Source organism: Candidatus Kapaibacterium sp. (assembly GCA_023957315.1).
Taxonomy (GTDB): Bacteria; Bacteroidota; Ignavibacteria; order Kapaibacteriales; family UBA2268; genus PGYU01.
This window is the reverse complement of the sequence record JAMLHE010000002.1, coordinates 288,357-346,027: the sequence shown is the minus strand read 5'-3', so window position 1 is coordinate 346,027 and position 57,671 is coordinate 288,357. Positions and strand designations below refer to the sequence as shown.

At 39.3% G+C, this 57,671-nt stretch carries 36 protein-coding genes, 1 tRNA gene and 1 riboswitch (2 of these 38 cut by a window edge); of the genes, 19 read left to right on the top strand and 18 right to left on the bottom strand.

The annotated features are described in order from the left end of the window. From M9949_03305 to M9949_03280, 6 genes are all read left to right on the top strand, one after another. Positions 1–256 carry the 3' portion of an OprO/OprP family phosphate-selective porin gene (locus M9949_03305; GenBank protein MCO5250431.1) on the top strand. It extends 953 nt beyond the left edge of the window, so 256 of the gene's 1,209 nt are visible here — the last part of the coding sequence; its start codon lies off the left edge, out of view; it ends in the stop codon at positions 254–256. A gap of 80 nt (positions 257–336) precedes the next feature. Continuing rightward, entirely contained in the window at positions 337–1,287 is a 951-nt protein-coding gene (locus M9949_03300) for a Gfo/Idh/MocA family oxidoreductase (GenBank protein MCO5250430.1), read from the top strand. Between the two features lie 589 nt (positions 1,288–1,876). Beyond that, entirely contained in the window at positions 1,877–6,283 is a 4,407-nt protein-coding gene (locus M9949_03295) for a hypothetical protein (GenBank protein ID MCO5250429.1), read from the top strand. A 114-nt stretch (positions 6,284–6,397) separates the two neighbouring features. Continuing rightward, complete coding sequence (locus tag M9949_03290) at positions 6,398–12,688, top strand: T9SS type A sorting domain-containing protein (GenBank protein ID MCO5250428.1); 6,291 nt, start codon at positions 6,398–6,400, stop codon at positions 12,686–12,688. Between the two features lie 446 nt (positions 12,689–13,134). After that, positions 13,135–14,418 (top strand): T9SS type A sorting domain-containing protein, encoded by a 1,284-nt coding sequence (locus M9949_03285; protein ID MCO5250427.1) that lies wholly within the window; start codon positions 13,135–13,137, stop codon positions 14,416–14,418. 23 nt (positions 14,419–14,441) lie between these two features. Then, on the top strand, positions 14,442–16,859 hold the full coding sequence (locus M9949_03280; protein ID MCO5250426.1) for a T9SS type A sorting domain-containing protein: 2,418 nt from the start codon (positions 14,442–14,444) through the stop codon (positions 16,857–16,859). 108 nt (positions 16,860–16,967) lie between these two features. Here the strand turns inward: M9949_03280 and miaB are convergent, their stop codons facing one another. The 3 genes from miaB to M9949_03265 form a co-directional block, all read right to left on the bottom strand. After that, positions 16,968–18,359, bottom strand: a complete 1,392-nt coding sequence (miaB, locus tag M9949_03275) for a tRNA (N6-isopentenyl adenosine(37)-C2)-methylthiotransferase MiaB (GenBank protein MCO5250425.1) — start codon at positions 18,357–18,359, stop codon at positions 16,968–16,970. Further along, positions 18,328–18,771, bottom strand: coding sequence for a DoxX family protein (locus M9949_03270; protein ID MCO5250424.1), 444 nt, complete (start codon positions 18,769–18,771; stop codon positions 18,328–18,330). Before M9949_03270 ends, miaB begins: the two co-directional genes overlap by 32 nt. Positions 18,772–18,855: 84 nt before the next feature. Further along, complete coding sequence (locus tag M9949_03265; GenBank protein MCO5250423.1) at positions 18,856–19,968, bottom strand: glycosyltransferase family 4 protein; 1,113 nt, start codon at positions 19,966–19,968, stop codon at positions 18,856–18,858. A 70-nt stretch (positions 19,969–20,038) separates the two neighbouring features. Here M9949_03265 and M9949_03260 point away from each other — a divergent pair, with 70 nt between their 5' ends. Next, positions 20,039–21,172, top strand: coding sequence for an NAD(P)/FAD-dependent oxidoreductase (locus M9949_03260; protein MCO5250422.1), 1,134 nt, complete (start codon positions 20,039–20,041; stop codon positions 21,170–21,172). On the opposite strand, the gene M9949_03255 is transcribed toward M9949_03260, so the two are convergent. Both M9949_03255 and M9949_03250 read right to left on the bottom strand, forming a co-directional pair. Continuing rightward, a complete protein-coding gene (locus M9949_03255; GenBank protein ID MCO5250421.1) occupies positions 21,157–22,092 on the bottom strand; it encodes a lytic murein transglycosylase in 936 nt (311 codons plus the stop codon). The two genes, M9949_03260 and M9949_03255, sit on opposite strands and share 16 nt — an antisense overlap. 69 nt (positions 22,093–22,161) lie before the next feature. Further along, a complete protein-coding gene (locus tag M9949_03250; GenBank protein ID MCO5250420.1) occupies positions 22,162–23,232 on the bottom strand; it encodes an IPT/TIG domain-containing protein in 1,071 nt (356 codons plus the stop codon). A 213-nt stretch (positions 23,233–23,445) separates the two neighbouring features. Here M9949_03250 and rpsD point away from each other — a divergent pair, with 213 nt between their 5' ends. Further along, complete coding sequence (gene rpsD / locus M9949_03245; protein ID MCO5250419.1) at positions 23,446–24,048, top strand: 30S ribosomal protein S4; 603 nt, start codon at positions 23,446–23,448, stop codon at positions 24,046–24,048. 69 nt (positions 24,049–24,117) lie between these two features. On the opposite strand, the gene M9949_03240 is transcribed toward rpsD, so the two are convergent. From M9949_03240 to M9949_03220, 5 genes are all read right to left on the bottom strand, one after another. Then, positions 24,118–26,259 (bottom strand): T9SS type A sorting domain-containing protein, encoded by a 2,142-nt coding sequence (locus M9949_03240; GenBank protein MCO5250418.1) that lies wholly within the window; start codon positions 26,257–26,259, stop codon positions 24,118–24,120. A 16-nt stretch (positions 26,260–26,275) separates the two neighbouring features. Continuing rightward, positions 26,276–27,088: a slipin family protein gene (locus M9949_03235; protein ID MCO5250417.1), complete on the bottom strand. Its 813-nt coding sequence runs from the start codon at positions 27,086–27,088 to the stop codon at positions 26,276–26,278. A gap of 66 nt (positions 27,089–27,154) precedes the next feature. Further along, positions 27,155–28,321 carry a carotenoid 1,2-hydratase gene (locus M9949_03230; GenBank protein MCO5250416.1) on the bottom strand — a complete coding sequence of 389 codons (1,167 nt, stop codon included), beginning with the start codon at positions 28,319–28,321 and terminating at the stop codon, positions 27,155–27,157. Next, positions 28,321–30,870 (bottom strand): FtsX-like permease family protein, encoded by a 2,550-nt coding sequence (locus M9949_03225; GenBank protein ID MCO5250415.1) that lies wholly within the window; start codon positions 30,868–30,870, stop codon positions 28,321–28,323. The genes M9949_03230 and M9949_03225 overlap by 1 nt, the downstream gene beginning before the upstream one ends. Further along, on the bottom strand, positions 30,870–31,562 hold the full coding sequence (locus M9949_03220; GenBank protein MCO5250414.1) for an ABC transporter ATP-binding protein: 693 nt from the start codon (positions 31,560–31,562) through the stop codon (positions 30,870–30,872). The genes M9949_03225 and M9949_03220 overlap by 1 nt, the downstream gene beginning before the upstream one ends. 111 nt (positions 31,563–31,673) lie before the next feature. Next, a riboswitch (TPP riboswitch) is annotated at positions 31,674–31,774 on the top strand. A gap of 66 nt (positions 31,775–31,840) precedes the next feature. On the opposite strand from M9949_03220, the gene M9949_03215 reads away from it, so the two are divergent. The 4 genes from M9949_03215 to M9949_03200 all read left to right on the top strand — a co-directional run bounded on the left by M9949_03215 (position 31,841) and on the right by M9949_03200 (position 37,924). Next, complete coding sequence (locus tag M9949_03215) at positions 31,841–34,228, top strand: TonB-dependent receptor (GenBank protein MCO5250413.1); 2,388 nt, start codon at positions 31,841–31,843, stop codon at positions 34,226–34,228. Positions 34,229–34,497: 269 nt separating this feature from the next. Next, a complete protein-coding gene (locus tag M9949_03210) occupies positions 34,498–35,265 on the top strand; it encodes a succinate dehydrogenase cytochrome b subunit (protein MCO5250412.1) in 768 nt (255 codons plus the stop codon). Then, positions 35,265–37,181 (top strand): fumarate reductase/succinate dehydrogenase flavoprotein subunit, encoded by a 1,917-nt coding sequence (locus M9949_03205; protein MCO5250411.1) that lies wholly within the window; start codon positions 35,265–35,267, stop codon positions 37,179–37,181. The genes M9949_03210 and M9949_03205 overlap by 1 nt, the downstream gene beginning before the upstream one ends. Continuing rightward, entirely contained in the window at positions 37,181–37,924 is a 744-nt protein-coding gene (locus tag M9949_03200) for a succinate dehydrogenase/fumarate reductase iron-sulfur subunit (GenBank protein ID MCO5250410.1), read from the top strand. Before M9949_03205 ends, M9949_03200 begins: the two co-directional genes overlap by 1 nt. Positions 37,925–38,040: 116 nt before the next feature. Here M9949_03200 and M9949_03195 read toward each other — a convergent pair whose 3' ends face one another. Together M9949_03195 and M9949_03190 are read right to left on the bottom strand one after the other, a co-directional pair. Then, positions 38,041–39,468, bottom strand: a complete 1,428-nt coding sequence (locus M9949_03195; GenBank protein MCO5250409.1) for a T9SS type A sorting domain-containing protein — start codon at positions 39,466–39,468, stop codon at positions 38,041–38,043. A gap of 61 nt (positions 39,469–39,529) precedes the next feature. Next, the gene (locus M9949_03190) at positions 39,530–41,134 is read right to left on the bottom strand and encodes a T9SS type A sorting domain-containing protein (protein ID MCO5250408.1); all 1,605 of its coding nucleotides are present in this window, start codon (positions 41,132–41,134) and stop codon (positions 39,530–39,532) included. 455 nt (positions 41,135–41,589) lie between these two features. Here M9949_03190 and M9949_03185 point away from each other — a divergent pair, with 455 nt between their 5' ends. Further along, positions 41,590–42,000, top strand: a complete 411-nt coding sequence (locus M9949_03185; protein MCO5250407.1) for a VOC family protein — start codon at positions 41,590–41,592, stop codon at positions 41,998–42,000. A gap of 9 nt (positions 42,001–42,009) precedes the next feature. Here the strand turns inward: M9949_03185 and M9949_03180 are convergent, their stop codons facing one another. Beyond that, entirely contained in the window at positions 42,010–43,776 is a 1,767-nt protein-coding gene (locus M9949_03180) for an SLC13 family permease (GenBank protein ID MCO5250406.1), read from the bottom strand. Between the two features lie 295 nt (positions 43,777–44,071). Between M9949_03180 and M9949_03175 the strand changes: the two genes are divergently transcribed. Then, a complete protein-coding gene (locus M9949_03175; protein ID MCO5250405.1) occupies positions 44,072–45,688 on the top strand; it encodes an FG-GAP-like repeat-containing protein in 1,617 nt (538 codons plus the stop codon). A gap of 431 nt (positions 45,689–46,119) precedes the next feature. Here the strand turns inward: M9949_03175 and M9949_03170 are convergent, their stop codons facing one another. Next, positions 46,120–47,766, bottom strand: coding sequence for a redoxin family protein (locus tag M9949_03170; protein ID MCO5250404.1), 1,647 nt, complete (start codon positions 47,764–47,766; stop codon positions 46,120–46,122). Between the two features lie 194 nt (positions 47,767–47,960). Between M9949_03170 and M9949_03165 the strand changes: the two genes are divergently transcribed. Further along, positions 47,961–48,710: a hypothetical protein gene (locus tag M9949_03165; GenBank protein ID MCO5250403.1), complete on the top strand. Its 750-nt coding sequence runs from the start codon at positions 47,961–47,963 to the stop codon at positions 48,708–48,710. 7 nt (positions 48,711–48,717) lie between these two features. On the opposite strand, the gene M9949_03160 is transcribed toward M9949_03165, so the two are convergent. Beyond that, on the bottom strand, positions 48,718–50,880 hold the full coding sequence (locus M9949_03160) for an ATP-binding protein (protein ID MCO5250402.1): 2,163 nt from the start codon (positions 50,878–50,880) through the stop codon (positions 48,718–48,720). Then, positions 50,862–52,067, bottom strand: a complete 1,206-nt coding sequence (locus tag M9949_03155) for a hypothetical protein (protein MCO5250401.1) — start codon at positions 52,065–52,067, stop codon at positions 50,862–50,864. The genes M9949_03160 and M9949_03155 overlap by 19 nt, the downstream gene beginning before the upstream one ends. Positions 52,068–52,245: 178 nt before the next feature. Between M9949_03155 and uvrA the strand changes: the two genes are divergently transcribed. Beyond that, positions 52,246–55,053, top strand: coding sequence for an excinuclease ABC subunit UvrA (gene uvrA, locus M9949_03150; protein ID MCO5250400.1), 2,808 nt, complete (start codon positions 52,246–52,248; stop codon positions 55,051–55,053). Here uvrA and M9949_03145 read toward each other — a convergent pair. Further along, on the bottom strand, positions 55,037–55,477 hold the full coding sequence (locus M9949_03145) for an OmpA family protein (GenBank protein ID MCO5250399.1): 441 nt from the start codon (positions 55,475–55,477) through the stop codon (positions 55,037–55,039). The genes uvrA and M9949_03145 overlap by 17 nt on opposite strands. 161 nt (positions 55,478–55,638) lie before the next feature. On the opposite strand from M9949_03145, the gene M9949_03140 reads away from it, so the two are divergent. Together M9949_03140 and M9949_03135 are read left to right on the top strand one after the other, a co-directional pair. Beyond that, entirely contained in the window at positions 55,639–56,670 is a 1,032-nt protein-coding gene (locus tag M9949_03140) for a CNNM domain-containing protein (GenBank protein ID MCO5250398.1), read from the top strand. Between the two features lie 50 nt (positions 56,671–56,720). Then, positions 56,721–56,795 (top strand) — tRNA-Pro (locus M9949_03135). 7 nt (positions 56,796–56,802) lie between these two features. Here the strand turns inward: M9949_03135 and M9949_03130 are convergent. After that, the gene (locus tag M9949_03130; GenBank protein MCO5250397.1) at positions 56,803–57,525 is read right to left on the bottom strand and encodes an inorganic pyrophosphatase; all 723 of its coding nucleotides are present in this window, start codon (positions 57,523–57,525) and stop codon (positions 56,803–56,805) included. Positions 57,526–57,662: 137 nt separating this feature from the next. Between M9949_03130 and M9949_03125 the strand changes: the two genes are divergently transcribed. Then, positions 57,663–57,671, top strand: partial view of an RNA polymerase sigma factor gene (locus M9949_03125; protein MCO5250396.1) — the 5' portion only. The gene runs 519 nt beyond the window's last position; only the first 9 of its 528 coding nucleotides appear in the window; it begins with the start codon at positions 57,663–57,665; its stop codon lies off the right edge, out of view.

Here is a 57,671-nt window from a genome sequence, read left to right as displayed (position 1 = left end):
GTTGCAAGGTTCGTACATTTTCGAGAACAATTTGGAAATTGCGGCTCGAATGGCAGAAGTCACTCCCGACAAAGCTATCCAAGAATATAAAGGTGCCGAATTACAGCGTCATCTGACCGGTTGCTTGACTTATTACATCAGCAACCACCGTGCAAAAGCACAACTCGAAATCACTCATAATACTCGTGAAAATTTGGTAAGCGATATTTCAAAAAGTAATTGGATAGGGCGATTTAATTTCGAGCTTGGCATTTGATGATTTCGTTTTTTGCGATGTTCTCCAATTTGTCCCAAAATATGGTATTTTTGTATGATTGAACTAAAAAGACAAAGAAAATGAAGAATTTCGCAATTACAGGCGTCGCAGGTTTTGTGGCGCCACGACATTTGCAAGCTATACAAAGTACGGGCAATCGTTTAGTCGCCGCTTTAGACCCGCATGATTCTGTCGGAATATTGGACAAATACGATTTCGATGTATCATTTTTTACAGAATTCGAGAGATTCGACCGACATTTGGAAAAGCTTCGCCGATACGAAACCGACAAAAAAGTTGATTATCTGAGCGTTTGCTCGCCCAATCATTTGCACGATGCTCACATCAGACTTGCTCTGCGTGTGGATGCCGACGTAATTTGCGAAAAACCCTTGGTGCTCAAACCTTCTAATCTTGACATCTTGTCAGAATTGGAAAGCGAATCGGGGCGACGTATATATAATGTATTGCAATTAAGGCATCATCCCGCAATCATAGCACTAAAAGAAAGAATCGCTGCTGACAAATCCGGCAAAAAGCATGACGTAGTGTTGACTTATATCACTTCGCGCGGCAAATGGTATCATTATTCGTGGAAAGGCGATGAAGAGCGCTCCGGTGGAGTAGTCACCAACATCGGGATTCATTTCTTAGATATGCTAATTTGGATATTCGGTCCTGTCATGCGGAATGAAGTCCACATTTATGACGAAAACAAAGCGTGTGGCTTCACCGAATTGCAAAATGCAAACGTTCGCTGGTACTTGTCAATCGCCCAAGAAGATTTGCCCACCAGCATCTCCGAAAGTGGCAAGCCCACATATCGCTCAATTACAGTCAATGGCGAAGAGCTTGATTTCACCGAAGGCTTCACGGACCTCCATACCGAATTGTATCACTCAATACTCGCAGGAACGGGCTTCGGGATAGAAGACTCTCGCCCGGCAATAGATTTGTGTTGGGCAGTCCGACATACACGCATTACAATGTCGCCCTCGTATTTGCATCCGCAAATGATGAAGGGTGGTTAATTTTACGTTTTTTGACATTTTGGCTTATATTGAACACAATTTTCTCTGTTGAAATATATATTTTAATTTCTTGAGTTTTAGGTGTCGCTAATCATTTCGGTTTACATAATATCGTTTAGCTTCGCGAAATGATTAATTGAACATTCAGACATAAAAATGAATGAACATATAAATCGCTGAATGATTCAAGGATTATGGAAATCCATTCGACAAAATTGATATAAACTCCGCATGTCGGCTAACATTCCAAACATTGAACTCAAACTAAAATTCACCACGAGATTTCAAACGTGGCATTGTGATTGATTATTCGATTCGACAAATCATAACACGATAGTTTAATTTCAGAAAATTTGTTTGGAGCATACTTTTTTTGTAAAGTTTTCTGAAAACAGTACGATAATGAAATAAGAACTCTGTAAAAGAGAATTTTTTTTTGATTTAAAGGAGTGTTATGGTATTTTTTATATACTCATTCAAGCGAAACACATCTTGACACAAGTCAGCTGTCGAAATTTATCAATATTTAGAAACAAATTTAATTTTTTCACAAATTATAAAGGGTTATAATATGTATTTGAAAAAAACTATGATGAGAGTAAGTCTGATTCTTGCTTTCATATCATTTTTTGCCATAGGGCAAAATGCTTTTGGGCAGATAGTATCATTCCAAACAGGTGATTGGAATACCACTACAACTTGGGTTGGTGGTGTAGTCCCTGGACCGGATGATGATGTTGAGATTGCCGGGCATACTGTAACATTAGATGTTGATGCAGAAATCCAAAGCTTGACACTAAGTAATCTCGCTTCAATTTTACTCCCGGAAGACCAAGCTACAGCCGTAACATTAACTGTTGGCGGCGACATTACATTTGGTAATGCCGGTGCAGGTGTGAGGGCTGCGAACAATCTTGGACGTTTGAATTTAACAATTAATGACGCTTCTGCGATAACACTACTTGCATCAGGAAACGGAACAGTTGGACTCAATGTGAACAACTTTACAATTCAAGATGCTGCTGCAACATATGCAGGTGATTTTGCAATGCGAGTTACAGGAGCAATGGCTTTGACAGGCACGAGCTCATTCACTCCGGCATTAGCAACAGCCGGTACATTAGAATTTGCCGGTGGTGCTGCACAAACACTTTCAGTGAGCGACGATTCCTATTGTGAATTCGTTAATTTGAATACTGCAATTGCAAGCACCGCAGTTACAACTTCATCAGACTTTACAGTCCGCGAAGTGATTACAATTGCAGCTAGTACAAGTTTTACAGCTTCTGCCGGTGTTGCAACTTTTAATCCATCAGGTGTTTCGGTACTATGGGCAAATAGTAATACTTTGTCCCTTTATGATGTATTAATCAATACCGGAACAGCCGCTGCCACACCTGCTACAAATGCAACAATTACAGGTGATTTCACCAAAATTGGTGGAAACAACTTCGCTCCAACAGCCGGTACAATAACTTTTGCCAATACAAATCCCGGTGGGAAGAATTTACAAATGGTTGGCGGAACAAATGCGTTCCTAAATTTGGCAATTGCTTCTGGTGCAACATTGACTAATACTTCGGATTTTTCGATTGGTGACCCGGGTACAGTTGCTACTGCCGGTTCTATTACTGTATTGGGCACAGGCTCTTTCATAGCTCAAGCCGGAACAGTAACAATTATTTCAAATGCAGCAACAATAACTAATACTGCAACCGGAACTCTTACATTCAACAATTTGATTAATTCAGCAACAGGTATTGCAACTGGTACTGCAAGCAGTTTTACAATCACAGGTGATTTTACTAATGCCGCATTAGGGGTTTTCGTTGCAACCGCCGGAACAATAACATTTGAAAATAACATTCAAAAGACAATAACGAATACTAATGACGTCGAAACTCAATTAGTTTTCTTCGGTTTGACAATAGCATCAAATTCTGATGTAACAAGTGCTAATCAATTTACAATCGTTAGCGATTTGACTTTAGCAGCAGGTTCAGAGTTGACTATAACTGCAGGAGAAACTCATTTCGAAGGGGTCGTCGCACAAAATATTACAGTTGCATCTGATGCAAATCTAGAATTTTTTGATGTAATAATCGGTGCTACTGCTGCCACAACTGTTAATACTGCTTCAAGTTTCACAGTAAATGGTACTGCATTCACGTTAACAACCGCAGTAACTGATTTCTTTAATGCAACAGGTGGTACAGTTACATTTACAGATAATTGCGTAATATCTTGCAATACTAATGGTAATTTGATATTTAATAGTATACTAATTGATGGTGCTGCAGTTACTGACGCAGCAGCTGATTTTGTTCAAATCAGAGGCAATCTGACATTAAATAATGCCGGAGCTTCATATACAAGTGGTGCAGCTTCGACTGTTACATTTATTGGAACAACAAACTCAATAATTAGTGGTGATACTGACCAAGACCCTGTAGCTACATTTGATGTTTTGGTACTAAACAAAACAGGAGCCACAGGAAGTAATGAAGTTCAATTAAGTAATAACATCGAAATAGCAAATACTGCTACTTCAACTATTATTTTAACAGACGGTTATTTGCATATAGGTTCAACAACTTTTACAGTTGGTTCACAAGTTTTGCCAACAAGTACTCCGGGTACAAGTGGTATTAATGGTGCAACAGGAACGTATGTGGTATCCACAGGTCATATTGTAGGATTGACTGATGATTTATTCGAAGTAAGCGGTGTCCCAACATTATACAACTTAGATGTACTAATTACCCACACTATGGGTGCAGGCGATTTGACAGTAAATGGCGACCTTGATATTACAGGTGTTGCTGCTTTCACTATTCCTGCTGCTCAAACACTTACTTTGCACGGAGACTTTGATAACTCAGGTGCCGGTACTGTTGTTGGAGCTAACGGCGCAACTTCAGAATGGGTATTCACTGGTAATGGAACAGCAAATGAATTAGAAGATGCCACCTTTGGTGCTTTAATGCCGTCACTTACCTTTTTACGTGGTGAAACTTTGACTGGCAACTTGACTTTAGATGCTGCAAATATTCTCACAATTAACACATCAGTCAGTAACCTTGATATTGATGTCAATACTTTAACTTTCAATAATACATCAGTGTTAAACCTCGTATCAGGAAGTATTAAAGCAGATGCCGGTTCTGTTGTATTCGGTACACATGCTTCACAAACTACAATTCCTGCAAATGTATTTACTAATAATATTGCAAACAATTTAACAATTGCGGCTGCCACAATTTTGGGTGGCGATTTGACAATTAACGGGACATTAACCGGATTATTCCAAATCACAACTAATAATAATACTTTGACATTTGGGCCTTCTGCTGTTTTACCGGCATATGTTGATGGAACACACATTGTTGGCAATTTACGCCTTACAGTAGATAACACAGCTACTGTATTTCCTGTTGGTGCTGGTACTGTGGCAACATTCCGCCCATTATCCTTGCAATTTGAAACAGCAGGCAGTGAACAAATTGTAAAAGTTAGCTCAGTATTGATTAACCCGACACTCGGTCGCGGTGGTGACCCAACTAGAGCTATCAATGCACTTTGGACAATCACTCCCGAAGGAACTGCACCAAGCGATGATTTGGCAGTTGATTTCGGTTGGGGTACGAGCCATGACAATGCTTTAGCTGAAGCATTTAATACAACCTTCCCAGCAAAATGGAACAGTAATGAATGGACAGACTACAGAAGCGGTTACGCAACTATAGCTTCCGGAAACTTTGTTGCTGCTTCAGAATTAACTCCACTTGTAGGTCAGTTTCCTATAGCAGCTACAGATTTGGCAGGCGAATGGGCAGTATTTGTAGCTTTGACTGATGATGATGATGATAAAGATGCAGCAATTTCTACAAGCGAATATAAATTGGCTATTACAAATGTAAGTGCTAACCCCGCTGAAGGTGGATTCCCATTCTCAATGACTGTTCAATTACAAGACCAATATGGCAACCCAACGGTTGTTCCTGCGGACGGTCCTTATACAGTAACTTTTAGCAATTTAATCGGAACTGCAACAGCTTTACCGGCAGGTGTGATTTTAGTAGGTCAAAGCAGCGCAACTGTCAATGGGTTTACTTATGCAGCAAATAGCACAGGTAATCAAATATTGGCTACTGTAACTGCTCCGGCAGCACCTCCTCGTACAATTGACCCAATACTTCCGGCTACAAGTCCGGTAATTAATGTACTTGGCGGATTGCCAGGCGAGCAGGTTAGTGCTTTGGCATTTACAAATACTACCTCTACAAGTACTAGTCTATCTTTTACATTGACTGCAGGTAGTGGTATCATACTAATTAAAGCCGGCTCGGCTATTACTGAAGATGATTTCCCTGTTGATGGTACTACATATTATGCAAGCAACAATTTTGGACAAGGCTCCACTATTGGCGATGCTGTTGTAGTTTACAAAGGTGCAGCACCCGGGTCCCCAATTACTGTAAATGGCTTGGTACCGGGTACATATTATGTACGTGGCTTTGCTTATACAGGTGATCCTGGAGCAGAGAAATATATTAAATTCTCAGCGGCTAACAATCCACGTTCTTTAACTCTAAGTGGAGGTATTGACGATGATATAGTATTTGGTTCAAATGATACACGTGCGACAGCAAAGCCAATTGGTACAAATACTCCTGTTCAAGGTACGATTAAATCAGCTACTGATGAAGATTGGTTCAGCTTCTCTATTACAAATAGTTCTTCAAACCTTAGGTCACTTTTGACTTTAACAGGAATTACAGGTAACTACAACATGGAACTTTACAACTCAGACGAACGTAGAATCCGCAGAGGAACACGCGTTGGCAACTTTAACGAGGCACAAGTAATTAACAACTTGCCTCCGGGCACTTATACCGTCAGAATTTTCGGTGTTAACGGTGCTTTCAGCCCGACCAATGCTTATGAATTGAAACTCACCACAAAAGGTGAAGAAATATTCAGTGTTACTCCGTAATCTCTCTGGTTTTTTGTATTGTTCTTTGTATATAGTGTTAATGGTAATTAAGTTTTAGGCATTAACACAATAATTTAAAAAAATGATTTTATTAATAAATTAAGGATTTTAAATATGTATCAATTACTTAGATATGCTGTAAGTAAAGTGATTCCCAAGTGTTTGGGAGGACTCTTGGTGGCAATGGTAATGCTTACCGCCGCTACGGAATTGACAGCACAGGATTACGAGTTTACTCTGAATCAACGTCGTATGGGTGATACCATCGGTGTCGAAATATGGGTGAAATCTGCAAATTCAAGTGTCGCAAATTTGGGCGATATGTCAATTTCGGTTTTATATAACAACCTATTTTTACAACCCGCTGCTGCTGTAAGTGGTTCAAATCCTTCGAACACAACAGACTCCATTCATTATGATATGGATTTGGCAAACCCTTATATTACAATTTCTTCGCCTTATGCTAATGCTCTTTACGGCTTTGATAATTTAACAGCTCAGGCTGCTGACGGTAACAACGGTTCAGGACACATCTATGTTTACCAACTTGATGTAAAAACTACTCCCGGTACGCCTGCAGGTTTCCAACCGGCTACTACAGGTAAAGGAACTTATGTCGGCATGTTGAAATTTAAAATTATCAACCATTCCACTATTTTCGAAAATTCTTTGACAGGTATTGCTTTCAACCCGAACTCTTGGTTGGCAGCATTGGCTATCACTGACATTAGCGGCAATAATCAAACTAATAATTCTACATTTACAAATCAAGGTGATTTTACTGTTCGTGGTATTACATTGTTGAACCCGAACTACCCGAATCAAGCTGTAAATCGCTATCCAGATGCAGGTTATCCGGCATTGGGCGGTAATTTAGGTTATCCGATTTATTTCGAACGTTCAGGTTTGAATCATCCTGATACTACAAATTATGGTAGCAACGGATTTGCTTATCAATTATCATATTCATTAGATAATGGTTCGAATTACACTGAATTTGGTAGAGTAGCAGAACACAATGCCGCAGTCGTTGCAAATGACGAACTTTACGCATCCGGTGAAATTGATTCAATCGGTCAATATTATATTACTAAACCTAATGGCACTGTTCTTACTTTAGGTTACAGTGGTGTTTTGCGCACTGTTTGGGAAGCAAGCGAAAATTTCCAATATCGTTCAGAACAAGCAATGATGCGAATTCGCCAAATTGCAATGACAGGTACAGGTGCTAATATCGCATTACGTAGTGCATATTCACTCGATTCTCTTACTCGTTGGGATGTCAGTAATGCTGCTTTCGTATTGGGTCGTTTGTTCTTCGTCCAATTAGACGGAACCAGCGGTTACTTCAAAACTGCACGTACATTCAGCAATGCAACTCGCGTTACTGTCGAAGCTTGGGTTAATCTTAATTCAATTCAAGCCGGTGGTTCACCTGCTGTAGTGGCATCATCTGCTGGTAGCGTTTCTCCGGAAGAAGGTGCATGGATGCTTTACTTGCACGAAGGTATGTATCCTGCATTCAGAGCTCGCGAAATTGAAGGACGCGGAACTGACGGCTTTATCGGTACTATTATATCTCCTGACGCTCTTGGCGTATCAAGTGATGAATTCCCATTAACTCCTGCTCATGCTTCCAATTGGGTACATCTTGCGGGCGTTGTTGAAGATAATAAAGTTAGACTTTATGTCAATGGCGAAGAAGTTGGTCGTTATACAAATACTAATGCTGTAAATATCAGAATGTTGACAACGAATCATCCGATTTGGGTCGGCGTTAATCCTAATTTAGGTATTGAAGCAAATGATTATTTGCACGCAGGTATAAAAGAAGTCAAAGTTTGGCGTAATGCGCTAAGCCAAGAACAAATCCGTACTCATGCATCAGGCGTTTATATGCCAACTGATACAACAGTAGGCGACGAAAGAACCACTTTAGAGTTATATTATCCTCTTCAAGGTTCGAATTCAGACCGTGCTACTGCATTCTATTTCCAAAATAGCATCACTGAATTTAATTTTCACAACAGTTCATCTCCATCAGCTTCTATAGTTAATGAATTGATTAATTATCGTCCTGACCGCTCACACATCAGATTGACAACTCCTATTGGTGGCGAAGGCGTCAGCAACTTAATGGACAGAACTTTTGATGTTCGTTGGGTAGCTTATGGATTGGGTAGCATAGCTCCCGGTTCGGAAGATTTAATGATTCAAGTAAGTCGCGATGGTGGTTTGACTTGGTTTGATGCAATTGACAACGATTCTCCTGCTATGCCTTTGGATATAGTCGAAGTAGAAGCAGGTCAAGCAACTTGGGAACCATACAATAATGCTACATTTACCGGTCAAGATGATGACTTGCAAGGCGTAATAGACTTGGCAGGTAATTACTCTAAGAGCGTAAAATTGCGCATTAGTGGTACCGAAGACCGCAACCAAAATGACATTTATGACGAGTCAGGTTTGTTTACTGTAGCTCCGAATTTCGCGTTTACAAACTTGGGAACAGCGAAAGTCAGAGTGCCAGAGAACACTACTTTGAATTTGACTAACTCAAATTATATGATAGAAGCATGGATTCGTCCGTATAGATTCCCAACTGTAGAAGAAGGTTCTTTCCCGATTGTAAGCAAAAAATCTGACGATGGCAGCGATTTAGATTATGCCTTGAGATTATTGCCTACAGGACAATTGCAACTTGAATTATCATCTACAACAAATGAAGCCTCTAGAATTGCAACTTCAAGTGCTCATCCTGATTCATTGATTACAATTCCTAACGTTGTAGAATATGATACTGCTTGGACTCATGTTGGGGTTTATGTTCAATTAAGTGGAACAAGCTCGGTAATATTCTATATTGATGGCACTCCACAATGGACAGGCGACCTTACTGACCAATTAGGCACAGGAATTACTGTAGATGTACAAAGCACAAATCCTGCATTCTTAGGTTACGAACCTACAGGCGCTGATGAAGGCATTACATTTATTGGCGATATTAAAGAAATCAGATTCTGGAATGGTTATCCGGGCGGACAAAACGACGCCGGAAATGCTCCAAATTCTAATTTAACTAAATTCATCCAAGGTGCATTAACTGTAAGAGCTGACGAACTCGGTACTTTTGCAGGCGTAGATTACACTGAAAATTTGGTTGCTGCTTATATTTTGAACGGCGGAAGTTATGTAAACAACGGTATTATGCGTACTGTTGCTGCTTATCCTTCAAATGCTGATATAAACGCAAATATTAGTGGTAGCGGTTACTATTATTCAGCTACTAAACCATATTTGAAAGTTATTACTCCAACTTACAAGCAAAGAGTTCAAAATTCTTCAGAAAATTTGAAAGTACGTTGGGTAGGCTTTGACTATAACAGAAACAATCTTGTAACATTCAGAACAGGTGCCGGTGGTGCTAACGAAGCTGACCTCGAATATTCAATTGAAGGCGGCGGCGGTGTCATTATCCAACATTATCAATTCGTGGCAAGTGAAGCTTACAATCCGATTTACACAAACGCAATGTCTATTCCTGTAAATCAAAATACATACGAATTCCCGGGAACAGCGAACAAATCACAATACGCTTCAATATTAAATGTAAGCGTAGCTGACCCTGATTTGAACGATGATGAAACTTTCGATGACCAAGGTCCGATTGCAGCAGCTAATACTAATGCAAGATTGAGATTGACAGGAAGAAGCACTATTAACGGTTTCATGGTTGAGTACATCAATGGTACTGCCGGAAATGATGGTTATATGCCAACACTCAGACCCGAAAGTGCTTTATTCACTATCACTCCACAAAGTAACTTTACAATCAGAACTGTACTCGAAGGCTATCATGATGGTATAACTAATGGTATATTATCAAATTTGGGTACTACTTCTTGGGAATTTAATGATAATGGTTTGAGAATTGATTTATTCGAAAATAATTCAAATTCACCGGGTGTTTATGTTGCTTCCGCTGTCTCAGAAAATGCTTATCTAAATAATACTACAGCATTTGCTACTGCAAATAGAGATAACGGTGACAACACATTTGCAAATGTTCCATTTGTATTTGATGAATTGCTTGACGGACGTTATTTTGTAAAAGTCAGCCACATCAACCACTTATCTGCAATGTCGAGATTTGCTGCTCCTTTTGCATTCTCAGGTGATGATAACTCTACTTGGGAAGTAGAATCAGGCTGGGACTTCCAAAACTGGGATGGTGATAAAGACAATGTTCTAAGTTCGACTGATGCAGCTACAGAGCCTCCTACAATTGGAGCAGCTTATACTGCTCGCGGTAATTCTGAAACTGATATTAACATTAGTGCATATGCTACTACTGCTTTAATTTTCAACGAAGGTCAAGGCGGCGGTAGTACCCCGGGAAATAGATTAGCTGCTATGGTTGGTGGTGACGTTTATCGCGATGGTAGAATCAACGCGCTTGACCGTGCTAAAGTAGTTGCTGATAATGGTTTGGTGGTCGCAGCTTCAGACGTAACCGGTGACGGTGCCGTTAATGCTGCTGACAGACAAATCGTATATCGTAACAACGGTAAGGAAGAAGACCCATCAATGCCTGTGCCTGCTGATTTGCCGGGTTCAGTCAAAACTGACGAAATGGATATACATACTGCAGTTATTGCTGGCAACACTATGAATTTCAGCGAATTAGCACAAATGTTCGTAGATTCTGAAAAGAATCCTTCGACAAGTAAGCAAATGAATTCAAACTTTGCTAACAAAGATGCGAACATATTCTTATCAGGTGCTATCAGCTATGACATCACAGCATTGCCGAAACTCAACAATCAATATGTTGATATCGCAATTTATGCTAAAAACACTGGTGGTGACTTTGGTTTGGGTAACTCTACTTTGGGTGTTAAATTCGAGAATTCTAAATTGAAATTCCTCGAACTTATCAATACTGAAAACGTAATTTATAGTGACAGGCAAGATTTGGGTTATTTCCCAACCTTCTCCTCACCATCGTTGACAGCTAAAAACCCGATTGCCGATGTTCGTTGCTTGGATATCAACTTTGATAATTACAAACCAGCTAACAAACCGGGTCTTGGTTTACCAAAATCAGATACTTACTTGGGTACATTGAGATTCCAAAGATTAAGCATGAATGATTCATACTTCTTCGATTGGCACAACATTACAGTTGTCTTCACAGTAGACGGCAGAGAAGTTACCGCAGAAGGTAATTTCAAGCCAATTCTTCCAATTTTGATAGACAAACCTGTAACATTATTATACCCGAATGGTGGTGAAAACTTGGCTGCAGGTCGTCCATATGTTATTACTTGGACTGAACCTACGTTCGAAGTCCCTGTTCATGTCGATTTCTCAGCCAACAATGGCACAACATGGTCAAGAGTTACTTCGGCGCCGATTAGCCTTGCTAAAACTTCATATAATTGGTTGACTCCAAAAATTAACTCAAACAATTGCTTGATTTCACTTGTTAATGCCGAAACCGGCTCCATGATTGACAGAAGTGATGCAGTATTCTCATTGGCTACTGCTCCTGCTATCATTACTCGCCCAGCTTCAACTGATGCAGTTTACAAAGGTGGAAGTAATGGCACTATTCAATGGGAAATTGATGATAACATTCTCGTTCGCTTTGAATTCTCTGAAAACGGTACAAGCAATTGGACATCCGTAACACCTTCGGTTAGTTCGAGAAACTCACAAACACCTTGGATTTTACCGATGGTAAATACAAAACGTGCTGTTGTACGTATGGTTGATGTTGCAACTGGCGAAGTACTTGCTACATCGCAACAATTCAGAATACTCACAGGTTCGGTGACTATAACAAGCCCACGCGTTGGTGAAAAACTCCCAGCCGGTTTTATGAAGCCTGTTAGATGGGTTTACGACAATGTTAATCAATTTGACTTACAATTGAGTATTGACGGTGGAAACACATGGAGCTTCATTGGAAATGACGTCAAAGCTGTTGCTAAGATGATGGAATGGGTTGCTCCGAATGTTAATACTAAGAATGCTCACATTAGAGCGATTTATAATGGTGACGGCGACCTCGAATATAGCAGAACACCTGCATTCGAAATCATGGGTGCTACAGACGTTGAAAATGCCTCAAATTACGGCTTATCAATCTCTACAATCACTCCGAATCCATTTAACTCACAATCTCATGTTACATTTACAATTGCTAACGACATGAGCGTATCGGTCGAACTTTACAATGCCGCAGGCATGAAAATTATGACTGTGATGAACAACGAATACTTAATCAAAGGTACAAACGTAGCCGTCATAGATGGCGAAGGTTTGTCTTCCGGTATGTACTTCGTCCGAATCAACGCTAACGGTCTTAGCGTCGTACGCGAAATCGTTTACATCAAATAAACTACATATTTCGATTCATAGGGACTGCCTCACAAGGGCAGTCCCTTTTTTTTGCTTGAATATTTGGTTATATCAAAACAGTTTATAATATTGCATTGTAAATATATGCAATCTGAAAAATTGTTTTACAATGGTACATGACGCCGAATATATAAACTTGATAATAGTACACAGAAGTGGAGTCGTACCAACGTGTGACGACATTCCTGACGCTGATTATTTTATAATATCATTCAAATCTTATCAACAACCAACGGTGAAGAAAGCTCACCGAACAAATCACAAACACAACCCTCAACATACAAACGCAAAGTATCTCTTACCCAAAAGAGTGCGAGGTGTTCTATGAATGTGCTTTAAACTCTCGGTACCCGGGGTGTGACGAGCAGTAGAATACCCGATTTATGAAATTTATTTTTTTTTTTTAAATTTAATAGGATATTTATATGAAAAAAAGCATATCAATAATCAGTATCATCTCTATGATGAGCGTATTAGCTATATTTCCGACTAATCTCAAGTCCGAGAATCCTGAATGGATGTATTTTCCTGAGTTAGAGGACATACGTGGAATGGAGGCTATTGACCATTATATTTATCTCGGTTTAGCTTATCCAAAAACAGGTATCATTAGATTAAATCTTGAAAATCTAAAACTTGACACAATTGACCCAGCTATGGTTGCAGAATCATTCAAACAAGATTCTAAAGGAAATGTTTGGATAGGTACTCCCAGAGGTTTATGGGAAACAAGAGATAAATTTATTATTAATAAGTATGACCATACTAATTCAAATCTGAAACGATATTTTAATGGACCTGATTTAGATATTCTTTGTATTGCGATAGACAAATATGATAATAAGTGGCTTGGAACAGATTCTGGTTTAGTCAGATTTGATGGAGTCGAAGGTGAATTTTTTCACCATCCTAACAAATTGGTATCTAAAAGATTCACTCATGTATTGTTGGATAATGATGGTGAGAGTATTTGGATTTGGAGAAATGAAAATTATGGCGGAATTATGAAATTTTTACAAGGAGAATTTATTAATTTCGATACTTCAAACTCAAACATCGTAAATCCTCGTATTAGGGGTTTGGATATTGACAATAATAATAATCTTTGGATGATAGGACAGTATATATTATCCTTACCATCTTCCGGTAAGTTGATTAAGTATGATGGAGATAATTGGGAGCATTATGACATGGATAATCCATCTATAGCTCAACTTGACACTGATACCGAATTGAAAATTGATAAAGGAGGTACAAAGTGGATTGGTACAAGAAAGGGAGGACTGATCAAATATGACGGAAGTATATGGTCTCAGTACAATACTGAAAATTCCGGAATAAGTGGTAATCGAATTTCAAGAATCGTTATTGATAAATATGGGAATAAATGGATTGCAACAGGAAGTGGAATTAATGGTTTTCCTGCACTTGAAGTTTTCCGAGAAGGTGGAGTTTTCTTACCCACTAACGTTCAAGATTACATACGAGAACAAGACAGCAAAACCCCAATTGTATATCCTAACCCGGCAAATGAAATTATTAAAGTTACTGATTTAATCAAACGCGAGCGTTCATTCGAAATTTCAAATATTATGGGCAAAGTGTTGCTCAATGGTACTTTTTACCATGAAATTGATGTTTCGAGCTTGCCAACCGGTTTTTATTTTTTAAAAGTAGATGAGTTTAGATTGAAATTTGTAAAAAATTAATATAAAAAAGAAAGGTGAAAAAAATGAAAAATTCAAATTGTTATTCGTTTTTGGTTTCATTATTGTTAATCATAACGATAATGGGAATAGTACAGCCATCAAAGATTTATTCACAATTTATCTCAAATGGAAGTTTCGAAATTCATTCAGATGCAATCTATCCAAGAGGTTTGACTGGTGTAAGCCCAACTTTTTCCGGATATTTTGACAATGAACTTATGAGATGTATTGGTTTTTGCAGTAATCATCCATTCCCATGGAATCCTATTGATAACGCAGTTTGTTTTGGAAATCAAATGTATGGGAATGGATGGTATTGGGCTACTTATGCCGCCTCTCCTGACTATTTCCATAAAGGTGGGCTATTTGCGGCTCAAGTTCCTTATGTTGGTGTATTTTTTGATCAAACTGAAAGAGAATATAGATATCCATATGGTTATCCGTCTGTGAATCATGATGATAGTGCTTTCGTCGGTTTAAGGATAAGAGCATATAAGTCATTACATCCTCAATTTTTTAATTCATATAAAGAATATATACAGTCTAGATTAAACACAACTATAACCGGACCCAAAATTTACGAAGTTAAATTTTATGTTAGTAAATCTCGTCATATATACAGTTCAATCAAGAACATTGGTGTTTATTTTACAGAAGAATTCGTAGTAAATCCAAAAACATCATATATTAGTGATATGTGGAACAGAAATTTAACAGATGATGCCCAACCCCCTAATTATTTGACAAGTCCTCAAATTTCTAGCGATTTTTTATTAGACCAAACCGCAGATGAATTTGGGCATGGTGGGTGGCAGGAAATTAAAGGTTACTTTTTAGTTGACGAACATGAGGTTTACAATTATATTACAATAGGCAATTTTCAAAATGATTCAGCATTATGGGCTGACATTACTCCACCATTCCTCTCTGATGATATAAACGAATATGTTCTTTATTACTTCATTGATAATTTGTCTGTTACTGCAATTGATGAAAACTACACAGGGACTTGTATTTGCCAAAAAAATATCAACAAAGTAGAAATCACTCTAGATTCAACTAATCAGGATTCATTATTATGCTGCTATAATTATGATATATATATACCGGCTTCGAGTTATGGTTTATGTGGTATAAGCAAAATAATAATCCGTGATAGTGAAACAATCCTTGACGAAATAATTGCCGATGAATTACCTCCAGAGAACCCGACATTTAATGGGAGAGACCCAATAACAGGCACAGTTTGTTTGGATAAATTCACGCAACAGCATGATATAACGATTCAATTTTTTTCTCGAGAATCAGAAGAATCATATGTTTTGCTTGCTCATTGCACCCAAAATATACCTATTAAATGTCGATGTGACTGCGACGATTTGGCTCCATATCCATATGCAGGTAATAGTCCAAAATTCAAATTACAAAAGGTTGATGATTCTGAAAACGGAAACTGTTGTTGGGATATGGTATTAACCAATCCATCAACCAATGACGAAAATTCTTGTGAATTAGATTTATCAGATATTTACTTACATATTGGCTCTTCACCCAATCTTGCATATTACAATTTTACACCTAATCTTTTTTCACTTATAGATTCAGATTCATATCGCAAGAAATTTAAAGCTCCTTCCGATTTAATTATTAAACCGGGGCAATCTATCAATATTGGACGTATTTGTTCAAATGGTTCTCCAACTAATGAAACTGAATTATCATTTGCTTTTTCTCTTTATGAAATTCCAGGTTTAAATGTATGCGATACAGTCCTGAAACAAAAAATTAGTTGTAGTGATTCAATTGGTTGTTGTAATTCATTTGTTTTATATGCAGATTCAATTCGTCATCATATAATAGATACTATTTCATTCTGCACAACAACATTAATGTTGAATTATATCAATACAATAGAATATTGTGATTATGATGATGACATATCTGTCTCCATATATAATAATACAGATCAAGTTGGATATATAAGCCATAATTTTAAATTAAGCGAAATTTATAAATTCCCTATCGTTATAAGTCCATTAATTCCATTTACAGGTTGGAAAGAGTTCTGTATTCATATAACGAACCAAAGAACCCAAGAAGAATGTACCAAATGTATTTGGGTTCAATGCGATGAAATTAACCCTGGTGAGCCTATGAACAAAGGAAGTTTAGAAAAATCAGAAAAAAATGATGTGATTAAAATTGTACCAAATCCATCTGATAATTGGGTAGACATCTACTTCCATTCCGAAAAGGAAGCAACCGGTATCATTAAATTATATACTATTGACGGCGATGAAATTTTAAACAAAACAACAAAAGTTCACCAAGGTAAAAACTCTGCAAGAATATCAACGGGCGATTTCCCTGTGGGTATGTATTTGTTAGTCGTTAACATTGACGGGCGTATTCTGTCCGGCACAATATCAGTAGCACGATGAGATTCTTGTTTAGAATTATCATTTTTTAACTAAAATTCCCCCGCACTAAAAATGCGGGGGTTTGTTTTTTTGTTGTGTCTTACTCGCCAAACTCAGTGAACTCCCTCCCTACACCACATCCCCGAAGAGGGTGCCGGAGGTTGACCTGGTGATTTTGCAAGTGATTGTTTGCCCGACTTTGTAGTTTTGTTCGTAGTTGTCGAAAATTACTACTTTGTTGGTGTCGGTTCTGCCTTGCCATTCGTTCTTATTTTTTTTGCTCGTGCCTTCGATTAGGACTTCGTGAATCAAGCCATGTTCGGCTTCGTTCAATTCGCGAGAGATTTTGTTTTGTTGCTCGATAATTTCAGTCAAGCGGCGCCCTTTGACATCAGGCGTGACGTCGTCTTCCATCATATAGGCTTTAGTTTTCGAGCGTGGCGAATAGTTGAACATATATGCACCGTCGTAGCGCACTTCTGCCATCAAATCCATTGTAGCCTTGTGGTCGTCTTCGGTTTCGGTCGGGAATCCGGTAATAATATCTGTAGAAAGCGAACAATTTGGGATGAGTTCCTTGATTTTCCTCATTCTCTCCAGATAATGCTCAACAGTATAGTGGCGGTTCATCATCTGCAAAATCCTGTCCGAACCTGATTGCACAGGCAGATGGATGTAATTGCAAATATTATGGTGACTTGCCATTGCTTCGATTAATTCATCAGTCATATCATATGGGTGCGATGTGGTGTAGCGAATTCTCATTGAGGGAACCGCTTTGGCACATTCGACGAGCAATTTTGCAAAGTCCACCTTATTTTCCATATCAATATAGCTGTTCACGTTTTGCCCGAGCAAAGTTACCTCTTTGTAGCCAAGTTCGTACAAATCAATCAGCTCTTTTGTGACTACGGGGAATGGCTTGGAGCGCTCCCTGCCACGTGTATAAGGCACAACGCAATAAGTGCAAAATTTGTCGCATCCGCGAATAATCGAAAGCCAAGCACTTATTCCCTGCGTACGCAGCGGAATGATGTCGTCATAAGTTTCGACGCGGCTCAATTTTACCGCGATACCAACTTCACCGTTCATAGATTGCTCAATCATTTCCGGCACTTTGCGATATTCGTCGGGACCGACCACGATTGAGACCAAATCTTGGTGACCGACGAGCTTACCACGCAAACGTTCAGCCATGCAACCAAGGATTCCTACCAATAATTTCGAGTTCTGCTTGCGATAGAAGCGAAGTTGCTCGAGCCTTTTGAAGATTTTGGCTTCGGCATTGTCACGCACCGAGCAAGTATTGAGTAAAATAACGTTGCTATTATCAATTTTATCGGTTATCCCGAATCCTGATTGGGCAAGAATCCCTGCGACGATTTCCGAATCGTTTACGTTCATTTGGCAACCGTAAGTCTCGATGTAAACGTTGAAACCATTGTTACTGTCTGCGATTTCAACTGATTTTGGCTGTTGAGCAGCCGATTTATTGTTTAAGATTTGTATTTCTTGAATCATTTTTATTCCAAATTTTATCTATACTATAAATTCCCGGACCCGTTATAAGCAATCCAAGGAAAATAATTGAAACTTCGAGCGGATGAGCAAAGCCCAAAAATCCGTCCGATACATTGATTTTATAAATTAAGGCAACGAGAATGGTGGACAACAATAAGAAGACCACAGGCAAATGGAAAAGTCCGAATATAAGAAGCAAACCGCCGAGTGTTTCGATTAAACCTGCCAAGAACCCGAAAGTGCTGTGCCCCCAAGTGATTCCCAAATAATTCAAGGAACTGCCGATAGCTTCCCATTTTTCAGCGCCACCCATAAGTTTCGGATAACCGTGAAAAATCATTGCCAAACCCATACCCACTCTTACGACGAGTAAGCCGATGTGCATACTTTTTTCTGAATATAAATCTTTCATGAAATATCCGTTAAACATTTTGTAATTATATGTAAACGAATATTTTGCATAATTCATTTGAAATGAATTTCTTGCGGAGATATTTTATCTGAATAGACTCTCAATGCCTTTGCATTCGTGGTCCAAAGTGAAGCTCGATTTGGCATAATCATACGCTTTATCGGCTCGGGAAATGAAGGCTGCTCTATCTTGCACGAACTCCTGCATAGCCGCTGCCAAATCTTCGACATCGTGCGGTTTGAACAATCTGCCGTATTGCCCATTTTGAGTAAGTTCGAGAGTGCCGCCATTGGCACTTGCGATTATGGGTAATTTCGACAAAAATGCTTCAACAGTCACCATGCCGTAGGCTTCTGAACTCGATGCCAAAATAAAGCAATCAACGGCATTCATCACATTCCCGACATTTTTTTCAAAATCGGTAATTGTTACTCTATCGCCCAGATTCTGCTCATCAATAAATTGCAAAAGCTGATTATAATATTCTTCGCCTTCTCCGACAGTTTTCTCACCAACAATTAGCAATTTGATGTTCTTTTCCTGCTTAATTTTATCAAATGCCCTCAAAATAGTCAGTTGTCCCTTTTGACTGTCAATTCTGCCGATGATACAAAAAACAATATCATTATCGGCAAATCCAGACTTTTTGCGATACTCTTCTCGCGGGATTTGCGGCTTGATTTTTTCCGTATCAACTCCGAGCGGAATTATTCGGATTTGGTCTTCTCGAACTGTGCTTAGTCGCAATACGTCACCGGCAAGCAATTGCAAAGGCGAAACCCAGTAATCAACTTGCGAATAGCGAATCCGATGGAAAATATCCTTTTTTCGGCGACCAATGTGCATTTGTTGTTGGTAAATCAAATTCAGTTGCTGATTGATGAGCTTCGTGTTAGCAAGCAAGCTCAAATCGGGATGAAAACTTGTAATGATATTTTTACAAGCAATCATCTTCAGCCTAAAAGCCAATCTCCAAGCATTATAAAAATCGAAATATTTCATGTATTTGGGCAAATTCATCAACGGAATCGCCAAATCTTGGCACCGTTGGGCGATAAAAGTATCGGCTTTGGCGAAAACCACTATGGAATTGCCCCGTTTGATGAGTTCTGATGCCAATTTGACAGTATTAAACTCCAAACCGCCCCGACCGTAAGAACCGCAAACTATCGCCGTATCGTATTTATTTTTGTTCAAATTGCTTTTATATCGAAAAATTATTAATATTTGTAACAAAGGTAAGAATAATTTATGAAAAATCTTCTTTATGCTTGATTATGATGTCATAATAATTGGCGCAGGTGTCGTAGGATTGGCTTGCGCAGCAAGATTATCCGAGCGATACAGCGTTTTGGTGCTCGAGCGCCACAGCAGTTTCGGGCAGGAAACAAGCTCGCGGAACAGCGAAGTCATTCATGCAGGGATTTACTATCAGCCCGGTTCGCTCAAAGCCAAACTTTGCGTAGCCGGAAAAGTGATGCTATATGATTGGTGCCAAAATCACAATGTAAATTTCAAACGACTCGGGAAATTTATAGTAGCTCATGATGAAAATGAGATTCGTAAATTGGAAATTTTGGCTCAAAATGCTCAGAAAAATGGTGTAAATGATTTGGAGATGATGAATTCAGAGAGTTTTAAGGAAATCGAACCCAATGTATTTGCTGTAGCTGCATTATGGTCGCCATCAACGGGAATTGTTGATTCTCACGGTTTGATGAAAAGCCTGTATAATGAAGCAATCAAAAACGGCTGCGATTTTGCCTTTCATCACGAAGTAATGCAAATCCACAAGCTCGATGAAGGATATGCAGTAGTTGCGAATTGTGAGGGAGACAGTTTTGAAGTAAGCACGAAATTTGTAGTTAATTCCGCAGGGCTCGATGCGGATACAATTGCATCGCGAGCCGGAATTGATATTCAGAAGTCAGATTATTCGTTGCACTATTGCAAAGGGCATTATTTCAGGCTCAATCACTCAAAATCCGGATTGATTAAGCATTTGATATATCCCGTTCCGACGGAAAAGCACGAAGGCGTTGGTATTCATGCCACTATTGACCTTGATGGAGCGGTTAAATTCGGTCCGGATATTCACTATCTAAACGACAGGAATTGCGATTACAAGGTTAGTGATGAAATAATCGAAAAATTTTACAAAAGCGTTGTGAGATATTTGCCGTCATTAGAAATTAGCGATTTGTCGCCGGACCAATCAGGAATTCGCCCAAAACTTCAAGCAAGTGGTGAAGATTTCAGGGATTTTGTGATTTGCGATGAGAAGGACAAAAATTTGCCCGGATTTATAAATTTAATTGGAATAGAATCGCCGGGATTGACTGCCTGTTTGGCTATTGCAGAGTACGTTGAGAAGTTGCTTTCGCCTTATTCGCCGGAGTAATCTGAATCGTCGAATTTGGAAGCCGCCAAATCAGCAAGTTTCAAAACTGCATCAACATACGCACTCGAATTATTATAATGGAAAACTGCGGCACGTCGTTGTTCTTGCTCAATTCCCCATCCGTTAGCAACGAGATAGTTAGCTACAGAAAAGATTGCATCTTCGGTATTGAACAAATCAATCACACCATCGCCATTGCCATCAACTGCCCATGATACGAAACTGCTCGGCAAAAACTGCGAGATACCAAATGCCCCTGCCCATGAACCTCTGATATCCAGAATCGGATTTGGAAGCAGCGTGTTGACTTTTTCCATAGCGATTAATTGGTCAATTGCCCAATTTGCTTTCCTTTCGGAACGTTCAAAAATTTTGGTTTTTAGTTCTTCAAATTCTTTCTCGCTACCTTTGAAAGTACTTTTCATATTTTCGATATTCAATTCGATATATTCAGGTTGATTGCACATAGCAGTACTCAGATACACACTTGTGATATGGTGGTTGCCAAGATATGAGCCATGACGGGTTTCTATCCACAAAATGGACGCTATCACTTCTTTGGGTACTCCAAATTGCATCTCTGCAAGTTGGAGAGTTGCCATATTCTCGCCGAGAAATTTGACAGTATTGCCAACCGAACGATTGTTATAATGAGAGCTATAATCAGCTTTGGTCAAAAAACCGGTGACATTGATTTTGACATACTTTTCATCGAATTGAGTCCGAGTGTCATAAATCATTTCATTTAGGAAATTAGTATCAATCCCACGTTCGATTAGAATTTCGACAATCGGTTTGAAAAAATCGGCTTTGGATAATTCTTTGCCGGCAAAATTAGTCGAAAACATAATTTTAGATGATGATAGTACTAATAAAAGTGCTATCATGGCTATTGTAATATATTTTCCTTTACCGAACATTTTTTCCTTTTTATGCTATTATCTATAGTATATATACCATAAACGAATGAAAAGTTACAAAGTTTTCATTTATTTTATCAAATATGTCAATAATTCAGTTTCAAACCCTGGAATGTTCGAATCAATTACATTTGGAATAAACAATTTCATAGCTTTCATTTTCATCATTACTCTGCCAATTTCAGCCATATAATAAAATTCTACTTCCCTATCAAGTTTGAGGTCTAAATTATTCATTCCAATTGAAGGTACGCTGACTTTACCATCGAATTTGATTTTCATTTTAAATTTGAAAGAATTGCCGGATTTTGCCGGAACCGTGATATGTTCAGTCCCGTCATTACTGCCTTTGATAGTAAGGTTGCCGGAAACAGTGCCTTCGGTTGCACCAAATGTCATAGGTTCGTTGCTGAATAATTTGGCAAATATATCCCATTCGTTTTGGGTACGGTCGCTGATTTTATACCATTTTTCATCCATAGAAAATGGAAGTTGGATAGCTGTTCCGCTCAAATTCAGCAAGTCAACAAAAAAGTTAGGGTGAGTATAGAGCTTATTATCTTCCGTGTAGAAATATTGGTCGTCCTTCTTTTCGTACTGCGATGTCTCGGGGTTTGTGCTGTATTTTTGAATTATGAAGCTTTCTTTGCCAAAAAAATTAGTGGTGCCGGAAATAAAAAGAGAGTCCTTGAGATTGCTCCCTTGGACTCTATTATCAGATGAATCAAGCATGAAATAGTTGTAAACCCAATATGTACCGCCCGAAAACGGATATAGGTTACCGATCATTTCATTAAGTACAGTGAATTGTGAAGGACTTTGTGCCTCTTTCCCACCGGTTCTGACAGTAATAAAGCCGGACATTGCTCCTTGGGGAACTCGCACTTGCAATTTCATTGGATTTCCTAAAATAACTTCATCAGGATAGGCAATTACACCCGCAAAAAACACTTGATTTGAGGATTTGATATTCGAAAAGTTATTACCTGTAATAGTAATCACGTCACCAATATTGCCTTGCCCCGGACTTACTGATATGATACTAACCTGACTACTGGGATTGGTCGGGTCATTTTCCTCAGTACAAGAACTTAACCAAATCACTGCACTCATCAAAAGCAGAATCTTAATATACTTCATGAATAATCCTAAAATGATGTTGAACATACACTAATAACACATAGAAACGATAAAAATTGCAAAGTATCAAAATACTACAACTGTAATAACTACACGTTTGAAAAAATTGAAGGTTACGAAAAAATATTTTTGCTGAATGAAAAATATCTGCTATATTTGTAGTTCTAATTTTATAATGTTATAAGAAAGTAATAAAATTTTTAGCGAGCAATAATGAATTATAATGGTCCGAAAGTAAAGATTTCCCGTAAATTGGGTATTAATCTGACACCCAAAGCAGGCAAAATTGCCGGCAAAAAGCCTTATCCACCAGGACAGCACGGCAATACAAAACGTCGCGCTAAACAATCCGACTACGGTAAGCAATTACTCGAAAAGCAACGTATTCGTCTGCAATATAACATTTCCGAAAGCCAAATGTCAGCTTATTATACTAAGGCGACAAAATTGACCGGAAACACAGCAGACTTGTTGGTTCAGTTACTCGAAACAAGACTCGATGCAGTAGTTTACAGAGCCGGTTTCTCACGTTCAACTTATGCTGCAAGGCAATACGTAGTCCATGGACACGTTTTGGTCAATGGTCGCAAAGTAAATGTGCCATCCTACCAAGTAAGAGTGGGCGATGTGGTTTCGATTAAAGAAAAAAGCAGAAGCCTTGATTGTTTCCAAGAAGCAATCAGAAACTCAGGCTCGCCTGCATATCTCGAAGTTTCGAAAGCCGAATTTTCTGCAAAATTGGCTTACATTCCTGCAAGAGAAGAAATTCCAATTCAATGCGAAATTTCGCTTGTTGTCGAATACTACTCAAGATAATACTAATGAAAATAAAAAAAATAGCTACTCCAATCGGGTAGCTATTTTTTTTGTTGTATAGTTTCTTATCTATAAAACTACGACCCTATTAACCACAATCCTACTATCAAAATCAAATACCACAGTATAAGCTCCTGAGGGCAGATTTATTGTCGGGATATTGAATTGGTAATTTCCGCTATCGAGCATACCCGATTGGATTTCCGAAACTTCTCGCCCGAGAGCATCTACGAGATAAATACGTGATTGGGCAGCGTTCGGCAAATCGAATGTCAAGTTGAATATACCACCGCTTACAACCGGATTGGGAGATACAGAAATTTGTTCCTTGCTTAATCCGGCAGTGCGAATTGAGCTTGCTCCCCCTTTGTCTATAGTAAAAAGCAATTCCGACCAATCAATCGAAATCGAATCAGGAATAAAATCTGTCTTTACCCCAACGAACATTTGCCGCTGTTGATGTAGGTAATCGTGACGTTTTAGTAGTTGCCCATCTTTGTAAAATAGAAGCGGAACTTTAGAGATGTAATAATCTCGGAAATGAGCCGGATTTTGCACCTGCGATATTGATAGGTCTATTGCATAATCGCTTTCGCCAATTTCGTTGACATTGTAATCAATCTTGAAAACCGGATGTCCGGGAGAATATAGCCAATGTTCGAAAAATTTGATAATAAATGATTCATCATCGGGCGAAAATTTAATCAAAGCATCCCTAAATTCAGCTGTAGAAATAGGAGCAAATCTATAATCGTGCATTACCACTCTTAAGAATTCTAAGAATTTTTCGCGTCCAAAATAATAATGAAGCATATTATATATAAATCCGGCTTTGGAATATATTACTACTGCGTGAATAAAAACCGAATCTGTAGAAATTCCGTATGGCGTGACATGATGAGCGGTTTTGTTGTTCAGATAATTACGCGCATGAATGCTAATCAAAAATCTGTATGCATATGGGTCATCATTTCGATGTTCTAACCAAAGCGCCTCACACCAGGATGCTCCACCCTCGTTTATCCAAATATCTTGCCAAGTGGCGCAAGTAATCAAATTGCCAATCCATTGGTGTGCTGCTTCGTGAGCTAAGCCAATTTCCCCTATGCCTCTGAGCCAATTGCGGTTTATTGTCACCATGTTTGGTTGTTCCATACCACCGTACCAGACCGGCTCGATTGCAACAATACCGTAACTATCGTAAGGAAATTCAATGAAAAGTTCGGAAAATAACTTCAGCATTTCCGGATTTAGCAATAGCGACTTCTTAGCATCGCGAGCATCTCCTTTGGTAAAATCACCATCGTAGTCAACTTGCCAAACGTAATAATCAATCGGAACTGATTCAGTAGGTTTAGTTACTCTAATGTATTCGTCGCTGAAATGTTTGTATTTTGAAGCTACGGCAACCATTAAGTAAGTTGAAATAGGTTCATTGCTTTTGTAGTAATAAATCGAATATCCGCCATGAATATTATCCAAATCGGGATTAGTATAGAGCGAATCCAGATAACCGATTGATAATCCTGTATATCCTTCGGGTACTTTGATAGCAACCGAAGTTAAGGCTTTATCGTTTGGATTGTCGTTGCACGGCATCCAATATCTTGAAATCTCGGGTTGACCGAATGTATATGCTATATTTTCTTCGACTAAATAATCACGTCCCTGGAATCGAACTTCACCTTTTTGGAAAAAAGCTATACCATATCTGTAACTGCGATTAATTTCGTAATTTATAACAATTTCAACGATTTCATTTTTGTTTTTTGATTGCGGAAATTCGATTTCGAGCTTTATGTATGAATGGAAAGCATTGTCAGTTAGCAAGACTCCATCGATAAAAACGGAATTAATAATCATATCGCCTGCATCTAATACGATTGTTTTGGTGTCGTCTTCGGTTATTTGCAGTTGAATTGTCTGGGTTGCAGTATAAAAAATGCTGTCATTCTTGCCGAATAGCAATAGTTCTCGCCAATCTAAAAACAAATCATATCTCAGAACATCGTAATTCAAAGTGGTCGGTTCATCTTCTGATTGGAAATTCAGGTGATTATGATATTTAGCACAAGCGTCTGTGCATATATGCTTGTTTTCGTTAAACGGGGTTAAATAATCGGGTATCTGCCCTTTTGTTTCAGCAGATACCCCAAAAAAAGCAATGAATATAATACTCAAAGTGAAAGCGGAATTAAGAAAATTTTTCATATTTTATCTTATTACCCTAATCTTTTTTAGAGAAAGCTTCGATCAGTTTCTTGAATTCATCCAAATTTTCACTTGTCATATTGCGAGATTGCTCCATAAATGGAGTCAATAAGTCAATCGGCACAGGGAATATAATAGTAGAATTCTTTTCGGTAGCAACATCGGCTAATGTTTGCAAAAAGCGCAATTGCAATGCAATAGGATGCTTCGAGATTTGTTCGGCTGCTTCGGCAAGTTTTTTAGAGGCTTGGAATTCGCCGTCGGCATTGATTACTTTGGCACGGCGTTCGCGTTCGGCTTGGGCTTGCTTAGCCATTGCACGTTGCATTTCCAAAGGCAAATCAATTTGTTTAACTTCGACTGAAGCGACTTTAATACCCCAAGGTTCGGTATGCTCATCAATGATTTGTTGAAGCCTAACGTTGATTTGTTCTCGTTCAGAAAGGATTTCGTCCAAATCTGATTGACCAAGAATACTTCTGAGAGTAGTTTGAGCGATTTGGTTAGTGGCATACAAATAGTTTTCTACGTCAACAATTGCTTTGTCAGGATAAACTACGCGGAAATAAAGCACTGCGTTGACTTTGATTGAGACGTTGTCCTTGGTGATAACATCTTGAGGCTCGATATCCATAGTAATAGTTCTGAGTGAGACTCTTATCATACGGTCAATGAAAGGGATGAGTATGATAAGTCCTGGACCTTTGAATCCAATCAAGCGACCAAGTCTGAAAACGACGGCTCTGTCGTATTCGCGAACGACTTTAATTGCAGAAGCTAATATTATTGCGACTAAAACTAAAACGATAGGGAATAATTCGAAATCCATAATATACTCCAAATAATTTGTAAGATACAGAAATGAAATTTAACAAACTTACAGCTAATAAACAAATTAATTCGTATATCCCGTCAATTCTGCATAGCCATAACCCTTGACTTTTTGCCCTTTATGTGTTCCGTCGAGCAATACCGAGCCTTCGTAATATCTAATGATTAGCTTCAGTTCTTGGTCGGGCACTTGAGTTTCAATTTTCAAATCAAAATCATATTTGTCGCTTTTCATTGTCCAGACTGCGGGATATTTATGTCCATCCTCATTTGTCCAATGATTGGTGACCCTAATATTAATATCGTTTGGGCTGATATATTCGTGTTTTCCATCGGGATTAACCAACGTTCCTTTGCCAAAATTGAAACTGCCGTCTCGATTTCGGAGCATGAAAAACATAATTTCGTGTTCGTTGTCTAATTGAAGCGAAAACCAATCCCACCCGACCTGAGCCGAATCCAAGGCACTTGTGCTCCATTCTCTGTCCATCCACGAATTGCCGCTTACCGAAAAATTCCTATTTCCGATTTTGATTTGTCCGCGAGTGTCCATTCGCGTATATGAATAATAATATGAAGCATTTCCGGTCGTATTGCTTTTGGCACTGAGTCCATTTACTCCATGTTTCACAATGCTTTTAAGTGGAACTACATCAAATTCGATAGCGAAATCACCTGCATCGGCATTGATTTTAAATTCGGGCATGAGATAGTCACTATTATATTCTTCATTTGTTGAAATTGTCCAATCTTCGACATGAATTTTCAGTGGCAAATACGAGGCACCGGCAAGATTTGCGGCTCCACGAGAATATTTATCGGCATAATAAAATTTGCCGTTTGAAACATCAGTCAGAGCGAAATGTGCGAGATAAAGCTGATTTGTTGACATTGACGATTGCTTGGAAACTGAATCGGAGGACAATGCATTACGAAAGATTGTAAATTGGTAGCCAAAACGATTGCCTTTTTCATCCGATAAATTGCCCGTGAAATACCACCATTCAATTTTGAAATCGTCATGTGCTCCGTGGTCTTCGGGAAAGATGAACTCTCGCGGCTCTAATGCTTTCGTATAGTTGCCTTCGTCTGCACTCATAGCATCGCTGACCGAAATAGTGTTAAAACTTTGGGGCAATTTACTATCTCTTTTGATGCCATAGATTAAGAACAATACAACCATTGCAACAAATAGGACAAGCGCGCCTGTGGACATTAAATATCGCTTCATTATTCCTCCCTCAACGAATTAGCCGGTGAAGACTGAGACAACTTGATTGCCGGATAAATACCTGCCAATACTGAAGCTAATATCGAAACGACAAATCCTTGGAGCATATATTCCGGAATAAATTCAAAATTGACAGTCCATCCGAAAGAACGTTTGTTCACCACAGTAACTAAAATATAAGCCAAAATATTCCCGAGGGGAAGCGCTGCGATTGCCGCAATGAATCCCATAATTCCCGTTTGCAATATTACAAGTTTTCGGAGTTGGGCGGGAGTCATCCCGATTGAGCGCAGAACGCCGAATTCGCGAGCACGCTCGAGTTGCAATGCCATCAATGCCGATAAAATCCCAATAAAAGCTACCGAAATAGCAAGCAATTGCAAAACATTAGTGATAATGAATGTTCGGTCGAATATTTCAATCGAGCCATCAATTAGCCGTTTATTCGAGCGCACAAGAAATTCGATATCGTCACCTGCCGCAATTTTAATTTGTCGTTCCAAAGAATCAATATTTACTCCTTCATTGGCAAATACAGCAATTCCGGATAACATCTCATCATCAAAGTGCTTCAAATAAGTGTCCATCCCGAGCATCAACAGCCCGATGTCCGAACTGTAATCATAATATAAACCGTCAATATTGAATGTCACTCGCCCTCTGTCTGTGACTAATGATAAAGTATCGCCAATTTCAACTTTATTTTTGAAAGCGAATGATTCACTCATGATAATTGAATTTTCATTTTGGAATTTGTCCCAAAGTTCATCCATCGAAATTCCGCCTTCCGTCTTGAATTGTTCATGCTCGAAAGACTGTACCTGAGCGGCAAGCAGGTGATAAATCCTGCCGCCGTCATTGAGTTGATATTCGCGATATAAATTCATTGCTCTAACTTCGTCCAATTCCAAGATTCGAGCGGCAATTTCACGCGAAAATGAGCCATCGTTGAATCGCGAAACATTTGTCGGAACCGAAGCATAAATATCCGCTTTGAGCCTGAAATGCAACCAATCATCAACCGTATTGCGAAAACTTTTGACCATAGTCCCGATGCCGATTGCTGCAGAAACTGCCACACACAGAGCCGCAACAGCAATAGTCGTCCGGCTAAGCTGAGTAACTATACTGCGAGCAGCCATCGAGCCAATCGTTCCGAATAATTTAGAGACTACAGGTTTAATTATTGCTACGATTATTATGATAAATTGCGGTATTAGCAAACTGAATCCCAAAATCACCGGAACAACACCGAGATAAGTTAAATAAATACTATCAGTTTCGATAAATAATATTGGAATCGCCGATAAAAATATAATTATGCCGAAAATATTGAATTTTGAAATTTGTGATTTGAGCTTTTTCTCTTGTGATGAGCGGGCGAGTGCCATTCCGGCAGGAACTTTACCGGCTTCGTGGGCAGGTTTGAGTGCCGCAATCACTGTTGCTGCCAAACCGAGCAACATCCCTTTGAGCAGGCTAAGTGAAGACACTTCAACGGTTTGCACTTGAAGCACGAAATACATATCATTAATTACTTTTGTAACCAAATTGGTCATGAAATAGCCCAATTGAATTCCAATCGCAATTCCCAGAAAAGTGCCAATCAAGCCGATTATGAAAGCCTCTCTCAGCACTAAAAAATAAATCTCTTTCCCTGTGACGCCCAATGAACGCAACAATCCGATATATCGGCGGCGGCGAACTACGGCAAATGTCATAGTATTATAAATCAAAAATATACCGACAATTAATGCCAACAAACTCATTGCTGCGAGATTGATTCTGAAGGATTCCGTCATTCCCGACCCGGCTTTAGAGCGAGCCGCAGAGGGATTAATATTTGTATATTCGGGTAGATTTTGCTTTAATTCCGCCAAGATTTCTTTTTCATTTTCTTCGGGCAAAATCAAATCAATTCGCGAAATCATATCGCCCATTCCCAAAAGATGCTGTGCGGTAGAAATATCGGTAAATACGAAATTTTTCAAATCAATCGAATTCTCATCAGGTTCGATAATTCCGGCTATTGACATTGTGAAAATCTTACCGTCGGATTCGGCAATAATTGTGTCGCCGATTGATTTATTCAAGTCATTTGCCAAATCTTTAGGAATAATTACAGCATTTTCAGACATAATAAAATCGCCCAATGCTCCACCGAAATTGAAATCATCGGCATTAACGTAGTTTCTGAAACCTTGCTCTGCAAAAGGGTCAATTCCCATCAAGGTAACAACACCAAACTTTTCATCTTGGATTCGTATAAATTTTTCGACCACAGGTGCAGATTTCCGAAACGCTTTATCTACTTTGATGTGCCTATAAACCGAATCGCTGAATCCGTTCGGACCGCCGGAAATATAGTGAGTGGCATTGCCTGACACGCTACGCATCGAAAGTTTGAATGCTTCGTAAGCACTTTCGTTCGCCAAATCTATCGAAACGACTACACCAACTCCCAGCGCCACACCAACTATTGACAAAATCAATTGCATCGGGTTTTTGAGATAATAGCGCAAAGATGACAGATTTATCGTGAATCCCATCAGATGTCCTCTTTGCTTATGCTGACCAGACCGCCGCCTTCAACTGACAAAATATTATCTGCCAATCCGATTAGCTCTTTGCTGTGCGTAGCCATAATCATAGTCTTATTTTTTTGCTTGACAAGCCTATCCAAGAGCTCGATTATACTTGCTCCGGTATGTTTATCCAAATTTCCGGTGGGTTCATCTGCCAAAATAATATCGGGATTGTGAATCAATGCTCTTGCAATTGCTACGCGTTGTTGCTCGCCACCTGAGAGCATATCGGGGTATTTGGCATCTTTGCCACCCAATCCAACCTCGACGAGCATCATTTTTGCTTTTTCGATGTCCTCACTCGTTAATTTGCCCTTCAATTCCATCGGCAAAAGGAGATTTTCGAGTAATGTCAAAGTCGGTATAAGATTGAAAAATTGGAAAATGAAGCCGATATGATTTCTGCGAAATATCGTACGTTTGTGCTCGTTCAGCTCGGAAATATTTTCATCGTTGATAATAATACTTCCGCTATCGGGCACATCAATTCCGCTGATTAGATTGAGCAAAGTTGATTTTCCGCTGCCGCTTCTGCCGAACATGACGGTGATTTCACCAACTTTGAATTGGTAATTCAATCCCAAAAATACTTGATGTTTGCCCGAACCTTCGTCGTAACTTTTGCTTAAATTTTCTAACTGAATTAAATTTTTCATTATTTGCTATTTGTAAATTATTATTAACGTACAATGCGACATTTGCGTAGTTTGAGTTAGAATTCGATATTAACAATAAATTCATTTTTGCTTCGTTTGGGCAAAAGAATTAAAGACCGTTGGAGGTGCTATACCAAAATAGGTATGGCTGAGAGAGTCTCCTTGAACCTGATCCGGGTAATACCGGCGGAGGGAAACGCGTTGCCGCAAGGACAGCCCAATTATTCAAGTCTCTCATAATCTCAACGGGGAACTCATTATTAACATTGGAGTTTTCCATGAGAAATATTTTCTTAATCGCATTTGCACTGATTTTTATTGGTGCTTTCACCGTTCATTCCGAAGAGTTGAACGTAGATTCCACTCGTGTATATAAGATACCGAGTCTAACCGTTACCACATCTCGCGCCCAAGAGCGAGAATCACCTGTACCCTTTTCTGAAATCACTGTTTCGGAAATTGCCCAGCGCCACACAGTAAACGATTTGCCGAAAATCCTGAGCGAGACGCCGTCAATTTTGGCATACTCCGAAAGTGGAAATTTTATCGGCTATACCAATCTTACACTTCGCGGATTCGACCAGCGACGAATTTCTATTGTCATTAATGGCATTCCTCAGAACGACCCCGAAGACCACAATTTCTATTGGATTAACATGACTGATTTGGCTTCGGGGCTCGAAAGCATCCAAGTCCAACGCGGAGCCGGAATTGGCAGTTATGGTGCTGCTGCAATTGGTGGTTCAATTATCATGACCACCAAGAATTTCGCTCGTGAAAGGTCTGTCGAATTCAGCACCGGAATTGGCTTTCAGGAAAGCGCCTCATCGCTATATAATGCCGGGCAATATGGCTCGAAATTCGGGCTTTCGGCTTCGAGTGGATTAATTGATAATAAATATGCTTTTTATACTCGTATAAATCGCATTAATTCATTCGGTTACCGCGACCAATCTTGGGCAACTTTGAACAGTTACCAATTCGGCGTCGCACGATTTGACGATAATCTGACAACGCAAATAAATTTTATTACAGGTTCGCAAGATGACGGCTTGGCTTATACGGGCTTGCCCAAAGCATATGTAAAAGATGCCGACAAACGCAGAGCTAATTACAATTATTGGTCTTACGACCGCGAAAACGGAACGGAAGTAGATTGGGTGACAGTTCGCCGAAATCAAGAAGTAGAGCAATTTTCGCAACCACAGATTGAATTGCTGAATGATTGGCACATTTCCGAGAATCTTGAGCTGAAATCAGCACTTTTTTTCAAAACAGGTCAAGGATATTTTGATTATGACGGCACAGGCTGGACAGATGCCTCGTCATTCCGTTTGAATGAGCAAAATGGCTATCCTGATGCCAATGACCCGACAAATCCGATAATACGCGCTTTTGTTGGCAATAAATACGGCGGATGGATTCCGCGTCTGGTTTGGAATCACGGAAACGGCATTTTCACAAGTGGAATGGAAATAAGAATGCACCGCTCCAATCATTGGGGTAAGATTAATTTTGCAGAAAATTTGCCCGAGAATTTCGACCCCGGTTTCAAATTTTACAATTATGATGGAATTCGCAATATCTTTTCCGTATTTGCAAATGAGAAATTATTTCTGACCGAAAGAATAGCACTGAATTTGGATGCACAAATCGTTTATCAATCTTATGGAATCGAAAACGAAAAAGCAGGCAATGTTTTCACTGAATATTCGACTACTGACGGCACTATAGTGGGCAATGGCGAAAGACTTTTTGATGTTAATTACGTTTTCTTCAATCCGCGAATCGGCGTTAACTACAACGTCACTGATGAAATGAACACATACATTTCACTTGCACACACTTCTCGCGAGCCGCGGATGAAGAATCTCTATGCTGCAAGTGATGCTTTTTGGGGTGCTAAACCTCTATTTGCATTTGATACTACTTCAGATGGCACTCGGCTTTACGACTTCAGCAAAGCACTCGTCAAACCCGAAAAGATGCTCAATCTCGAGCTTGGTTGGGGATACTTGACTACAGATTTCAGCGTAAATGCGGGATTCTATTGGATGGAATACGCTGATGAGCTTGTCAAAAGCGGGCAAACCGATTTGTTCGGCTCGCCGATTGATGGCAATGCACCAAAAACCCGCCACTATGGGATTGAGCTTCAGGCTACGAAAATCTTCAACGTTTCGGATTTATTCGATTTGAGAATCAGTGGCAACGCAACTTATAGCCAAAATAAAATTATCGAATACAATTTCTCAACTCGCCAGGGTCATCTCGTATCGCTTGCGGATAATAATATTGCCGGTTTCCCCGATTTTATGGCGAATTTACGAGTAGGCATCAGCACCAAAGATTTGTACTTCGGTGTAGCCCTAAAGCATGTCGGCACTTATAAAACGGACAATTTCGGAGATATGCTGACCACTGACGAGCGAATCAGAAGTCATCTCGGAGGTGGATATTACGCAGATAACAACTTTGATGCATATACAGTGCTGGATGCAAGCCTGATTTACACTTTCAAGCAATTGCCATTTTTCGAAGAAATGAAAATTCATGCCGTGGTGAACAATCTGACGAATTTGTACTATGCATCGGGCGCCATCGGACCGGAATTTTTCCCTGCCGCCGAAAGAAATTATTGGGTGAACTTCGTTTTTGGGATGTAAAAACAATGCACTGAATTGGTGAATTTTAATATTGGCATGAGTGATGTGTAAAAAGTCATTACTCATGCCATTTTTATATATATTATGTTCCTGATTTCTCAATACCTACACAAATCCAAATTTATTCAAAAAAATACCACATAAACTTTGAAAATACGCTCACATTTTGTATTTTGAACTTTGTATTTGACGAATTTTTGGAAATCATGAAATAAATATGTTAAAATTGACAACTAACAATTTTTTATTAATAAATACATAAAGATGCCATGAGCAGTTACAACCCGTTCAACTCTACCATTTTTAATAAGGTCATTATGGCTGGGACAGGCGTGATACTTGTTCTTTTCGTAATTGGTCATATGGTCGGAAATTTGCAGGTTTTCTTGGGCGCAGATGTATTCAATACTTACGCACATTTTCTGAAAAGCACGGGCGAATTGCTCTGGCTTATGCGTTTAGTGTTGCTTCTTTGCGTAGTGCTTCATGTTTATACTTCTCTCAAATTGAAGTTTCTGAACATGAAAGCCCGACCGGAAGGATATAGCGTCACAAGCTATGTCAAATCCACACTTTATTCCCGTACTATGATTTACTCGGGAATAGTGATTTTTCTATTTGTAGTATATCATTTATTACATTTTACAGCTTTAGTAACCAATCCCGAATATGCCGACTATCGTGAAAACTATGGTCCCGTGTTGCAATCATCAGGTGTGATTGACCACAGCGGCAATATTATTCAGGTTACCGAAGGTGAAGGAATTTTTGACAGACATGATGCTTACAAAATGGTAATCGCAGGATTCAACAAGCCAATTGTAGCTGTTGTTTATATTTTAGCGGTGCTGTTTTTGGCACTACATTTATCACATGCTATTCAATCAATGTTCCAAACATTGGGATGGAGCGGTCCGAAAACGACTCCCCGATTGATGCTCGTTAGCAAGCTAATCGGGTGGGGATTATTCGTAGGATTTGCTTCAATTCCCGTTTCGGTGTTAATTTTCGGATTAGGTAAAGGAGTAATAGGATAATGAAATTAGATTCAAAAATACCATCCGGACCAATTGCACAATCATGGGACAAATATCGCTTTGATATGAAGCTGATTAATCCCGCTAACAAGCGCAAATTCAAGATTTTAGTCGTCGGTACCGGACTTGCAGGTGGCGCGGCTGCTGCCACTTTTGGCGAACTTGGCTACAATGTCGAAACTTTTACATATAATGACAGCCCAAGACGCGCTCATAGCATTTCTGCACAAGGTGGAATCAATGCCGCAAAAAATTACCAAAATGATGGTGATTCCATTTGGAGATTATTTTACGACACTGTAAAAGGTGGCGATTTCCGTGCTCGCGAAGCTAATGTTTATCGCTTAGCACAAGTAAGCGCCAATATTATTGACCAATGCGTGGCTCAAGGCGTGCCTTTCGCACGCGAATATGGCGGAACTTTAGCTAATCGTTCATTCGGTGGGGCACAGGTATCGCGAACATTTTATGCTCGAGGACAAACGGGGCAACAACTTCTACTTGGGGCATATTCGGCTCTAAACCGCCAAATTGCTGCCGGAAAAGTTAAATCGCACACTCGCAAAGAGATGTTGGATGTAGTCTTAGTTGATGGCTATGCCAGAGGAATTGTTACACGCGACCTCGTTACGGGCAAAATCGAATCGCACGTTGGCGATGCAGTCGTACTCGCTACAGGCGGTTACGGCAATGTATTTTTCCTCTCGACAAATGCTCAAGCATGTAACGTTACTGCAACTTATCGTGCTTACAAAAAGGGCGCATTATTTGCAAATCCCTGCTTTACACAAATTCACCCAACTTGCATTCCCGTTAGTGGAGACCACCAATCTAAGCTAACGCTAATGTCGGAATCGCTCAGAAATGATGGCAGAATTTGGGTTCCAAAAAATAAAGGCGATAATCGTGCACCTCAGGATATTCCCGAACAAGAGCGCGATTACTACTTAGAGCGCAAATACCCGAGCTTTGGCAATCTTTCACCACGCGATATTTCATCACGTGCAGCAAAACAAGTTTGCGACGAAGGTCGTGGCGTTGGCAGCACAGGTTATGGTGTATATCTCGATTTCGCAGATGCAATCGGACGCTTAGGCAAACATGCCATCGAAGAACGCTACGGAAATCTTTTCGAAATGTACGAACGCATTACAGGCGAAGACCCATATACAACGCCGATGAGGATTTATCCGGCATCGCATTATACAATGGGTGGCTTATGGGTTGATTACAATCTTATGAGCAACATTCCCGGATTGCACGTTATCGGCGAAGCAAATTTCTCCGACCATGGTGCAAATCGTCTCGGAGCAAGCGCATTGATGCAAGGTTTGGCAGACGGCTATTTTGTAATTCCTTACACAATCGGTCATTTCTTTGCAAATAATCCGATGGATAAAAGTGTCACAACTTCGCATCCCGAATTCCAAAAAGCAGAGCAAGAAGCTAAAGACAAAATCAACTTGTTGCTTTCGATTAATGGCAAAAGAACTCCTACATCATTCCACAAAGAATTGGGTACCTTGATATGGGATAAAGTTGGAATGGCGAGAAATGAAGCCGGACTGAAAGAAGCCATTGCAAGAATTCCCCAAATCAGAGAAGAATTTTGGGCGAATTTGAACGTCACGGGTGAACCCGACTCGCTCAATATGGCACTCGAAAAAGCTTTGCGTGTAGCCGATTTCCTCGAATTTGCCGAAGTAATGGCATGGGATGCACTCGAACGAGATGAATCCTGTGGAGGTCACTTCCGCGAAGAACACCAAACTCCCGATGGCGAAGCAGTTCGTAATGATGAAAAATACACTCACGTCGCAGCTTGGGAATACACCGGAGTAGGCAATAAGCCAACCAGACACCAAGAAGAATTAACTTTCGAAAATGTACCCTTATCTGTCAGGAGTTATAAATAATGAAACTAACACTTAATATATGGAGACAAAAGGACAAGAATTCCAAAGGGCAGTTTGAAAACTATAATTTGAACGAAGTGTCGCCCGATATGTCATTTTTGGAAATGCTCGACGTGCTGAACGAAGATTTGCTCCACAAGGGCGATGAACCCGTAGCATTCGACCACGATTGCCGCGAAGGCATTTGCGGAGCATGTTCGATGACAATTAACGGTCGCCCGCACGGTCCCGAAAAGCAAACTACAACGTGCCAGCTTCATATGCGGAAATTCAACGACGGCGAAACGATTACGATAGAGCCTTTCAGAGCGAAACCTTTCCCGGTAATCCGAGATTTGATAGTTGACCGCACATCGTTTGACCGAATTCAGCAAGCCGGTGGCTTCGTATCGGTCAACACAGGCAGTTCACCCGATTCCAACGCAGTGCCTATCGCCAAAGTTGCAGCCGACAAAGCATTCGATGCTGCGGCATGCATTGGTTGCGGTGCATGTGTAGCGGCTTGTCCCAACGGTGCAGCGATGCTCTTCACCTCCGCTAAAATTGGACAATTTGCTTTACTTCCGCAAGGACAGCCCGAACGCAAAGAACGCGTAATAGCAATGGTGAAGCAAATGGATTCCGAAGGATTTGGCGCATGCACAAACCACTACGAATGTGAAGCAGCTTGCCCCAAAGGCATTTCCGTCGAATTCATAGCAATGATGAACCGCGACTTTATGAAAGCCTCATTCACCAGATAAATCATTGAATCAAAATAATTTAATCCCTGCTCCTTCGGAAGCGGGGATTTTTTTTTGTCTTGAACAGGATTATCATATTTTGTAGGGACAGAACAGCGTTCTGTCCGAAAACATAATCACATCTTCACAAACATCTGCGTCCGGCTGCCAATACGAACATAATACACACCACGAGGAAGATGCGAAACATCAATTCTTGTTTCCCTCTTTGGCAAAGGGGGATTAAGGGGGATTTCTTCAACACATTCACCCAGAGTATTGAAGATTTTGATGTCAGCAATTTCATCAACTCCACGGTTAACCGTAGGGTTGATAGCTATGGTTATTTCTATATATTCGCTTGCCGGATTGGGAAAGACGGACAGCCCGCTCCCTGCTTCTGCGCTTTCTTTTACAGAAGATGGTGTGTATGTGCCACGAACAATACCATCTTGCCAAGCACATACAATTGGATTTTGCCCGGCAAAAGTAATTTCCTGAGTGAGTCGAGAAGATTCTTGTTCGGCACTCAATTGAACATCGGAGAACCATTTATAACCTCCGTCTGTTGTACGTAAAATCTTCCCGTATTTACCTACTGTTATTCCGTTTAGTTCATCATAAAAAGCAATGTCCCATAAACCAAATTTTGGTTCAGTTTCATCTACATGAATTAAATCCCATGTATAACCTCCGTTATAAGTTTTATAAACAAGTCCGTGTCTTAATCTACCCCCATTGTCTGTATCATAAACAACATAACCGACAGCCCATCCAATCATAGGATTTAGAGAAAACAATGAATTAATGTAAACATTTCTTGCCTGAAAATCATTTAAAATATCTTGCATATGCCATGTTTTGCCATTATCCGTAGTTGTCAGGAATCCTTTGAATAAAAAATGGAAATTATTAGGTGAAATTTCTTTATTGGCAAAGAAATAAATTGTAAATTTATCTTTATCAAAAAAATGAATATCTAATGCTTTAATTATATAATCATCAGGTACATCGGGATGTGATATTTCAATCATTTCAAAGGAGTCCCAATAATCATTAGTAATATAAATATTTGGTGTTGATACAACAGCCCCTTTTGAATTACTGAACATGTGGATATTTTTTAATTCTGAACTGCTTGGATATTTTCCATCGACTGGTACTACAACTCGAACGGTATCAAAGGATTCACCGCCATTTTTACTCCTGAAAATCATCCCATGGCTACGTGAAATTAGGATATTTTCTACTGTTTTATATGAAACTGAATTCATGTATCTGGGTTGTGGCCAAATCAAATTACCTTCTTCATCATATGTAATTTTTTCGTAATATAATTCACTCCATGTTTTGCCACCATCTGTGGATTTTAGAACACCTTCGCAACATACTGTACCATTCCATACCAAACACACACAATTTAAACTGTCTAAACATCTTACAGTATTAAATTTTGCAGCTGTACCATAAGTAGAAGGATGCACTTGCTCCCATTCGGTTTGAGAATACAAAATTGAATTCAATATTAGGACAAGCCATATTATATTTAAAATATACGAAATCATATTAACTCCTAAAGAAAAAGAGTCATACTCCTACATTTTCAGTAGGAGTATGACATTGTTTTTATTTAATATAAATAAACTTGTCTGTTTTTATCAGATTCTCATCAAAGACTATCGTATATATATATGTTCCTGTATTTAATGGTGTTAAATCAATGTTATATCTTGTTGTGCCAGCTTGAATTCTTATAGGACTTTGGATAAAAATATTACCTAAATAATCATATACAGTAAATTTTATTTCTGAGGAGTTTGGTGATTCAATTTCAAGATTAAATTTTCCATTCTGTATATAAGAATTAACCTTTATTTCTTCGTATAGGAAGAATTTCGCTCCATAAGATTCTTTACTACTCAGATGGGGGTAGTAGTAACCTTCCAAACTATCAAGCCAATCACACGAAGGTCCGCAAAATACTGGTGGTTCAAGCATTGGGAATTGAAGAGGTGGTAAACAGATGATATTTGTGTCGCTTGATGCTCCATCTGCAATCGTAATATGGTCATCATATCTACAAACAGTTAGTTGCTTAAAGCAACAATCAATAGTATCGCATACAACTCTGACAACTATTGTATCGAGTACTGAAACCCAACCACCGGGGCCGGATGGTCCTGCTTCTTCCCATTTCATTATCCAATTTGTATATATGTATGTACCAAAGCAACTGCTTATTCCAACACGCCAAGTCGTATCACAATCATTGACTTCTGTAGGTTCAAATTCCATTTTATTTTTATAAATTATTTCTTTCAAAGCAGCATCGTAAAGCATTTCGTCCGGGCAATTTCTACAATTCCAAGTATTGTGAGTCCAGAAGCCTGTAATTTGTAACTCTTGCTTGTCATTGCATTTTCTTGTTACATAAGAAACAGTGACTGGGCAATTAAAGCATCCAGGCACATGAAAATCAGATAAAGTATCTTTTCTTACTTCCGCTTCTTCACAATCATCCCAACAAGTTAAATCAATGTCAGGCATCCAAAAGTATGTCGTAGTATCACAAGAGATTTGTGCACTCAAATAACAACCTGAAGCAGAATGATATTCTTCCATACTTGTTAGCAATCTAATTCGTATGCTTGATTCTTCTCCTGGTCCAACACACTTAATAATATTAGAAACTGAATCAATATCTTTTGCCGCATTGCCTGACTCTGCAATCCATGTACCATAGTATTTAAAGCAAGTAATAGAATCCGGTATATTTAAATACACTCCAAAAGAACATGAGTCCGGACAAAGTGTATCTGAACTTTTGTATGAGGTTATCCATGAACTACTACCTTCACAGTTGCAACAGTGACTGATGTCAACATCATAAGTAAATTGGTTTACTCCTTCAACCATTAAGCTTGTGTCGCAATGCGGTGCTCCATTTGCATGTTGAATTATAATTCTAAACCTCATTGAGGTAGAATAATTAGACGGGCAGAGTTTATAACTGACACTTGTAGCAGGTGCGGATTCTACATATCTTAAATTCCACAACGGTGAATTTGGTGCTTTTGACAAAATTGAAATTTTCGCGTCTTCACAACTTGGATTGTCAATATCAATTTGAATACAACAATCTTCCGTCACATAGTAGTCAATATCGATTTCTTCGCAACATGAACTAAGCAATTGCTCAGGAAACAGCTCTTTTTCGTTCTGTGCAATCATTACAGTTACATTAGTAAAGTATAGTAAGGATAATACAATTGTCAATAGCCATGAGGCTTTGAGGGGGGGGGGCGAATACATTACTCATTATAAATTACTCCTTATTTAACAACAATTTACAAAAATGTAAAATTCAATATCCCAAAATAAAAAACTTTTGTCATTTCCAAATAAAATTTCAAATTTTTTATTTTTTTCAATTTTTCTTTCTCCCTCTCCTTCGGAGAGGTTGGGGTGAGGTTTCCTTCTTAACCCACCATCAAAATTCGTGGGCTATGTTTGTCTTCTTACCAATTTCAACTCTTTGTGTCCTTTGCGGCTAGATAGAATTAGCACGCCCTAAAAATATTTCGTAACACCCTCTTGAAAGAGGGGGAATAAGAAAAACTAACTAAAAAAAACTGTTGTCCGTTTATCATTTGGGAACTTTTTTAATTTATTTTTAGCGTTTGATTATGAATGTAAAATCTATATATATAAATCTTCCGGTGAGAGACCTTGCCAAGACAAGAGAGTTTTGGTCAAAATTGGGCTTTTCGTTCAACGAGCAATTCAGCGATGATAAGGCTTTGTGTCTGATTTTGAGCGACCCGACAATGTACTCGATGATGATTTCGCACGAATATTTCCAAACTTTTTGTAATCGCCCGATTGCGGACGGAAGCACTTCGCAGGTATTATTTGCAATCGAAGTCGAAAGCCGCGATGAAGTAGATGAAATAACCAGATTGGCTCTTGAAAATGGTGGCACTCGTTATCGTGAATCTGCAGACCATGATTGGATGTATTACGATAGCTTTGCCGACCCGGACGGGCATCAGTGGGAAGTGATGTTTACGGATTTGAGCGCAATGCCAAGCGAATAATGCAAAAATTTACAGCCAGAAATACATAATCAATGGGACGCTGATAAGTATAACTAAGATATCAAGAGGCAAACCCATTCGCCAATAATCGGTAAAGCGATAACCGCCGGGACCCATCACGAGCGTGTTTGATTGGTGACCGATTGGAGTTAAGAATGCACATGAGCCACCTACTGCAACAGCCATAATAAATGCGTCAGAGTTGACACCCAGACCATGAGCAACGTTCAAGGCTATCGGTGCCATTATAACAACCGTTGCGGCATTATTAATCACATCCGATAAAGTCATTGTGATGTATAAAACTATCGCAATCATAGCCCAAGTTGGGAATGAATCGCCGATGTTCAGAATATGCATACCAATAGTGGCAGCACCACCCGAAGTTTCGAGTGCCATACCCACAGGAATCATTGCACCAAGCAAAACTATTACGGGCCAATCTATACTTGTGTAAACGTCTTTGAGGGGCAAAATTCCGCTCAATATCATTGTAACTGCCGCTAAAGAAAATGCCACTTGCACTTCGAGTAAATTAAAAACCACAAGCAATATTGAAGCAATGAAAATGCTCATAGTCAACAATATTTTTTTCTGATAGCCCAATCTCAATCCGCGACGTGCCAGAGGCAAGCATCCAATCGTTTTGATGACCTCGTCAACAGATTTTGCTTTCCCTTGTAGTAAAAGCACATCGCCTGTACGGAAAATAATTTGGTCTAATCGGCGATGAATTTTCGTTTCTCGTCGAGCAACCGCAAGAAGATTAACTTCAAACCGTGTACGCATTTGCGAACTTGTTGCTGTTTGCCCGACGAGAGGTGAATCAGCCATGACAATGGCTTCGGTTGTTGTAATATATTCCGAGCCGCCGGCTTCCTTGTAAAGCGTTTTGCCACCGACAAGTTCAAAATCAGTTGACTCGAGAAAATTACTCAATTCGTCGGCATCAGTTTCAATGATAATAATATCGTCAACTTGCAACTCTTCCTTTGGGTCGGGAGCATGAATTCTTTCGTTATGCCGTATTAAACCAAGAATTTGGATATCGGTTTTAGTGCTTTTTTTCAAATTCTCAATAAGAGAATTTTTCATTTTAGAGCGTGCTGTAACTCTGACTTCTGTGATATAATCATCAATATTAAATAAGTCTTTTTCCGACTTTTCCGCAAAACGTTTAGGGAGCAATCTCCAGCCAACCAAACTGATGAATAAAATTCCTACAACAAGAACGATGACTCCAACAGGAGCGAAATCGAACAATTGAAATGGTGTACCAAATTCCTTCATCCTAAAAGATGATGCAATAATGTTCGGTGGAGTGCCTATCAAAGTAGTCATACCGCCAAGCAATGATGCAAAAGCTATCGGCATCAAAAAATATGATGGTGGGTTGCCACTTTTACGTGCTAAATGGATTGCAATCGGCATCATAATTGCCAAAGCACCGACGTTATTCATGAACGCAGATGCGATACCCGTCATAGTTGTCAATCCTAACAATTGGACTGTAACGTTATTGCCGAGTTTCATCATCCACTTGCCGAGCAAATCCATCAAACCCGAGTATTCGATTCCCTTCCCGATAATAAGCACTGCAGCAACAGTAATGACAGCAGGGTGACCAAACCCGAGGAAGGCGTCTGCCGGTGCAACGATACCTGCTATGACAAGTATGAACAAAGCAATCAATGCGACGAAATCATGACGGATTCGTCCCCATGCAAAAAGCACCAAAACTATAAAAAGTGTTGCAAAAACTATTACTTGTTCCATATGCGAATATAAATAATTTCACGTAGAATTATACATATTGAAAACTAATTTTTAGTCAAAGCTAATTTTTATCAAGCTTTCATTTTGAAAAAAACTACAAAATCTAAAGAATCCAATCAATACATTGGTTTTTGACTATTGATTAATCACGTTTGGTGTGAATTTGAATTGTTTATAAGCAATGGGGCAGGCAATATTGTTGATTTGGAAATTTACTATATAAAATATTCACGCTTTATGTTATCTTATTCACAGTCTTTTATTATGTTTGTAAAATCATTATCATGGGTGAAAAATGAAAACTTTGATTCTTATTTTTACATTGGTTGCAATCCAATGTGTTGCACAAGTACCTGAAATTAAGTGGTGGTACGACCTGAACGATAATTCGTACGGTCAGTCCGCACTCGCAGACATTGACCATGACGGAAAATACGAAGTGGTTTTCGGCTGTTATCGCAACGATAGCATGGTTTATGCCCTCAATTTAGACGATGGCACATTGCTCTGGAAGTACAATACATCCGGTTGGCAGGAGGGATGCAACGACACGGCGCCACTCATTTACGACGTGGACGGCGATGGCTTGCTCGACGTTATCGTCGCAAGTTCGTGCAATCCCTACACATATTGTTTCGACGGAGCAACAGGAGCAGTAAAATGGCAAACTCTCACACGTGGAAGCGATTCACCGCCTACAATAGCAGATATTGATGGCGATGGAAAATTGGAAATTTTGCACGGACAATTCGGTGGATATGTAATATGTATGAACGCAAGCGATGGCATCAAAAAGTGGGACTTAAAAGTGGACACTAACTCATGGATTCAGACTGCTCCGACAATTGTTGACCTTGACGGCGACGGAAAATTAGATTTCGTAGTAGCCTCGTGGAATTTTGATACAACTGACAACCAAAGCAAAGTTTATGCTTATCGTGGCTACGACCAGCAATTAATCTGGACATTCGACTTGGAAGATGTTGTTTATCACGGAACCGCAGTTGTTGACCTCGACAGCGATGGAATAGATGATTTAGTAATAGGCGATTATGCCGGCAATCTCTTTGCACTCAATTCCGCAGACGGCACATTGAAATGGCGTTTCAAGGCGATTTCATATATCGGTTCGCCTGTTGTTGTGGGCGATTTGGACGGCGATGGAAATTGCGAATTAGTCTTTTCGAGCTTTTACCGCTACTATGCCCTAAAAGGCGACGGCTCAGTACTTTGGGAATATGATATTCCCAATATCGAACAATCATTTCGTGGAGCAGCGCTATCAGATATAGACAATGACGGATTGCCGGATGTCATTTTCGGCACTACCGGCGGACAAGTAATCGCACTTAGGGGCATTGACGCTTCAGTCATTTGGACTCTTGACCTTGCTGACCATATCGGCAAAGAGTTTTCGATAGACCATGCCCCGGTAGTAGCGGATTTTGACGGCGACGGAATACTCGATGTTTTCATAATTGGTGGCTTTGTCGAATATCCCGATTGGCACAGTAATTACGGCAGAGCATACGCAATTTCAGCAGGAACCGGGCAAGGTCCCGACTGGACAATGTTCCAGAACAACATTCACAGGACAAGCAGCATCTGCACGAAACCCACAAGCATCAACGAAGCAGTGCAAATCAGCACGATAATCCACCCCAATCCCGCAACGGAATATATTGAAATCAGTTCCCACACCATCAACCCTACGGTTAACCGTAGGGTTGATGAAGGTGCTGAAATTCACATTTTCAATACGCTTGGTGAATGCGTAAGAAACCTCACCCCGCCCGCTCACCCTTCGACAGGCTCAGGGAGCGGGAATTTGAGAGTTGATATTTCGCATCTCTCTCGTGGTGTGTATTACGTCCGTATCGGCAGCCGGACGCGGATGTTTGTGAAGTTGTGACGAATGAAGAATTCGGAAGTCTAATTACTGTACCGTCAGTTATTCCAAAGTTAGTGTATCATCTTTGTTACAACTAACGACTATACTACAGATTTATCCCTATCCGTAAATTATAACAACTGACGGGACATGAAAAGGCATGCTTTCCTAACCTTCCGAAGGTTTCGTCTATTGTAAGATCCTACGGGAAATTATAATTCATCCGATGACTCCCACTTAGATGTGCCACAGCTTTTATCAATTCACTTAATCTGAATACTTCGAGTCATCGGATGAATGGAGAATTTGAGAGCTTCCTAATCACACTAATCACACTAATCACACAAATCATAGTTCAGACAACTGGTCATTCTGAGACGAAGGCGAAGAATCCATGTCTTTTAATAAATCTTGATTCTTCGCTTCGCTCAGAATGACGCATTCCCCAACCCTCAATTCAATAATTCGGCTAATTTTGCTTTTAGTCCTGCGCCGCGAATTGTGTCAACGGCTATGATTTCGCTGTCGGGGTTGATTAGCACAAAGCGGGGGATTCCGGTCACTTCGAATATTTTGGCGGCTTCGCTTTGGAATTGACCCTCTGACCATACATTCAACCAGGGCATTTTCCATTTCCCGTTTCTGAATCCGACAACTCGCGACGCCATTGGGTCAACTGATATGCTCAATATTTCAAATCCCTTATCTTTATAGGCTTGGTATGTTTCGTGCAAATTTTCCATTTCCATTATACAGGGTCCGCACCAAGTAGCCCACAAATCTATCAAAACATACTTGCCTTTCAGTGTTTCGGGTGTTATGAATTGGTCGGGATTGTCTAAGGATTTGAATTTAAAATCGGGGATTTTCCTGCCAACTTGCATTGCACGATTCGGGTCATATTCTTGGCGAGCGCGTTTTGTAGCTTCTTCATTCGGGAACTCTGCGATTATCCGATTGTATAGTTTCAATCCGGTTTCTTCATCGGTGCGGATAATATTATGAATCAAATAGTTAAGCAATTCAGCAGCAAATGCTTTATCAGGATTTTTCTCAATTACATCCAAAATATATTCATATTCGTGGGGAGGTATCCCTTGATGTTTTGCTATCGCCAACAAATCGAATCCGTTTCCGAATTCCTTAACTTTGTCTGATTCTGCCGGCGTTCTCTTAATCATATCAAGCACAGGTGTCAGATTTACTTTTGGTAGTTCCGTGTAATAGCTGAGATGGCTCAAATATCTCATATATGCTATTGTTACTTTATCTTTGGATTCAATCATGTCTTGGGCAGCGATTAAATCTAAATATTCCTGTGATAAAGCAAGAAATGGCTCGGACACTTTATCCCTGTTATGGGTTTGCAAAGCTTTGGAAAAGTGCATTCGAGAGGATTGTTCAAGCTCATTCAGCTTTGATGACAAAGCATATTGTTTGCTATATATTTCGTCAACAAATGTGACTTTTGCTACGCTCTCTATGTATTTTAATTTCGATGTTTCAAAAGTAATTTCAAAATTTCTGCTTGGCGAAACAAGCACGGAATAATAATCTCCACCCCCGTCGAGCGTATAAAAATCGGCTTGAGTCCCGTTGATGCTGCGTGCTTCGGGTCTGTTCACCATTCCCAAAACTTGATATTTGAGCGTATCGGAGCTGAAATTTTCCAATTTGTAAGTAAATTTACCATCGCCAATATTTGTCATTGCTACTGCTTTTTCAAAATCATAGTCATTGAAACCGCCGATGATGCTTAGTTCTGTGACATCTTTCTCGTAAACGTAATACTGCAATTGCACATTGATTTCGATAGGCTTTGTGGAATCAAGCACTTCAAATCTTACAATGTGAGGCAAATGATTCAATCCGCAAAAAGTAAACTCAATCGGACCTTGCGCCGTAAGAGGAATTTCAAATTTTCCATTTTCGTCTGCCTGCACAATTTCATCAAATTGATAGTAGTTCCAAGAACGAAAAACATGGGACATTGAAATCGCCTTCCCGTCATGACCGGTGATTTCACCTTTTAATACTGTTGAATGGAGATTGGCAGCGAACATGAATAATGCTAAAACAGCCACAAGGATAGTCTTCATCTTAATACTCCAATTATTATAGATAGTGTATTTTTATTTATATTCTTATTAATCTTATTTTTCTAAAATAAACTAAAAAACCAAATCAGCAATCAAATATAGATATATTTAAATAATAATAAAGTATTTTTCTTGCATTCTTCAGTTTTTTGTATTACTTTTGGATTGTGTTTAACCATTTTGGAGATTTTCAAATGAAAATTAGAACTCTCTTTGCTTTTTTGGTCGTTTTAGCAGTGTTTGCTTGCGATTCGACTACGGGACCTAACGATATGGGTGGCAATACCGATATCGATCTTACTAAAGTCGGGAATGAATTTGGTGTATCAATCAAAATCAAGGATGTCTATACACCGGCTCTACAAAATATCCGTGATTCGGTGATAATTACGAAAAACGAAAACGGAATTGTCACTTTCAAGGGGACCTTTTTCTCAACTGTTGACGATTTGAAAGCTATTGATACTTTGCTTGGGACTCAAGATTTGTCAGAAGAAATGAAGCATCAAGTTGTTGACATTTATTTGGCAAAATATGGTGCCACTATTGACACGAGCGACCATGCAAATTTGCGACTTGATGTCGAATTCAAGTTGAAAATTACTTCAGAAGGAATTCAAGACTATTTCCATGCCAAAGGCGATTTGTCAAAACCCTTTACTGCTATAAAATATTCTTCAAATGTTGGCGACAAGTACGAATTCACTAATTCCGAAGGAAAGAAAATCGTCAGAACAGTAATTGAAAAGAATCCTGATGAAGATTGGGACCTTGCATTTTGGCGTGTCAAAACTATAAAAGTAGAAGAAATGACTCCTGATGACCCACTTTTGCAATCAATTGTGTATGTTGGCAATCACAAATTCGGTCTTGTTGGGTTGATAATGAAATTCAAAGATGGCAGAGTAGTCGAAACTACTGTTTTGCCTTGGGATGTAATGTAGCTATTAGTTATTCGTACTTTGCTTTTTGGATAATTGTAAAATACAATGGCAATATTTTGATAATATTGTCAATATTCAGTTTTCGGACATCTTCCAAAAGCAGTACGCTGTAATTAATCAAAATCGGATTTCCCGTAATGTGTGCAATTTGATTTAGTTTATCGGCAAAAGCATTAATTTTGTCGAAGATGAATGTATTATGTGCCGACATCCATAATTGATATATCTCGCTCTTTAGCGTGGCTTCGTATTCTTTGGGTAAAATTATATGCGAATTTTCGATTATTTGGCTGATTTCCCCGGATGTGATGATTTGATTGTCATCAAGTATCTCATTTTCAGCATTTTCAAGCGGGTCCATCTCGATACCAATGAAAAGATTGTGAATTATCACCGAAAACTTCGAGCCGACTCCTTCTTCGCTTTCTAATTCAATTTTGCCGTCCATCATTTCGAGCAATCTTTTGGTGATTGTAAGCCCCAATCCTGTCCCACCGTATTTTCTGGCGTTTTGACCTTCGCGCTGCCTGAATGGTTCGAAAATGATTTGTCTTTGGGATTCTGGGATTCCAATGCCTGTGTCTTCGACACAAATTCTCATATCGCAATGGCTTACGTCTTCGAGTTTGCAATCAATATTAATTTTAATGGAGCCTGTTTCGGTAAATTTGACTGCATTGCCTACTAAATTGAATAGCACTTGTCGCAGGCGAATTTCATCAATATATAAATATTGCGGAACATTATCTGAAACAGAAACGATGAAATCCAAGCCCTTTTCTCTTATTATCAATGAAAAAATATATTCGATTTCGCGGAAAATTTTCCGGACATCAACTATTTCCGGATGAACTTCTAATCTTCCTGCTTCAATTTTCGACATATCCAAAATATCATTTATAAGCTGAAGCAAATTATTGCCACCAACCAAAATTCCTTCGAGATAATCCTGATATTTCGGGTGTTGGGGACTAATGTCTTTCAATAATTCTGCAAAACCGAGTATAGAATTCATCGGAGTGCGAATTTCGTGGCTGATATTTGCCAAAAATTCGCTTTTTGTTCTATTTGCAAATTCCGATTCGACTTTTGCATTAATTAACTTGCTATTCGTTTCTTTCAAATTAATTGCAATTCCTGCGACATGCGATACGGATTCAATCATTCGCCTAATATTTGCATCGGGTTTACGGTCTAACTTATTGAGAAGATATATACTTCCGCAATATCTTGTATTGGAAATTATAATCGGAATAGCTAATATTGATTTGTATCGGATGCTGAGCCTTTCCATCAGAGGGTTGATGAATATTTCGGAATCAAATGATGTGTATATTGGATTCGGCTGCAATATTTGCTCTGTGTCCAAATCAAATTTTTTGGTTTCGAGTTCAATTAAAACAGAGCGAATATTGTAAACCGCTTTTGATACCACAAGTGAAATACTTTTAGAATCAATATCAGTGATTACAATGCCACTTTCAATATTTTTATCTTGCGATTCGATAGTATCGGCAAGCATTTGGAGTATATCTTCGAGCTCTCTGCCCTCAACAACACTTTCGAGGACTTTGTTGATACCCGTTTGGAGTTTTTCAGCACGCATTCGTTCCGTTATATCAATAACAAATGTGACTTTCTTGGGGCTATTATCGGAGCCGATAATTTTGGCAGCATCGGCAATAATATTGATTTCATCGCCGTATTTGTTAATCACAGTCCATTCGCCCCGAGCTTCCGAACCATCGCTTCCCAAAATGAATTTATCATGCAAATCACTAAGATAATCGCGATTATCAGGATGAACGACAATCGTGAAATGCTGTCCGATTAGTTCGTCGCTTGTGTATTTGTAAATTTTCTGGTATGATGGGTTTGCATACTCGAAGTTGCCGTCTTTGTCTGTGATACATATTCCCACAGGAGTTTTTTCGATTATACTATGCAGACTTAATTCACTTTGGCTGAGTGCATCTTGTGTATGTCGGAGATTTGCTTCGTGTTTGGAAGAGTTTTCTAATTGAGTTTTCAAATCAGCAATTGCTTTATTTAAGCTGATTTTATCAGATTCGCTCAAATTTTGAATTTGCTTGAGCAATCCACTAATGACATCAAGCTTATAATCCGAATTTGAGTCACTATCCATATAATTTAGAATACTTTTATCCAAATTTTACCTATGATGCTGTCTGACAACAATATAGATTGTATTCTTTCAATATTGGCATCATTCAACCTTGTACCTGAAGCTAACAATTTCAGACCTGAACTTGTAATTATGTTTCGAGACAAAATCATATCTTCGCGTAAGCCTTTTGGGGCAATTGATTCCTCCAAAGCTCTGCCACTCAGTCCCGGACGAGAATTTTTGTATGCTAAATATTGGTCATAAAATGCCAATACTCTGTAATCATATAATCGGTTGATTTGCTCGAACATGATGTCAATAACTTTTGATTCTCTGCCGGAGTTTTTCGTATTGAGGTATTCGAAATCAATGGCAACACGTAAGATTCTCGCTCCTAAAGGAATTTCCCATGATTTGAGTTTTTTGGGAATTCCGGTTCCGTCAAAATTTTCGTAAGTATGGTAAAGTAAAGCTTCTACTTCAGTTGAATCGGGCATCAGACTCATCACAGCTTTAACGTTTTCCGGATATTGGAGCATCGTTTCGTTTTGGACAACGCCTTCTATCATAACCGGATTAAGTATGATTTTATCATTAAAAGGTAATTTGCCAAGATAGCAAAATTGAGTAGCTAATAAAAGATTTTCGATTTCTGCACTATCATCAATAACTTGATGGGCGATATATTTACAGGCGTCATGAATTCGACTTAGTTCACTGTCCTTGCTTGGCAATTTCATACTCAAGATTTTTCTGAGCATTTTGTAAGTATTGCTTACTTCTGTATCGTATTTCTCCTTAGCCAAGCTTAATTGCTGATTCAAGACCGCATTAATCTCAAATTGCTGATTCAATCGGATAGCATTTTTTAATTTGACAAAAAGCTGTTCGGCAACGATGGGCTTGATTAGCACATCGTCAGCTCCGGTTTGCAGTGCTTTGATATAGTTTTCCTTGTCATAGCTGTCAAGTATCATTATGAAAATCGAGTTGCGGAATTTCTCAAAACTCTTCACTTTCTTCAACAAGCTGACTCCACCAATTCCGCTGAGTTGGAATTCGACTAATGAAATGGGCGACATCACTTCGCTTTCCATATCATATAGAAAAGACTTAGCATCGGAAAAACGCTTCACGATTGCATCGGGGAAATAGTTTATAATCAACTTCTCCATAACTGCCGATTCAGAGAGCAAATCATTCAAAATATAGAAAACAAAAGAGTTCATTATTTTATATTTATATTTATAGATAACACAAAGGATAAATTTAACAAAAACAAATCGAATAACAATAATTTATTTTTGAAAATGGAATATTTTAGAAATTATTTTCAACAAATATCCCAACAATTCATTTTCTTGCTTTATATTACAAGTTTTATTTGTGCATGTTGCTTAAAATTATATGAAAGCCAAACCAAATCCAAAATTGAGATTCTTGAATGTGACAGGTGCAAAACTGCACAATCTGAAGAACATTGATGTCAGCATCCCGAGAAACAGAATGACTGTCATCACGGGTGTGAGCGGCTCGGGCAAATCATCTCTTGCTTTCGATACAATTTATGCCGAAGGACAGAGACGTTTCGTCGAGTCCTTGTCCAGCTATGCCCGCCAATTTTTGGAGAGAATGCAAAAGCCGGATTGCGATACGATTACGGGATTGCCGCCTGCTATCGCTATCGAGCAAAATACTCATTCCAGAAACCCACGCTCTACGGTTGGCACTTCCACCGAGATTTATGATTATTTCCGTTTGCTTTTCGGCAGAATCGGCAAGACAATATGCTATAGTTGCGGCAATCAAATTTACAAGGACACTCCGCAATCAGTTGCAAAATTATTATACAAAATGCCCGAAGGCACTAAGCTGTACATCACGTTCCCACCGGAAGACGCATCAAAAGGTACTGAAAATTATTTTGAAAATCTCAAACAGTTGGGTTTTTTCAGATTTGTGAAGTCTGACAATTTGGAAATCGTTGAAATAGACAATCGTGAAGTATTTGAATCTTACGATAGCGCTGCTCTCACAGTATTGGTGGATAGGACTATAGTTCGCCATGATGAAGAGTTCGTCAGTCGCGTAACTGATTCGCTCGAATCTGCATTTACTTTAGGCAACGGTAAGATTCACGTTTATGACATCAGCACAAATAACAGCTACAAATACACAAATCTCTACGAATGTCCCGATTGCGACATTTTGTACGAAGAGCCCGACCCACGACTCTTTTCATTTAATAATCCGCACGGTGCATGCCACAAATGCCAAGGATTCGGGCGGACAATCGGAATTGATGAAGATTTGGTATTCCCCGACCGCTCAAAATCAATTTTAAATAACGCAATTCACCCGTTCAAAGGAGAAACTTTGTCCAAGTATTTGCGAGATTTGATGCAGATTGCTCCTAAATATGGAATTGACTTAGAAAAACCGATTGCCGATTTGAGCGACGAAGATATGGAAATAATTTGGAACGGGCAAGACACTTACATTGGCATTAACGGCTTTTTCAATTTGCTCGAAGAAAAAAGCTACAAGATGCACTATCGTGTGATATTGAGCCGTTACCGCGGATATACCAAATGCAAAGCCTGCAATGGGTCTCGACTCAGAACATCTGCACGGCAGGTTTATGTCAACGGCAAAAACATTCCCGAACTGATAGTAATGTCATTGAAAGATTTGAAAAGCTACTTCTTGACAGTGAGACTGAATGAATATGATTACAAAATTGCTGAAAGATTACTCGATGAAATCAATCATAGGCTTAATTTGCTCAATGACATCGGTTTGGAATATATCAATCTTGCTCGGTTATCGCACACTTTGTCCGGTGGCGAATCGCAACGAATCAGTCTTGCTACTGCATTGGGTTCGGCATTAGTCGGAACTTTATATGTGCTTGATGAGCCGAGCATCGGCTTGCACCCGCGAGATACCATGAAATTGATTAAGATTTTGCTCAAAATTCGCAATCTCGGGAACACGGTCATAGTTGTAGAGCACGACCCTGACGTTATAAAATATGCCGATTACATTATTGATATGGGTCCCGGAGCCGGCGAACATGGCGGAGAAGTCGTTTTCAGTGGGAATTACACCGAATTGTTAGAATCAGATACCTCGCTAACAGGGAGATATTTCTCGAATAAAATTCAATTTGATATTCCGAAAAAGAGAAGAAAAGGAACAGGGAAATTTATAACCGTTACGAAAGCTAAGGAAAATAATCTGAAAATTGATGCCGTGTCATTTCCTGTGGAATGCATTACTGCCGTTACGGGCGTATCAGGCTCCGGCAAAAGTACCTTAGTCAAAGATATTATTTATTCGGGAATTAAAAAGCACCGAGGCGGTTTTCAAGACCATGTCGGCAAATTTGAATCAATTTTGGGATTCGAAAATTTTGACCATGTAGAAATGGTTGACCAAACACCAATCGGCAAATCTTCGCGCTCCACTCCTGCAACATTTGTAAAAGTTTTCGATTTGATTCGCGATTTGTATGCTTCCACTCAAGCATCAAAGCAATTAGGTTGGAAAGCAGGACATTTTTCGTTCAATGTGGCAGGTGGACGATGCGAAACGTGCGAGGGCGAAGGCTATGTAACGATTGACATGCAATTCATGTCCGATGTTTCTTTAGTTTGCGAATCTTGCCGAGGAACTCGATTCAAAAAGGAAGTGCTCGAAATCCGCCACGAAGGCAAAAATATCGTTGATATACTCGATATGACAGTCGAAACCGCTATCAACTTTTTCAAGGATAAGCCGAGAATACTGAAAAAATTGAAAATTTTGGAGGAAGTCGGGCTTGGATATTTGAAATTGGGACAACCATCCACAATGCTTTCAGGTGGCGAAGCACAACGTATCAAACTCGCAAGTCATTTAGATACAAGCGTGAACAGCAAAACGCTGTTTATACTCGACGAACCAACTACGGGATTGCACGTTGATGACATAGCCACGCTTAACACTTGCTTTCACAAGCTCGCAGATGCCGGAAATACGCTAATAATAATAGAACATAATCTGCATGTGATTGCATCTGCAGATTATGTCATAGATTTGGGTCCCGAAGCGGGAGATGACGGAGGTTTGGTAATTGCACAAGGTAGCCCCGAAGAAATTTGCAATGTGGAGCAATCACACACTGCAAGGGCACTAAAAGATTTCTTCAAATCTCTTAAGGTGCGTCAATAAACATCAATTCAGCTCTACGGGTTTTGATACGGTCTTCGTCTTCAAATATGCCCTCTTCATTTTGAGCCAATAATTGCTTTGCGTGCCTGGTGAGTATTTGTGATTCTGGCATTCCGAGCATCATACAATATTTTTTGACAGCTTCGGCTCTTCTTTCAGCTAATCCATCCGTTTCATATTCGTGGAAAAAGCCTGTAATCAGAAACCTTTGCCCTTTATTTTTCTTGCCGTGAGCGACCATTTTGTCTAAAACTTCAGCTGCATCAAGAGTGATATGTGTCGAATCTTCGCCAAAGTAAACGATGAATTTTTTACCTGAGGTAATTGAAGAATGCACACTTTGGCTAAAACTTACTTGAGCGGCAAGCACAAAGAAAACAGCAACGAGTGCTGAAAATAACAAATATTTAATTTTTTGGTTCATAACGATTTTTCTTTTTAAAATTCAACAATACTCTATATGTATAGACACTATAAAATGAAAAAGATTACACTTTGGATAAAAGTTTAATTCAAATTAGCAATAATTTCTTATTTTTATAAAATTATTTTGTTACACAATCAGGTGGAGTTAGCTCTGCAAAAATGGAAGTCCCTCTTATTTTGCTTCTTTACGTAATTGGCATTGGCGCATCACTGTGTTCGGCTATACTAACATACATGTCCAATGATGAAATCAACAGCCTTATAGAACGAAACTACAAAAAAGCACAATCCCTGCAATACATGCAATCCGAGCACGATGAAACACTCAATCCTTTGTTGATAGTCGAAACAGGATTGTATATCTCTTCATCCGTATTCTTAGGATATTATCTATCGGAATTCGGATTTGGATTTGTTAATCTAATTGCGATGTTAATAGCCACAGCATTGATATTAATGTTTTCAAGAACCATAGTTTATGCTTTTGGAGCGGTTTCTGCGGATTCAATTGGTCCGGCGATGACAGCAATCATCAAGTTGTATTTTTACTTGGGCTTCCCGCTATATTGGGTTTTTTCGAAGATGCACGATAATATTCGCGGAAAAAGCACAAGCGATGAAAGTCGTGAAGAAATTTCCGCTTTGGTTGAGTCTGCTCACGAGGATGGATTAATCGAACCCGGCGAATATAGAATTCTCAAAAATATAATGAATTTCAGCGAAGTTTATGTAACAGACGTTATGACTCCGCGAACTGTAATGTTTTCTTTTGATGCAGATAAAACGGTTGATGATGTAGTTAATTTGCCCGAAATTCAGATGTATTCGCGATTTCCAATATGGGAGGGCGAATCTTTTGATGACGGTATATTGGGCTATGTCATGTCCAAAGATATACTTCTTGCTGCGCTCAAGGGCAAAGGTGCCACTAAATTGAGAGATTTTTGCAGAGAAGTTTATTTTATTCCCGAAAATGCTGAATTGGACACCGCTCTTGAGAGATTCCTCAATCGCCGCCAGCATTTATTTGTTGTAGTGGACGAATATGGTGGCGTAGAAGGACTTATTTCCATGGAAGACGTCGTCGAAACTATGCTCGGCGTAGAAATTGTAGATGAGGTGGACAAAGTCGTTGACTTGCGATTGCTTGCCAAACAACGCCGAGATAATAGAATTGCATCAAAATTCTAAAAAGATTTTGTTTTGTCCGAAAAAAGTCGTATTTTTGTAATCTGTTTTTTCGGGGTGTAGCGCAGTCCGGTTAGCGCACCTGGTTTGGGACCAGGGGGCCGGGGGTTCGAATCCCTCCACCCCGACAAAATTTTACTTTTTCTTGTTTGCTTGTATCAAATCTTGCCCAAATGAAATCGCTTCCATAGCAGCTATTGACAGCTTATTCTCCAATTTCCCGAATTTCTTAGTATAATCTTTGCGGCTCAAATCAATTACCTTGAGTGCTTCTTCGCGTCCGTATGTATGCGTAATTTCGCATCTTTGCATCTGATGCCCGGGCATATCCTTATAAGTAAGGAAATAGTGCTTCAAACGCGTCACCAGCGAAGCCGGAACGTCAGCAATATCTTTCCATTGCGAATAAACTTCATCCTGTTTAAGCACAGCAATGATTTTATCGTCTGCCTCTCCACCGTCAATCATCCTGAATCCACCGATTGGGATAGCCTGAAGAATAATATTGCCATACATTATATTCCGCTCGGTCAGAACGCAAATATCCAATGGGTCGCCATCACCGATAATGTCAGTTCGTCCGGTTTTGTCATTGCAATAATCAGCCACTGATTTCCAGCAATAAGTCTGAGGCACGAAACCGTAAGGAGCCGGGATAATGTTAGAGAATTTTTGAGGTCTGTCGAGTTTCAAATACCCTGTTTCCTTGTCCAATTCATACTTCAAAGTGTCCGAAGGTACTACTTCGACAAATACAGTCACAATGTCGGGTGCATCCTCGCCAATGTTAATACCATGCCAAGGATGAGATTTGTAGCGTAATCCCGCTAATTTCCAAAAGTCTTTCAGTGTATCCATTTCATTTCCGCAAAAAAAAATATATCTAAACTATTACTTATTTCGTTACTACAACAAAAGTATTCTTTTTCTTTTATATTTACTTTTATATTTTACTTTTTATAGTTACCTTTTTTGGGATTAATCGTCAGAATAATATGGAAATA

What these genes read in the sequence shown, in the direction of transcription:
- M9949_03300 (MCO5250430.1), top strand. Translation starts at nt 337, where the DNA reads ATGAAGAATTTCGCAATTACAGGCGTCGCAGGTTTTGTGGCGCCACGA.
- M9949_03295 (MCO5250429.1), top strand. Translation starts at nt 1,877, where the DNA reads ATGATGAGAGTAAGTCTGATTCTTGCTTTCATATCATTTTTTGCCATA.
- M9949_03290 (MCO5250428.1), top strand. Translation starts at nt 6,398, where the DNA reads ATGTATCAATTACTTAGATATGCTGTAAGTAAAGTGATTCCCAAGTGT.
- M9949_03285 (MCO5250427.1), top strand. Translation starts at nt 13,135, where the DNA reads ATGAAAAAAAGCATATCAATAATCAGTATCATCTCTATGATGAGCGTA.
- M9949_03280 (MCO5250426.1), top strand. Translation starts at nt 14,442, where the DNA reads ATGAAAAATTCAAATTGTTATTCGTTTTTGGTTTCATTATTGTTAATC.
- miaB (MCO5250425.1), bottom strand. Translation starts at nt 18,359, where the DNA reads ATGATTCAAGAAATACAAATCTTAAACAATAAATCGGCTGCTCAACAG.
- M9949_03270 (MCO5250424.1), bottom strand. Translation starts at nt 18,771, where the DNA reads ATGAAAGATTTATATTCAGAAAAAAGTATGCACATCGGCTTACTCGTC.
- M9949_03260 (MCO5250422.1), top strand. Translation starts at nt 20,039, where the DNA reads ATGCTTGATTATGATGTCATAATAATTGGCGCAGGTGTCGTAGGATTG.
- M9949_03255 (MCO5250421.1), bottom strand. Translation starts at nt 22,092, where the DNA reads ATGTTCGGTAAAGGAAAATATATTACAATAGCCATGATAGCACTTTTA.
- M9949_03250 (MCO5250420.1), bottom strand. Translation starts at nt 23,232, where the DNA reads ATGAAGTATATTAAGATTCTGCTTTTGATGAGTGCAGTGATTTGGTTA.
- rpsD (MCO5250419.1), top strand. Translation starts at nt 23,446, where the DNA reads ATGAATTATAATGGTCCGAAAGTAAAGATTTCCCGTAAATTGGGTATT.
- M9949_03240 (MCO5250418.1), bottom strand. Translation starts at nt 26,259, where the DNA reads ATGAAAAATTTTCTTAATTCCGCTTTCACTTTGAGTATTATATTCATT.
- M9949_03235 (MCO5250417.1), bottom strand. Translation starts at nt 27,088, where the DNA reads ATGGATTTCGAATTATTCCCTATCGTTTTAGTTTTAGTCGCAATAATA.
- M9949_03230 (MCO5250416.1), bottom strand. Translation starts at nt 28,321, where the DNA reads ATGAAGCGATATTTAATGTCCACAGGCGCGCTTGTCCTATTTGTTGCA.
- M9949_03225 (MCO5250415.1), bottom strand. Translation starts at nt 30,870, where the DNA reads ATGGGATTCACGATAAATCTGTCATCTTTGCGCTATTATCTCAAAAAC.
- M9949_03220 (MCO5250414.1), bottom strand. Translation starts at nt 31,562, where the DNA reads ATGAAAAATTTAATTCAGTTAGAAAATTTAAGCAAAAGTTACGACGAA.
- M9949_03215 (MCO5250413.1), top strand. Translation starts at nt 31,841, where the DNA reads ATGAGAAATATTTTCTTAATCGCATTTGCACTGATTTTTATTGGTGCT.
- M9949_03210 (MCO5250412.1), top strand. Translation starts at nt 34,498, where the DNA reads ATGAGCAGTTACAACCCGTTCAACTCTACCATTTTTAATAAGGTCATT.
- M9949_03205 (MCO5250411.1), top strand. Translation starts at nt 35,265, where the DNA reads ATGAAATTAGATTCAAAAATACCATCCGGACCAATTGCACAATCATGG.
- M9949_03200 (MCO5250410.1), top strand. Translation starts at nt 37,181, where the DNA reads ATGAAACTAACACTTAATATATGGAGACAAAAGGACAAGAATTCCAAA.
- M9949_03195 (MCO5250409.1), bottom strand. Translation starts at nt 39,468, where the DNA reads ATGATTTCGTATATTTTAAATATAATATGGCTTGTCCTAATATTGAAT.
- M9949_03190 (MCO5250408.1), bottom strand. Translation starts at nt 41,134, where the DNA reads ATGATTGCACAGAACGAAAAAGAGCTGTTTCCTGAGCAATTGCTTAGT.
- M9949_03185 (MCO5250407.1), top strand. Translation starts at nt 41,590, where the DNA reads ATGAATGTAAAATCTATATATATAAATCTTCCGGTGAGAGACCTTGCC.
- M9949_03180 (MCO5250406.1), bottom strand. Translation starts at nt 43,776, where the DNA reads ATGGAACAAGTAATAGTTTTTGCAACACTTTTTATAGTTTTGGTGCTT.
- M9949_03175 (MCO5250405.1), top strand. Translation starts at nt 44,072, where the DNA reads ATGAAAACTTTGATTCTTATTTTTACATTGGTTGCAATCCAATGTGTT.
- M9949_03170 (MCO5250404.1), bottom strand. Translation starts at nt 47,766, where the DNA reads ATGAAGACTATCCTTGTGGCTGTTTTAGCATTATTCATGTTCGCTGCC.
- M9949_03165 (MCO5250403.1), top strand. Translation starts at nt 47,961, where the DNA reads ATGAAAATTAGAACTCTCTTTGCTTTTTTGGTCGTTTTAGCAGTGTTT.
- M9949_03155 (MCO5250401.1), bottom strand. Translation starts at nt 52,067, where the DNA reads ATGAACTCTTTTGTTTTCTATATTTTGAATGATTTGCTCTCTGAATCG.
- uvrA (MCO5250400.1), top strand. Translation starts at nt 52,246, where the DNA reads ATGAAAGCCAAACCAAATCCAAAATTGAGATTCTTGAATGTGACAGGT.
- M9949_03145 (MCO5250399.1), bottom strand. Translation starts at nt 55,477, where the DNA reads ATGAACCAAAAAATTAAATATTTGTTATTTTCAGCACTCGTTGCTGTT.
- M9949_03140 (MCO5250398.1), top strand. Translation starts at nt 55,639, where the DNA reads ATGGAAGTCCCTCTTATTTTGCTTCTTTACGTAATTGGCATTGGCGCA.
- M9949_03130 (MCO5250397.1), bottom strand. Translation starts at nt 57,525, where the DNA reads ATGGATACACTGAAAGACTTTTGGAAATTAGCGGGATTACGCTACAAA.